Origin of the sequence: Bradyrhizobium sp. Gha, from assembly GCF_900113735.1 — a bacterium.
Lineage (GTDB): Bacteria > Pseudomonadota > Alphaproteobacteria > Rhizobiales > Xanthobacteraceae > Bradyrhizobium.
Genome location: NZ_FOQM01000044.1, coordinates 1 through 55,724, shown reverse-complemented (window position 1 = coordinate 55,724; position 55,724 = coordinate 1). Strand labels below are relative to the sequence as shown.

56 protein-coding genes and 3 pseudogenes are annotated in these 55,724 nt (G+C 63.0%); 38 read left to right on the top strand and 21 right to left on the bottom strand.

Annotated elements, in window-relative coordinates; translation table 11 throughout:
* Window positions 1–7 precede the first annotated feature (7 nt).
* A complete protein-coding gene (locus BM222_RS34115; protein ID WP_027559961.1) occupies window positions 8–205 on the top strand; it encodes a hypothetical protein in 198 nt (65 codons plus the stop codon).
* Between the two features lie 101 nt (window positions 206–306).
* Here BM222_RS34115 and BM222_RS34110 read toward each other — a convergent pair whose 3' ends face one another.
* Complete coding sequence (locus BM222_RS34110) at window positions 307–1,455, bottom strand: extracellular catalytic domain type 1 short-chain-length polyhydroxyalkanoate depolymerase (RefSeq protein ID WP_092238554.1); 1,149 nt, start codon at window positions 1,453–1,455, stop codon at window positions 307–309.
* 4 nt (window positions 1,456–1,459) lie between these two features.
* Window positions 1,460–1,879, bottom strand: coding sequence for a ribbon-helix-helix domain-containing protein (locus BM222_RS34105; protein ID WP_092238551.1), 420 nt, complete (start codon window positions 1,877–1,879; stop codon window positions 1,460–1,462).
* Window positions 1,880–2,059: 180 nt separating this feature from the next.
* Between BM222_RS34105 and BM222_RS43170 the strand changes: the two are divergent.
* Both BM222_RS43170 and BM222_RS43165 read left to right on the top strand, forming a co-directional pair.
* Window positions 2,060–2,506: pseudogene (locus BM222_RS43170) on the top strand (nickel/cobalt transporter); the annotation flags it as partial.
* A 133-nt stretch (window positions 2,507–2,639) separates the two neighbouring features.
* Window positions 2,640–3,050 (top strand): HoxN/HupN/NixA family nickel/cobalt transporter, encoded by a 411-nt coding sequence (locus BM222_RS43165; protein ID WP_349509895.1) that lies wholly within the window; start codon window positions 2,640–2,642, stop codon window positions 3,048–3,050.
* A gap of 463 nt (window positions 3,051–3,513) precedes the next feature.
* On the opposite strand, the gene BM222_RS34090 is transcribed toward BM222_RS43165, so the two are convergent.
* Window positions 3,514–4,449 (bottom strand): LysR family transcriptional regulator, encoded by a 936-nt coding sequence (locus BM222_RS34090; protein ID WP_092238545.1) that lies wholly within the window; start codon window positions 4,447–4,449, stop codon window positions 3,514–3,516.
* A 107-nt stretch (window positions 4,450–4,556) separates the two neighbouring features.
* On the opposite strand from BM222_RS34090, the gene BM222_RS34085 reads away from it, so the two are divergent.
* The 20 genes from BM222_RS34085 to BM222_RS33990 all read left to right on the top strand — a co-directional run bounded on the left by BM222_RS34085 (window position 4,557) and on the right by BM222_RS33990 (window position 24,350).
* Complete coding sequence (locus tag BM222_RS34085) at window positions 4,557–5,720, top strand: muconate/chloromuconate family cycloisomerase (RefSeq protein WP_177243621.1); 1,164 nt, start codon at window positions 4,557–4,559, stop codon at window positions 5,718–5,720.
* A gap of 3 nt (window positions 5,721–5,723) precedes the next feature.
* Window positions 5,724–6,014 (top strand): muconolactone Delta-isomerase, encoded by a 291-nt coding sequence (catC, locus tag BM222_RS34080; RefSeq protein ID WP_092238542.1) that lies wholly within the window; start codon window positions 5,724–5,726, stop codon window positions 6,012–6,014.
* 55 nt (window positions 6,015–6,069) lie between these two features.
* Complete coding sequence (locus BM222_RS34075; RefSeq protein WP_092238539.1) at window positions 6,070–6,963, top strand: dioxygenase family protein; 894 nt, start codon at window positions 6,070–6,072, stop codon at window positions 6,961–6,963.
* A gap of 50 nt (window positions 6,964–7,013) precedes the next feature.
* On the top strand, window positions 7,014–8,384 hold the full coding sequence (locus BM222_RS34070) for a Rieske 2Fe-2S domain-containing protein (protein WP_092238536.1): 1,371 nt from the start codon (window positions 7,014–7,016) through the stop codon (window positions 8,382–8,384).
* A complete protein-coding gene (gene benB, locus BM222_RS34065) occupies window positions 8,381–8,902 on the top strand; it encodes a benzoate 1,2-dioxygenase small subunit (RefSeq protein ID WP_092238533.1) in 522 nt (173 codons plus the stop codon). The genes BM222_RS34070 and benB overlap by 4 nt, the downstream gene beginning before the upstream one ends.
* A gap of 31 nt (window positions 8,903–8,933) precedes the next feature.
* Entirely contained in the window at window positions 8,934–9,956 is a 1,023-nt protein-coding gene (gene benC / locus BM222_RS34060) for a benzoate 1,2-dioxygenase electron transfer component BenC (protein WP_092238530.1), read from the top strand.
* On the top strand, window positions 9,953–10,729 hold the full coding sequence (benD, locus tag BM222_RS34055) for a benzoate diol dehydrogenase BenD (protein ID WP_092238527.1): 777 nt from the start codon (window positions 9,953–9,955) through the stop codon (window positions 10,727–10,729). Before benC ends, benD begins: the two co-directional genes overlap by 4 nt.
* Before the next feature lie 335 nt (window positions 10,730–11,064).
* Window positions 11,065–12,633 carry a MocR-like pyridoxine biosynthesis transcription factor PdxR gene (gene pdxR / locus BM222_RS34050; RefSeq protein WP_502690979.1) on the top strand — a complete coding sequence of 523 codons (1,569 nt, stop codon included), beginning with the start codon at window positions 11,065–11,067 and terminating at the stop codon, window positions 12,631–12,633.
* Window positions 12,634–12,901: 268 nt separating this feature from the next.
* Window positions 12,902–13,432, top strand: coding sequence for a cupin domain-containing protein (locus tag BM222_RS34045; protein ID WP_244547362.1), 531 nt, complete (start codon window positions 12,902–12,904; stop codon window positions 13,430–13,432).
* Between the two features lie 202 nt (window positions 13,433–13,634).
* Entirely contained in the window at window positions 13,635–14,927 is a 1,293-nt protein-coding gene (locus BM222_RS34040) for an acetamidase/formamidase family protein (protein ID WP_244547361.1), read from the top strand.
* Window positions 14,928–14,989: 62 nt separating this feature from the next.
* Window positions 14,990–15,877 carry a metal ABC transporter substrate-binding protein gene (locus BM222_RS34035; protein ID WP_177243620.1) on the top strand — a complete coding sequence of 296 codons (888 nt, stop codon included), beginning with the start codon at window positions 14,990–14,992 and terminating at the stop codon, window positions 15,875–15,877.
* Between the two features lie 31 nt (window positions 15,878–15,908).
* A complete protein-coding gene (locus tag BM222_RS34030; protein WP_177243619.1) occupies window positions 15,909–17,324 on the top strand; it encodes a metal ABC transporter permease in 1,416 nt (471 codons plus the stop codon).
* A gap of 113 nt (window positions 17,325–17,437) precedes the next feature.
* On the top strand, window positions 17,438–18,415 hold the full coding sequence (locus BM222_RS34025) for an NADP-dependent oxidoreductase (RefSeq protein WP_092238519.1): 978 nt from the start codon (window positions 17,438–17,440) through the stop codon (window positions 18,413–18,415).
* A 64-nt stretch (window positions 18,416–18,479) separates the two neighbouring features.
* Window positions 18,480–19,151 (top strand): HD domain-containing protein, encoded by a 672-nt coding sequence (locus BM222_RS34020; RefSeq protein WP_092238516.1) that lies wholly within the window; start codon window positions 18,480–18,482, stop codon window positions 19,149–19,151.
* A 10-nt stretch (window positions 19,152–19,161) separates the two neighbouring features.
* Window positions 19,162–20,373, top strand: coding sequence for an MFS transporter (locus BM222_RS34015; protein WP_244547360.1), 1,212 nt, complete (start codon window positions 19,162–19,164; stop codon window positions 20,371–20,373).
* Window positions 20,374–20,534: 161 nt separating this feature from the next.
* Window positions 20,535–20,984 (top strand): cupin domain-containing protein, encoded by a 450-nt coding sequence (locus tag BM222_RS34010; protein ID WP_502690983.1) that lies wholly within the window; start codon window positions 20,535–20,537, stop codon window positions 20,982–20,984.
* Window positions 20,985–21,201: 217 nt separating this feature from the next.
* Window positions 21,202–22,176 (top strand): GlxA family transcriptional regulator, encoded by a 975-nt coding sequence (locus tag BM222_RS34005; protein ID WP_092238510.1) that lies wholly within the window; start codon window positions 21,202–21,204, stop codon window positions 22,174–22,176.
* A 184-nt stretch (window positions 22,177–22,360) separates the two neighbouring features.
* Window positions 22,361–23,002 carry an HD domain-containing protein gene (locus BM222_RS34000; protein ID WP_092238507.1) on the top strand — a complete coding sequence of 214 codons (642 nt, stop codon included), beginning with the start codon at window positions 22,361–22,363 and terminating at the stop codon, window positions 23,000–23,002.
* Window positions 23,003–23,030: 28 nt separating this feature from the next.
* Complete coding sequence (locus tag BM222_RS33995; RefSeq protein WP_092238504.1) at window positions 23,031–23,780, top strand: nitroreductase; 750 nt, start codon at window positions 23,031–23,033, stop codon at window positions 23,778–23,780.
* A 24-nt stretch (window positions 23,781–23,804) separates the two neighbouring features.
* A complete protein-coding gene (locus tag BM222_RS33990) occupies window positions 23,805–24,350 on the top strand; it encodes a 4-hydroxylaminobenzoate lyase (RefSeq protein ID WP_092238501.1) in 546 nt (181 codons plus the stop codon).
* 229 nt (window positions 24,351–24,579) lie between these two features.
* Here the strand turns inward: BM222_RS33990 and BM222_RS33985 are convergent, their stop codons facing one another.
* On the bottom strand, window positions 24,580–25,092 hold the full coding sequence (locus tag BM222_RS33985) for a cupin domain-containing protein (RefSeq protein ID WP_092238498.1): 513 nt from the start codon (window positions 25,090–25,092) through the stop codon (window positions 24,580–24,582).
* Between the two features lie 14 nt (window positions 25,093–25,106).
* Window positions 25,107–25,982, bottom strand: a complete 876-nt coding sequence (locus BM222_RS33980; protein WP_092238571.1) for an SDR family NAD(P)-dependent oxidoreductase — start codon at window positions 25,980–25,982, stop codon at window positions 25,107–25,109.
* 100 nt (window positions 25,983–26,082) lie between these two features.
* Between BM222_RS33980 and BM222_RS33975 the strand changes: the two genes are divergently transcribed.
* The 3 genes from BM222_RS33975 (at window position 26,083) to BM222_RS33965 (ending at window position 28,999) form a co-directional block, all read left to right on the top strand.
* Window positions 26,083–27,306 carry a Rieske 2Fe-2S domain-containing protein gene (locus BM222_RS33975; protein ID WP_092238495.1) on the top strand — a complete coding sequence of 408 codons (1,224 nt, stop codon included), beginning with the start codon at window positions 26,083–26,085 and terminating at the stop codon, window positions 27,304–27,306.
* A 71-nt stretch (window positions 27,307–27,377) separates the two neighbouring features.
* The gene (locus BM222_RS33970) at window positions 27,378–27,734 is read left to right on the top strand and encodes a non-heme iron oxygenase ferredoxin subunit (protein WP_092238492.1); all 357 of its coding nucleotides are present in this window, start codon (window positions 27,378–27,380) and stop codon (window positions 27,732–27,734) included.
* A complete protein-coding gene (locus BM222_RS33965; protein WP_092238488.1) occupies window positions 27,731–28,999 on the top strand; it encodes an NAD(P)/FAD-dependent oxidoreductase in 1,269 nt (422 codons plus the stop codon). Before BM222_RS33970 ends, BM222_RS33965 begins: the two co-directional genes overlap by 4 nt.
* On the opposite strand, the gene BM222_RS41505 is transcribed toward BM222_RS33965, so the two are convergent.
* On the bottom strand, window positions 28,983–29,576 hold the full coding sequence (locus BM222_RS41505; RefSeq protein WP_177243618.1) for a MarR family winged helix-turn-helix transcriptional regulator: 594 nt from the start codon (window positions 29,574–29,576) through the stop codon (window positions 28,983–28,985). The two genes, BM222_RS33965 and BM222_RS41505, sit on opposite strands and share 17 nt — an antisense overlap.
* 218 nt (window positions 29,577–29,794) lie before the next feature.
* Here BM222_RS41505 and BM222_RS43520 point away from each other — a divergent pair.
* The 9 genes and pseudogenes from BM222_RS43520 (at window position 29,795) to BM222_RS33915 (ending at window position 37,454) form a co-directional block, all read left to right on the top strand.
* Window positions 29,795–30,978 (top strand): annotated as a pseudogene (locus BM222_RS43520) (ABC transporter substrate-binding protein).
* 340 nt (window positions 30,979–31,318) lie between these two features.
* Window positions 31,319–33,022, top strand: a complete 1,704-nt coding sequence (locus BM222_RS33950; protein ID WP_092238485.1) for an amidohydrolase — start codon at window positions 31,319–31,321, stop codon at window positions 33,020–33,022.
* A gap of 959 nt (window positions 33,023–33,981) precedes the next feature.
* The gene (locus BM222_RS33945; RefSeq protein ID WP_092238482.1) at window positions 33,982–34,224 is read left to right on the top strand and encodes a type II toxin-antitoxin system Phd/YefM family antitoxin; all 243 of its coding nucleotides are present in this window, start codon (window positions 33,982–33,984) and stop codon (window positions 34,222–34,224) included.
* 3 nt (window positions 34,225–34,227) lie between these two features.
* Window positions 34,228–34,665 (top strand): type II toxin-antitoxin system VapC family toxin, encoded by a 438-nt coding sequence (locus BM222_RS33940; RefSeq protein WP_092238479.1) that lies wholly within the window; start codon window positions 34,228–34,230, stop codon window positions 34,663–34,665.
* A 77-nt stretch (window positions 34,666–34,742) separates the two neighbouring features.
* Window positions 34,743–35,000 (top strand): hypothetical protein, encoded by a 258-nt coding sequence (locus BM222_RS33935; RefSeq protein WP_502690978.1) that lies wholly within the window; start codon window positions 34,743–34,745, stop codon window positions 34,998–35,000.
* 14 nt (window positions 35,001–35,014) lie between these two features.
* Complete coding sequence (locus BM222_RS33930) at window positions 35,015–35,650, top strand: YdeI/OmpD-associated family protein (RefSeq protein WP_092238476.1); 636 nt, start codon at window positions 35,015–35,017, stop codon at window positions 35,648–35,650.
* A 106-nt stretch (window positions 35,651–35,756) separates the two neighbouring features.
* Window positions 35,757–36,044 carry a hypothetical protein gene (locus tag BM222_RS33925; RefSeq protein WP_092238473.1) on the top strand — a complete coding sequence of 96 codons (288 nt, stop codon included), beginning with the start codon at window positions 35,757–35,759 and terminating at the stop codon, window positions 36,042–36,044.
* Entirely contained in the window at window positions 36,041–36,475 is a 435-nt protein-coding gene (locus tag BM222_RS33920) for a PIN domain-containing protein (protein WP_092238470.1), read from the top strand. Before BM222_RS33925 ends, BM222_RS33920 begins: the two co-directional genes overlap by 4 nt.
* A gap of 100 nt (window positions 36,476–36,575) precedes the next feature.
* Window positions 36,576–37,454: an AraC family transcriptional regulator gene (locus tag BM222_RS33915; RefSeq protein WP_092238468.1), complete on the top strand. Its 879-nt coding sequence runs from the start codon at window positions 36,576–36,578 to the stop codon at window positions 37,452–37,454.
* Window positions 37,455–37,587: 133 nt separating this feature from the next.
* On the opposite strand, the gene BM222_RS33910 is transcribed toward BM222_RS33915, so the two are convergent.
* From BM222_RS33910 to BM222_RS33880, 7 genes and pseudogenes are all read right to left on the bottom strand, one after another.
* Window positions 37,588–38,505, bottom strand: coding sequence for a MurR/RpiR family transcriptional regulator (locus BM222_RS33910; RefSeq protein WP_092238466.1), 918 nt, complete (start codon window positions 38,503–38,505; stop codon window positions 37,588–37,590).
* 14 nt (window positions 38,506–38,519) lie between these two features.
* A complete protein-coding gene (locus BM222_RS33905; RefSeq protein ID WP_092238464.1) occupies window positions 38,520–39,578 on the bottom strand; it encodes a C45 family autoproteolytic acyltransferase/hydrolase in 1,059 nt (352 codons plus the stop codon).
* Window positions 39,568–40,296, bottom strand: coding sequence for a glutamine ABC transporter ATP-binding protein GlnQ (gene glnQ, locus BM222_RS33900; RefSeq protein WP_092238462.1), 729 nt, complete (start codon window positions 40,294–40,296; stop codon window positions 39,568–39,570). The genes BM222_RS33905 and glnQ overlap by 11 nt, the downstream gene beginning before the upstream one ends.
* Window positions 40,293–40,949: a glutamine ABC transporter permease GlnP gene (gene glnP, locus BM222_RS33895; protein ID WP_092238458.1), complete on the bottom strand. Its 657-nt coding sequence runs from the start codon at window positions 40,947–40,949 to the stop codon at window positions 40,293–40,295. The genes glnQ and glnP overlap by 4 nt, the downstream gene beginning before the upstream one ends.
* Before the next feature lie 129 nt (window positions 40,950–41,078).
* Window positions 41,079–41,831, bottom strand: a complete 753-nt coding sequence (glnH, locus tag BM222_RS33890) for a glutamine ABC transporter substrate-binding protein GlnH (RefSeq protein WP_092238455.1) — start codon at window positions 41,829–41,831, stop codon at window positions 41,079–41,081.
* Between the two features lie 229 nt (window positions 41,832–42,060).
* Window positions 42,061–42,560: pseudogene (locus BM222_RS33885) on the bottom strand (peptide deformylase).
* 9 nt (window positions 42,561–42,569) lie between these two features.
* Window positions 42,570–43,046 (bottom strand): Lrp/AsnC family transcriptional regulator, encoded by a 477-nt coding sequence (locus BM222_RS33880; RefSeq protein WP_092238452.1) that lies wholly within the window; start codon window positions 43,044–43,046, stop codon window positions 42,570–42,572.
* Window positions 43,047–43,156: 110 nt separating this feature from the next.
* Here BM222_RS33880 and BM222_RS33875 point away from each other — a divergent pair, with 110 nt between their 5' ends.
* Window positions 43,157–43,690, top strand: a complete 534-nt coding sequence (locus tag BM222_RS33875) for an RBBP9/YdeN family alpha/beta hydrolase (protein ID WP_092238449.1) — start codon at window positions 43,157–43,159, stop codon at window positions 43,688–43,690.
* Between the two features lie 242 nt (window positions 43,691–43,932).
* Window positions 43,933–45,162, top strand: coding sequence for an MFS transporter (locus BM222_RS33870; RefSeq protein ID WP_092238446.1), 1,230 nt, complete (start codon window positions 43,933–43,935; stop codon window positions 45,160–45,162).
* Between the two features lie 18 nt (window positions 45,163–45,180).
* Here BM222_RS33870 and BM222_RS33865 read toward each other — a convergent pair whose 3' ends face one another.
* The 8 genes from BM222_RS33865 to BM222_RS33830 form a co-directional block, all read right to left on the bottom strand.
* On the bottom strand, window positions 45,181–45,567 hold the full coding sequence (locus BM222_RS33865) for an ester cyclase (protein WP_092238443.1): 387 nt from the start codon (window positions 45,565–45,567) through the stop codon (window positions 45,181–45,183).
* A gap of 56 nt (window positions 45,568–45,623) precedes the next feature.
* Window positions 45,624–46,496 carry a bifunctional helix-turn-helix transcriptional regulator/GNAT family N-acetyltransferase gene (locus BM222_RS33860; protein ID WP_092238440.1) on the bottom strand — a complete coding sequence of 291 codons (873 nt, stop codon included), beginning with the start codon at window positions 46,494–46,496 and terminating at the stop codon, window positions 45,624–45,626.
* Between the two features lie 62 nt (window positions 46,497–46,558).
* A complete protein-coding gene (locus BM222_RS33855) occupies window positions 46,559–47,743 on the bottom strand; it encodes a VWA domain-containing protein (RefSeq protein WP_092238437.1) in 1,185 nt (394 codons plus the stop codon).
* Complete coding sequence (locus tag BM222_RS33850) at window positions 47,740–49,965, bottom strand: DUF5682 family protein (protein ID WP_092238434.1); 2,226 nt, start codon at window positions 49,963–49,965, stop codon at window positions 47,740–47,742. The genes BM222_RS33855 and BM222_RS33850 overlap by 4 nt, the downstream gene beginning before the upstream one ends.
* A gap of 4 nt (window positions 49,966–49,969) precedes the next feature.
* On the bottom strand, window positions 49,970–51,046 hold the full coding sequence (locus tag BM222_RS33845) for an ATP-binding protein (protein ID WP_092238431.1): 1,077 nt from the start codon (window positions 51,044–51,046) through the stop codon (window positions 49,970–49,972).
* Complete coding sequence (locus BM222_RS33840; RefSeq protein ID WP_092238428.1) at window positions 51,043–52,473, bottom strand: DUF5691 domain-containing protein; 1,431 nt, start codon at window positions 52,471–52,473, stop codon at window positions 51,043–51,045. The genes BM222_RS33845 and BM222_RS33840 overlap by 4 nt, the downstream gene beginning before the upstream one ends.
* Entirely contained in the window at window positions 52,466–53,854 is a 1,389-nt protein-coding gene (locus tag BM222_RS33835) for an SWIM zinc finger family protein (protein ID WP_092238566.1), read from the bottom strand. The genes BM222_RS33840 and BM222_RS33835 overlap by 8 nt, the downstream gene beginning before the upstream one ends.
* A gap of 98 nt (window positions 53,855–53,952) precedes the next feature.
* A complete protein-coding gene (locus tag BM222_RS33830; protein WP_092238425.1) occupies window positions 53,953–54,327 on the bottom strand; it encodes an MmcQ/YjbR family DNA-binding protein in 375 nt (124 codons plus the stop codon).
* A 119-nt stretch (window positions 54,328–54,446) separates the two neighbouring features.
* Here BM222_RS33830 and BM222_RS33825 point away from each other — a divergent pair, with 119 nt between their 5' ends.
* Window positions 54,447–55,073: a PadR family transcriptional regulator gene (locus BM222_RS33825; protein ID WP_092238422.1), complete on the top strand. Its 627-nt coding sequence runs from the start codon at window positions 54,447–54,449 to the stop codon at window positions 55,071–55,073.
* Window positions 55,074–55,724: the final 651 nt, after the last annotated feature.

Below are 55,724 nucleotides of genomic sequence, written 5' to 3'. Positions count from 1 at the left end.
GGGAGCAATGAACAATCGCACATCAGACCGGATGACGCCGACCGCGGCCCAACGGGAGGCCCAGAAGGTGTTTCGCGACACGCGCGCGGAGGCACCGGTCTCCGAGCATGAACGCGACCAACAGGCATTCCATGCAAACCGGGAGCGCCTGAAGTCGGAGCGGATCGCTCGAGAGGCTGCAGCGGAACAGAAGCCGAAGACCTGATAGCGCCGGCGGGCTCCCGTTCGATGGAGAACGATTGCGAGCTCTGCTCCCTATCACCGAGATGAAAAGCGGATGCCACCTCGATTCCGCCCCTGTGGGAGCTAATGCTCGAGGAAGAAGCGCAGCATTTCTCTCGTTGCGTCCGGTCCGTCCGGATCGGTGTAGGAGCCGGCGGGGCTGCCCCCCGACCATGCGTGTCCGGCTCCGTGGATCTCCCAGTGCTCGAGGACTCCGCGTCCGCCGGCGTCGACATGGACCGTACGAGTGTAGGCATGCCCTCGCGGCACCCGTCCGCGCTGCACCTTCGCCGTCGTGCTCGTCCCACCGATGGACTGCCGCACGATTCGATCACCGTTTTTCGAATGCACCGTTTTGTCGCGGTCGCCATGAAAGATGATCGTCGGGACGGGCGGACCCTTGGCCGGCATCGCCTCGGGCCCGCCGCCTTGCTTCATGGCCACTAGCGCCGAGGGCAGATCGGTGGCGGCCCCGCAGGCAAGCCCGGAATGGATGCCGACTGCCGCGTACAGATCGCCGTACGTCGATCCCATCACGGCGGCAGCCGCAGCTCCGGCCGAGAGCCCGGCGATGTAGACGCGTTGCGGATCGACAGAATGGTCGCGCATGATCTGGCGGGTGATGCCGGCGATGAGCGAGGGTTCGCCGCCGCCGCGCTGCTGGTCGGCTGGACGAAACCAATTCCAGCATTTCGCATGGTTTGCTTCGGCCCGCTGTGCGGGATAGGCCACGAAGCAGGTCTGTTCTTCGGCGATGAAGTTCATCCGCGTGCCCGCGGCGAAATCCTCCGGCGACTGCGTGCAACCGTGCAGCATGATCACCAGCGGAATGGCCTGTCCATGATAGCCGCTGGGGATGAAGAGCCGGTACGTGCGGCTTCCCGCGGCGTTGCCGTAGCTGCCTTCGACGAAGCGGGTGCCGTCCGGGACTATGTCCGCCATGGACGGCGGGGCGCGCCGCAGCGGCCCTCCGAGGCCAAGCCCAGGGAGGTTCTTGGCGAGATCCAACGGCGGACGGACCGTGCGACGCGGACTTCTCGTCGCCGTGACGTTTGGCTTGGCGTCGATGATCGGCGGCTTTCTTTTTGTCGCGGTAGAGCGTTGTGTGGTGTGGGCGGCGATGTCCGGTGTGTGCTCACCCCGAAGCATGCGTTGGAGCAGCGCCGTGGCCTCGACGAGCTGGCCCGAACGCGTGAGGCGTGTGGCTTCGCGAACGATGTCCAATTTCAGCATGGCTTTACCTTGTTCTGTCGGCGAGAGCGGATTTGACGGCGGGACTGGCGTGCAGGGCCCCCAACACGGAGATCGAGGCAATCGTCGCGCGAGCGAGTTCGGGCGTCACGTCTGGGGCGATGGTGGCAAGGCCCAGAACATTGATGTGAAGCATCTCACCGGCCCGCCGCGCCGCTTCGAGATCCTCGCGGCTGTAGTGCCGAAGCCCGAGATCCAAACTCTTTCGGACCGTGGACTGCTTGACCACGTCGGCATGACGTTCGAGCTGGTTGCGGATTGCCGTTCGGATGAAATCGGTCCGGTTCGAGTAAAATCCTTCCTGGACCATCAAGTCGACCTGACCGAGATCAACGAAGCCAAGATTGATCGTGATTTTTTCCGAGTCCGACGCCTTCGGCCGGATTTCGCGGACGTTACTAGTCATGGCTTCATCCAGGCTCCATCTGTCTGGATGGTATATGGATGGAGAAGCGGGACGTTCAAGGGGGCCGCCAATGATACGACGTGAGGCGCAGGGGAGGGGGGCTTGGCCAGTCTTCTCGAGCCTCGAGTGGTCGTTTCTCGACGACATAGCGCTGACGAGCCCGTTGGGCGCCTGGGAGCAATGCGAATCTCTTCGAGCTTCATCGGCTGGATCTTCGCCGAGCAGGCGGCCTTCTACCGTTCGCTGTCCGGCTTCGTCAAAGCGAGCAAGCAGAACGGAGCGGCGATGTGGAGCCTGTTTGGCATCTCCTTTGTCTACGGCGTTTTCCATGCCGTCGGGCCGGGCCATGGCAAGGCTGTGATCTCCTCCTATCTCGTCGCCAACCAAGAGACCTGGCGCCGCGGTGTTGTTCTGTCCTTTGTGTCAGCAGGCATTCAATCCGTCGTCGCCATCATTGTCGTGGCAATTGCGGCGGTTCTTCTTGGCGCAACTGCCAAGGCGATCGGCCTGACTGTGCACCTCGTCGAGATCGTCAGCTACGTGCTGGTCATCAGCATTGGGCTGCGTCTGCTCTACGTCAAAGGCCGCGGCTTCCTTCTCGCATGCCGCGAACTGACGTGGCGCCAGACACCCGTCCTGGCCTTCGCTGCAGCTCAAGGCGGCAAGACCTTTCCTGACCGGCGCCTCGGCGCGACGGCCATGCGTGGTGGTCAATGCCAGGTTGATGGGTGCACCCACGTGCACGGCTTTCGTTGCGAGCATGGAGACCATCACGAATCGGCCTGGGCACGCCCACGGGCCCGAGCCAGCCGAGCTTGCCGGCGCGGACGGCTGGCAGCGTGGCTTGTCGGCGGTCGTTGCGGTCGGACTGCGGCCATGTTCCGGCGCGATCATCGTGCTCATCTTCGCGCTGGCGCAGGACCTGTTCTGGACCGGTGTCGGTGCGACGCTGATCATGGGATTGGGAACGGCCGTCACGGTGGCCGCGATCGCAACGGCTGCCATCAGCGCGCGGCAGCTCGCAAGCCGCATTGCGAGCGCGCGGGCCGGACTTGGCACGCTCGCAATGAGTGCGATCGAGCTCGGCGCCGCGGCGCTGATCGTGGCGTTCGGCGCTTTGTTGCTGGCCGGTTACATGGCGAGCGAGCAACTCTGGATGTTTACCGGATAGGCCCGACGCCATCGTCCCAATCGGATCGGCTAGTCTAACTGCAATTGCGCTCGGCTCAACGTCCGACTGGCCGAAAACTCCGCTACCAGCCCAAGCGCTCACGCCACCATACTGAGGACAAACAGCGGTTCGTCGTGTCGGTGGTTGCGTATGATTCCCTCCCTGGGCACCAAAAACTACGCTTTTGTGCGCTGGGGCACGATGTTGAACGATTGCGTTCGGATGATCAGCGCGAAGGGCGCTGACTAGCCGCCTACAGCTCTCCCAACCAGAAAGGTTTTATCGCAGAGACCGTACTCGTCTCGCGACAAACCTGCCGCGTGAGGCGCGACTTCCTCCCCGATCGCCCGGATCTTGTGGGTACATCAAATGGAAGCCCAATGAGATTGGAGGCCGGTGGCGGGTAGCAGGACCCAAACTCCATAGCGTAACGCGGTATCTGCCCGATCAAGCCCGAGAGCGGCTACAGTCCGGAGGTGTCGAATCGATGCAGTGCGTCGGGAACCTCATAGCCCCAGATTTCGTACATGCGCGCAATCACGTCGGCCATCAAACCGAGCTCGGGCATCTTGTCTCCGAGACGATAACTCATGATGATCGGCGAGGTAGCTGGCTCTACTAGCCGCTTGTAGCGCACGCCTTCGATGCGCGATTTCTGTACCGAGACGGGAACGATGCAGACGCCTTCTTCGGCTGCGACTAGGCCGACAGCGATCTGCAGCTCGCGGGCTTCGTGCGCGATGCGTGGCTCGAGCCCGCGGTCGTGGAACAGCGCGATCACCTGGTCTGCGTAGCCCGGACGTGGCGCGCGCGGGTAGAGGATGAGGCGTTCGTCCGCGAGTTGCCCGAGCGACACCGGGCCGCTTTGCTTCTCCAGAGGGTGATCGACCGGCAAGGCGGCCATCAAGGGCTCCTCGCGGAGTATGATGCGCCGGACCTCGTCATCATCGAAGCGTACGCGTCCAAAGCCGACGTCGATCCGCCCCTCTTTCAAGGCGCCGATCTGCTCAAGGCTGACGAGTTCAACGAGATGCAGCTCGACCTCGGGCGCGGCGCGCCGGAATTCGCGGATGAGTTCTGGCAGGTGTCCGTAGAGAACCGAGCCTACGAAGCCAATGACGAACTGCCTCTTCTCGATCTTGAGTGCGCGCTTCATCATTGTGCGCATCTCCTCGACGCGCGACAGCACCTGGACCGCCTGCTCGTAGAATAGCCGCCCAGGTTCGGTGAGCCTCAACGGTCGTGACGATCGGTCGACCAGTTCAGCTCCAACTTCGCCTTCGAGCTGCTGGATCTGTCGGCTGAGCGGCGGCTGCGCGATATGCAGCCGGTCAGCCGCGCGCGAGAAGTTGCGCTCGTTGGCGAGCGTCACGAAGTATCGCAGCTGCCTGAGGTCCATGGTGCATTATACCTTAATGGTATAGTATGTAAACCCAATCGGTCTTTGCCGTCCTTGCCGCGGGCACCTAGTTTTCAGCCAAGAAATTCGAAATCTAGGACGCGCCTGTGACAACTAAAGCTGCCCAGATCGATACCTTAATCGTTGATGTGCCCACGATCCGGCCGCACGTCCTGGCGATGGCTACGATGCGCAGCCAGGCGGTGGTTCTGGTCCGGATCACCTGCTCTGACGGGGTCATCGGGGTCGGTGAGGGCACCACGATCGGTGGTCTGAGCTACGGTGACGAAAGTCCGGAAGGCATCAAGCTCGCGGTCGATACCTACATTGTGCCGGTCCTGAAGACCTGCGACGTGTCTCGCGTCGCCGAGACGATGTCGAAGATCTGCCGCAGCGTCGTCGGCAACCATATCGCCAAGTGCGCGGTGGAGACCGCGCTCCTCGACGCCGCCGGCAAGCGGCTCGGCGTACCCGTCTCCGAACTGCTCGGTGGAGGGCGCGTACGCGACCGCCTGCCGGTCGCCTGGACGCTCGCGAGCGGAAATACAGCGCGGGACATAGAGGAAGCCGAGGCGATGATCGAGGCCAGGCGGCATTCGATCTTCAAGCTGAAGATCGGTAAGCGCAGTGTGGCCGACGATGTCGCGCACGTTGCGGCGATTAAGAGGGCTATAGGAAACCGGGGCAGCATCCGCGTCGACGTCAATCAGGGGTGGGACGAGGCGCAGGCCGATGCCGGTATGAAGATGCTGGAAGATGCCGGTTGCGATCTGGTCGAGCAGCCGGTCGCGCGCGACGCACTTTCCGCCATGGCGCGTCTGTCGGCGCGGCACCGAATCCCGTTAATGGCAGACGAAGCGCTGCACGGTCCGCGCGACGCGTTCCGTGTTGCCGCCAGCGCCAGCGCCCGCGTATTCGCGGTGAAGATAGCGCAGTCCGGCGGACTGCATGCCGGTCGCGACGTTGCCGCCATCGCCGACGCTACGGGCATCGGTCTCTATGGCGGCACCATGCTCGAGGCGGGGGTCGGGACGGCGGCGTCCGCTCATCTCTTCGCGACGTTTCCCAAGCTCGCCTGGGGGACCGAACTGTTCGGCCCTCTGCTGCTTACGGAGGAAATTCTCGCCGAGCCGCTCGACTACGCCGACTTCTCGCTGGGAGTGCCCACGGGGCCAGGGCTTGGCATCGCGCTCGACGAGGACAAGATCGCCCATTTTCGTCGAGATCGCACGGCGCCGACCCTGCACGTGGTCGCAGCACTCGGAGCCTGAACCATGCTCACCATGGTTGAGATGAACATCCGTATTCCGCTGGACTTTGACAAGGAAGAGGCCAAGCGCCTCAAGGCGCGCGAAAAAGAGCGCTTCCAGGAACTGCAGCGCGCCGGCAAGTGGCGCCACATCTGGCGCATCGTCGGCCTCTACGCGAACGTCAGCATCTTCGATGTCGAAAGCAATGCCGAGCTTCACGACATCCTGACAAGCCTGCCGCTCTATCCTTTCATGGAAATGAAGGTGACGCCGCTCTGCCGACATCCGTCTTCGGTTCACGACGACGACCGCTGAAATACCTGGAACGACGAACGTCCGCAAGCGGACCTAAAACCAAGGGAGAGACGACATGGATACGCGCTTCGTGAAGACCGCGGAAGTACAGTCACTGCTCGACAAGGCGGCAGGCCTCGATCAGCCCAGCGGGGATTCGCGTCTGAAGGCTATATTCCGCGACCTCGTCGAGGCTTGTGCGGAGATCATCGTCCGCCACGATATCAGCGAGGACGAATTCTGGAGCGCCGTCAACTTTCTGCAGAAAGGTGCGCCGGAATTTGGCCTTCTGGTACCGGGCTTGGGTCTCGAGCACTTCCTTGATCTGTTCATGGACGCGAAGGACGCGGAAGTCGGCCTTACCGGCGGCACGCCGCGTACCATTGAAGGACCGCTGTACGTGGCCGGCGCCCCACTCGAGGAAGGCGACGTTAACCTGACTAAGGATCCCGACGAGACCGGCAGCCTCTACATGAGAGGCCGCGTCACTGGTCCGGACGGCGAACCGGTCAAGGACGCGGTGTTGCATGTCTGGCACGCCAACTCGCAGGGCTGGTACTCGCACTTCGACCCGACGCGCGAACAGACGCCCTTCAACAACCGCGCGCGGATCAAGCTCGGCCCGGACGGGAAGTATTCGTTCCATTCCAAGATGCCGAACGGCTACTCGGTACCTGTCGGCGGAGCTACCGATACCCTGATGAAGGCGATCGGTCGCCACGGTCATCGCCCGGCGCACGTCCATTTCTTCATCGAGGCGCCCGGCTACCGAAAGCTGACGACCCAGATCAATTTCGGTGACGACCCGCATGCTGCCGACGATTTTGCCTTCGCCACCCGCGACGGTCTACTGCCGGTCCCGCAGCGCCAGGGCGACACCGCCTACATCAATTTTGACTTCCAGCTGCAGCGTGCCACCGGCGGCGCCGACGAGCACCTTTCCAGCCGGCCACGCGCCGAGGCCGCCTGAGCCTTGGTACGCAACTGGCGCGATAACGAAAACGAAGCGGAGAGGAAGCGATGACGACACTTCTGGAGCGCATCGACGGCGCGGTGGTCGAAGACAAGGAACGGGGACTGTTCCGGTGCCGCCGCGACATCTTTACCGATGCCGAGATGTACGAACTCGAGATGGAGCACATCTTCGAAGGCAATTGGGTGTTCCTGGCGCATGAAAGCCAGATACCGGAAAGCAACGACTATTTCAGCACGTGGATCGGCCGCAAGCCGATCATGATCACACGCGACAAAACGGGCGAACTCCATGCGATGATCAACGCCTGCGCTCACCGCGGAGCGATGCTCTGCCGGCGCAAGCACGGCAACAAGGGGAGTTTCACCTGCCCATTCCACGGTTGGACCTTCAGCAACTCGGGCAAGCTCCTCAAGGTGAAAGACGGCAAGACCGGCGACTATCCGGCTTCGTTCAACGCTCACGGCTCGCACGACCTGGCGAAGGTCCCGCGGTTCGAGAGCTATCGAGGCTTCCTTTTCGGCAGCCTCAATGCAGACGTCGTGTCGCTCGAGGAGCATCTCGGCGGCGCGAAGGCCGTGATCGACCAGATCGTCGATGGAGCGCCCGACGGAATCGAGGTGCTCCGCGGAAACTCCTCCTACATCTACGACGGCAACTGGAAGCTTCAGATGGAGAACGGTGCCGACGGCTACCATGTGAGCTCGGTCCACTGGAATTACTCGGCGACCATGGGGCATCGCAGTTACGAGAACGAGGGCACCAAGACGGTCGATGCCAACGGATGGTCCAAGAGTGTAGGTGGCGTCTACGGCTTCGAGAACGGGCACATCCTGCTCTGGACGAATTTGCTCAATCCCGAGGTCCGGCCCCTCTTCGATCACAAAGACGACCTTGAAGCCCGCCTCGGCAAGGAACGCGCCGGCTTCATTGTCGGCCAGACCCGCAATCTCGGCATTTACCCCAACGTCTACCTCATGGATCAGTTCTCGACGCAGATCCGTGTGGTACGGCCGATCAGCGTCGGCGAGACCGAGGTCACCATCTACTGCTTCGCCCCCAGGGGCGAGGATGCCAAGGGGCGGGCGACCCGTATCCGACAGTACGAAGACTTCTTCAACGTCTCCGGAATGGGCACACCGGACGATCTGGAGGAATTTCGCGCGTGCCAGACGGCCTATGTCGGCGCCGGTGAGCTCTGGAACGACCTCAGCCGGGGCGCCGTCCACTGGATCGACGGTCCGGACGAAAACGCCAAGGCGATCGGACTGAAGCCGCTCCTGAGCGGCGAGCGCAGCGAGGACGAAGGGCTGTTCGTGCGCCAGCATGAATTCTGGGCCAAGTCGCTGCGCGAGGCGATCTTGCGAAAAGGCCGTGAAACGGCCGACGCCGTCCAGACGCAAGGAGAAGCGGCATGACCCTCGCCACCGCCAGCACCCTTTCACTCGCAAAACTCGACATCGAGCAGGTCCGCGCCTTCCTCTACCGCGAGGCGAGGCTCCTGGACGACCGCCAATGGGACGAGTGGATCAAGCTCTACTCGCCCAAGGCCAGTTTCTGGATGCCGTCGTGGGATGACGACGACCAACTCGTCGACGATCCGCAGCGTCATATCTCGCTGATATACTATCCCAACAGGGAAGGTTTGGAGGACCGCGTCTTCCGGATCAAGACCGAACGCTCCGGCGCCAGCACGCCGGAGCCGCGAACCAGCCACAACATCTCGAATATCGAGATTGTGGAGGAGCGCGATGGCGAGCTCGACCTGCGCTTCAACTGGTACACGCTGAGCCATCGCTACAAGAAGACCGACAGCTTCTTCGGCGCCGCCTTCTACACGCTGGATACGCGCGGTAAAGAACCCCGGATCCTGGCCAAGAAGGTCGTGCTCAAGAGCGACTACATCCACCAGGTCATCGACATCTATCACATCTGACGCCGCTCGTCGGGCCATCCGGAGAGTAGACATGACTTATCGCGTAGCACTCAACTTCGAGGACGGGGCTACCCGCTTCATCGACTGCAATGAAGGCGAGAAGGTCCTGGACGCAGCCTATCGCAACAAGATCAACCTTCCGATGGACTGCTCGGATGGAGTCTGCGGCACCTGCAAGTGCCGTTGCGAGCAGGGCGAATATGATCTCGGCGACGAGTATCTCGAAGACGCCCTGAGTGAAGCCGAGGCCGAGGACGGGGTGGTTCTCACCTGCCAGATGGTGCCTTCCTCGGATTGCGTCGTCGCCGTGCCGGTGCCGTCGAGCGCCTGCAAGGTAAAGCCCGCCGAACATGGCGGGGAGGTGAGCTCTGTCGAACTTGTCTCCGAGAGCACAATCATCCTCAAGCTCAAGCTCGACAAGCCCGAGACGCTCGGGTTCCTGCCCGGTCAGTACGTCAACCTCGCGGTGCCGGGGACCAGCGAACATCGTTCCTATTCCTTTAGTTCGAAAGTGGGTGCGACCGAAGCGAGCTTTTTGATCCGCAACGTGCCGGGCGGACTGATGAGCGGCTGGCTCGCCAAAGAGGCCAAGACGGGCACCCGGATGAAGTTTGTCGGTCCACAGGGAAGCTTCTTCCTGCGCGCGGTCGATCGCCCGGTTGTGATGCTTGCCGGCGGTACAGGCCTGGCGCCCATCCTGTCGATGCTCGAAGTCCTCGCGGACCACGGCATCGATCAGCCGGTGCACCTGATCTACGGCGTCACGAACGACGGTGATCTGGTAGAGATCGAACGGATCAATGCGCTCGCCGAGCGACTGCCGACCCTCACTTGGGTGACCTGCGTCGCCGACCCGGATAGTGTCCATCCGCTGAAGGGCTACGTGACGGCGCATCTCGCGGACGAACACCTCAACGCCGGCGAGTGTGACGTCTATCTGTGTGGTCCGCCGCCGATGGTCGAGGCGGTAAGGGGCTTCTTCGCGCAGAAGGGGGTAAACCCCTCGCACTTCTTCTACGAGAAGTTCTCGGCGACCGAAGCGGTGGCGGCATGATCTTCACTGGCCGTTTCGCAGGCAAGAATTTGGTCGTGACCGGTGCTGCGCAAGGCATTGGCCGCGTCGTCGCGTTGCGGGCCGCGGCGGAAGGCGGCAACGTGCTTTTCGTTGATCGTGCGGACTTCGTGGGTGACGTCGCGTCGGAAGCGGGTGCCAGGGGGCGTGGATTCGTGTGCGATCTCGAAACCTACGACGGCGCCGCCGAGGCCATGGCCGAAGCCGTCAGACTTTTCGGGGGCATCGACATCCTTATCAACAATGTCGGGGGCGCGATCCGCATGCGGCCCTACGACCGATTCGAGCCGTGGCAGATCGAAGCGGAGATCCGGCGTTCGCTGATGCCGACGTTGTGGTGCTGCCACGCGGTGATCCCGCAATTTCTCGTGCAGGGGTGGGGCACGATTGTCAACGTCTCGTCCAACGCGACGCGCGGCATCCACCGGGTGCCGTACTCGGCGGCGAAGGGCGGAATCAACGCGATCACCCAGAGCCTGGCGATGGAATACGCTTCGCGCAACATCCGCGTCGTCGCGACCGCACCCGGCGGGACCGAAGCTCCGCCACGACGCGTGCCGCGCAATGCCGAGGGCGATACCGCGGAAGAAAAAGATTGGATGGCCGAAGTCGTCGAGCAGGTGAAGGACTCCAGTTTCCTCAAGCGATACGGCACAATCGACGAACAGGTGGCGCCGATCCTGTTCCTGGCTTCCGACGAAGCAAGCTATGTCACCGGAAGCGTCTTGCCCGTGGCCGGCGGCGACCTCGGGTAACGCGGAGGCGCGTCTGGGGCGCCGGCGAATTCGCCTCCGCATTGCTCCTGCGCCCGCTATATTGCCTTCCTACGAGTGACGTGCGGATCGTTGTTAGTCGATCTCCGACTCGTTCACCGGGGGCCCGAACCCTCGGTTTGAAGAGAGGGCGAGCGTTAACTGCAGCGCGTCCTCTATCCAGGTGGAACACTGCACCTGGAGCAGGGCCACTTGGCGATGAGAAGGAGGGACGACAGCATTTTGCGCTGGTCGTCGGCCAAGAGCGTTCACCCGGGGACATCCAGTTTGACCATGCATAATATTGCATGTTGCTTGATGATCGTGCATTATGATGCATGTGGCGCGGCCAGTTTCGTGGTACACGGACCATGAGCATTCAAAGCGAGCAGTCCATGGATAGACGCATGCCGGAGCCGAAGCTCGTCAGTCTTCGGGTAGATCCTCAAAAAAATATGCCCCTTCACAAGCAACTCTGCGTCCGCATCAAACGAGCGATCGCGACGGGGTCTCTGCCACCGGGAACACAGTTGCCATCCTCACGCAGCTTGGCGTCCCAGCTCTCGGTTTCTCGCACGACGGTCGAGCTTGCATACAGCATCCTCGCCAGCGAGGGGTTTGTGATCCGCCGAGGAGCCGCAGGCACGCGTATTGGATCCTGTCCTGTCGGCGAAACTCCGCGGCGGCCGGCTCGGTCGCCGCGCCCATTGCTGCCCGGGCTAGCTTCGGAAGCTGCCCGAGCTCCGCGGCTTTTCCAGATGGGCCTGCCGGCACTCGATGCATTTCCACGCAAGCTGTGGTCGCGGCTGGCGGCGAGTCATGCGCGATCTCTCTCGTTTTCAAAAATGGTCTATCAGGGTGCAAGCGGCTATGCGCCCTTGCGGCAGGCAATAGCGAATCGCTTGACCATCTCTCGCGGTATCTCATCCAGCGAAACCCAGGTGTTTATTACCGCGGGATTCCTGGGCGCCCTGACATTGATCGCGCGGACTTTGCTTGCGCCCGGCGATAAGATGTGGGTCGAAGATCCGGGATTTCCGCCGGCGCGTCATGCATTAGAACTAGCCGGGGTCGATCTCATCCCGGTTCCGGTTGACCGCGATGGGATTCACGTTTCGGCCGGGATCGCACTTGCTCCGGCAGCTCGCCTCGCTCTTGTCACGCCCGCGGCTCAGTTTCCGTTAGGAATTGCACTATCGGCCGATCGATGGTCCCAATTGGTCTCTTGGGCCACCGCAGCGAAGGCCTGGATTGTTAACGACGACTACGACGGCGACTTCAATCATTCGGATCGCTCGCTGTCCGTGCTGAAGCCCCACGATCGAGCCGACCGAGTGCTGCATGTCGGTTCTTTCAGCAACCTTCTGTTTCCCGGATTGCGATTGGGCTACCTGGTCGCTCCGATTTCGCTGACCGACGAGTTCGAGAGAGCATCAGCACTGTTGCCTACGCAGCAGTCGCTACTCGATCAGATGGTCGTCTCCGATTTCATCACTCAGGGCCACCTGGGCCGCCACCTGGCGCGGATGCGAAGATTGTATAGCGAGCGGAAGCTTGCCCTCGTCGAAGCGTTGAAAGACGTCCTGGGCGATTCGATTCACGTAGCGGAAACGGGAGGCACTCACCTGGTGTTGCATCTGCCTGCAGATACTGATGACGTTGCTTTAGCCAATCGGGCCCGAGCGCTGGGATTGGCGATAAACGCGCTATCCCCAATGGGGATACGCATCAGGACTGGCCCGGGCTTGCTGTTGGGGTTCACAAATGTTCCCGCCGACACAGCCCAAGAAGCGACGCAACGATTGAAACGCGCCCTTTTTACGTCGGGCGTGCGGAGACCGCCTCAAGCGCACGCGACCGTCTCCAATCGCATAGCAGCGCCTATTTCGTCTCCTTATCCGGCATAAGTTAGCCAAGCCCGGCCGCACGCGATCACAATTCGCTGGTGGTTGGAAATAGATTCAACCTGCTGTCGCGGCGCCCATTGCTATTTTGGAAATGTTGTTTGCGTGGACTGAACAATTGTCGGTCTGCGCCGCCGTGTACCAATGGAGCCAGTGAGCACTTGGTCTGGTTCTTTTGGCCATTCTTGGCCATGGCCTGCGTTGCAGGCAGTACTAAACCTCAGACGCCCATGAGGTTCTCGCAAAATGCGTTCAGCATGCTCCTCGCATCGTGCTGAGAATCGAATCTACCGGTCAAGCCGCAACGATCTGCGCCTGGCGAGCGGTCGCACGGCCCTACATCCAGTTTGAGAGAAAGCCGATCACGATGTTATCCTTTTCTTTCCGTAGGAAGGCTCACCTTGCCGGTCTTACGACCGTTGTCGTTCTCGTGGCAACCGCTGCGTTGTCGCAAAACGCGAACACGCCAGCTCGGGGCCGCTCGGTCACACAGGTGCGCACCGAAAAGCTGCCAGACATCAAAAACAAGGTTCTGACCGCCGTCGTCGTCAATTACCCGCCCGGCGGCGCTTCCAAAGCGCATCACCACGACGCGGATGTCTTCGCCTACGTACTCTCCGGTGAAATCCGGTCGCAAGTCGAAGGGGAAGACGCGAAGATCTACCACGCCGGCGAAAGCGTGTTCGAGCCTCCAGGCGAACACCACGTGATTAGCGAGAACGCAAGCAAGACCGAGCCAGCGAGCATGTTGGTTGTTTTCGTGGCGAATGACGGCGCCGAGCTAACAACATTCGACAAATAGCAAATGCGGATCAGGTCTTTCGAATTGCTTTCGACCGCAGGACCAGAGGTTCCAGAAGCTTTTGCAAGGAACGCGTTCGTTATTTTCCGCAGTGCGGCGCATCGCCAACGGCCGAGAGCTCAAAAAGATAAGCAGAGTACATGGGGGGAAAGCGATGACTTATGGCACTCTTGCGTCCAGGCTGAGGGCGTCCGCGGCACCAATGCTGATTGTTGTAGGACTCGTGTCGTCTGGTGCTGCCGCGCAGAGCGCCGGGTCGATCACGCCGCCCGGCGATGCTACAGCGTCTGCGCCGCGTTCAACCGGCGGTGCAGCGATAAGGCTTCCCGGAACAGCTGATACGACTCAGTTCGGATGGTACGACAACGCCCAGCGTCCAGTGCTCCGCATCCGATCGGGCGATACGGTAGCAATGGAGACGTTGATCCACGGGCATCAACAAGTCATGCTGGACCTTTCGATCGAGCAAATGACGCAGCGCGCGAAATCGGAACAGGCGGAATCGCCGGGTCGAGGCCCTCACTCAATTACCGGGCCGATTTATGTCGAAGGCGCCAAACCCGGTGATACCCTGAAGGTCCATATCGGTCGAATAGTGCCGACGTCATACGCCTTGAATTTCAATTATCCAGGCTTTGGAGGCGAGTTTCCCAGCCGATTTTCTCAAGGTCAGGTAAAATATTTCTATTTGGATCTCGCCAAGCAGCAACTGGAATTCACGCCCGGCATCTTCGTTCCGTTGCGACCATTTCCCGGCATCATCGCCGTTGCTCGTGCGTCACCCGGTCCCTACAGCACTGTGCCTCCGGGCCCCTTTGGTGGGAATCTCGATATCAACGAGATGGTGTCAGGCACGACGCTCTACCTCCCGGTATTCGTCGATGGAGCGTTGCTTTGGTCGGGGGATTCTCACGCGGGGCAGGGCAACGGCGAGATCAATCTGACAGCCATCGAGACCGCGTTCAAGGAGCTCGATCTCACGATTTCGGTGCTCAAAGATCTCAAACTGACTTGGCCTAGGATTGAGACGCCCACGCATTGGATCGCTATCGGATACGACCGGGATCTCAACGTCGCGTTCAATTTGCTGCAGGAGCAAACGACCGAACTTATCGCTGAACAGAGCAAAGTGTCGTCCGAGGTTGCGCGAAAGCTCATGTTAGTAAATTGGGACTGTCGCATTTCCGAAGTTATCAATGTTCTCAAAGGGACGTACTGCATGATTCCCAAGGCAACGAACGTACCGGCGCCACAGCTGCCCCGCGACGACAACCCGGACTACCTTGTCACGTATGCCAAAGATACTGATTTGAACAAAGCGATGGATACGGCTTCAATGGCCATGGTCGACAAGCTGGCAACCGAGAAGCATCTCACACCACTTGACGCCTATTCGCTCGCGAGCATAGCCATGGACTGTCGGCTTGGTTCTCCTGGAGGTTCCGACCGCGAAGTGCACTGTCTGATGCCAAAAAGCTTGTGGGCGAAGCACTAGCGAGCGCGCTCATGGTTATGGCGAGCCGAGCACGACTAATCGCAATTGTGGCGCTCTGCGTTATGTCCGCATCGATGCACGCAGCTTTTGCCTCCGCGCGGATAGTCGTGGTGGCTACAACAAGCGATGTTGCAAGCCTCGCTTCCGCAGTCGGTGGTGACGTCGTTGAGGTCAAGACCATTGTGCCGCCGGGGACCGATCCGGAGGCATTCGAACCTCGGGTGAGCGATCTCTCGATGCTAAGCGATGCCGATCTCATTGTTCGTGTCGGCTTGGGCTATGATCTCTGGATTGACAAGTTGATAATTCAACTGCATCGCCCGGAATTCCAAGCGGGGGGCGGGCGCTCGGTGGATGCGTCGGTCGGGGTCCCGGTGCTGGAAGCGAGAGGCCGAACCCCCGTCACTGAGGATGGTCATGCGCACGGCCTAGGCAATCCGCACTACTGGCTTGATCCGGCCAATGCGGAGACCGTGACGGCGATCATAGCGGAGGGAATCATTCGGCTCATGCCCGCCGCTCGTGACACCATCGTAGCCAACCGGAATCGATTTCTCGCGACCCTGCACGAGCGCATTGCGGCCTGGATGCAGCAACTGGCGCCCTACCGCGGCACGGCCCTGGTCGCCTATCATAACAGCTGGCCGTATTTCGCGCGCCGCTTTCATTTGAACCTCATCGGCTTCATTGAAACAAAGGAAGGGGTCGCGCCGAGCGTCGCGCATCTCTCCTCGTTAATTGCAGAAATGCGGCAAAGCGGCGCGCGGGCCATCCTGCAAGAGGCTTATGAGCCGAAGAACTTCTCCGAAATGTTGTCGGCACGCACCGGCGCACCTCTTGTGGTGCTCGCGCCAACAGTAGGCGGCGTCCCGGAGGCGAGAGACTACCTAAGTCTCATGGACTTTAACGTGGGTGCCCTCGCGCGCACGCTTGCGACGGCCAGCCAGTGATCCGGCCGCGGCGATGTCTCATGATATTATCATGCTACTTGCAGCGCCTTTCGCAGCCAGCGCATTATTCGTAGCCATACATGCCAACTTCGGCCTGCATGTTTTGAGGCGCGGCATCGTGTTCGCCGATCTTGCTCTGGCGCAGATGTCAGCGCTTGGAGCTACCGTCGCATTTGCGGCCGGGCACTCTCCGACGAGTGCCGCGGGAATCGCCTACACGTTTCTGTTCGCCGCCATCGGCGCCGCACTACTCACGGCCTCCCGGCTCATACCCAATGAGGTTCAACCGGAAGCTTATATCGGTATCATCTACGTTGTGGCTACCGCAACGACCATCGTTGTCGTCGACCGCTCGCCGCAGGGAGCGGAGCATGTGAAACAAATTCTCGTCGGTAGCATCCTTGCCGTCTCTGCAAGCGACCTGCCTAAGTTCGCGGTCCTCTATGCGTTCATCGGGGCCATTCATTGGCTAGTCCGGCGCCCGCTCTTGGCCGCTAGCGAGGCGGTACATAGCAAGATGGGTTGCTCGCTGCTCTGGGATTTCGTGTTCTATTCGTCCTTCAGCGTGGTGGTCACGAGCTCGGTAGCGACTGCAGGAGTGCTCCTAGTCTTCTGCTTCTTGATTATCCCGGCAATCACTGGGTCGTTGTTCACGCGCAGCATCGCGTGCGCGCTTGGAATCGGTTGGCTTGGAGGCGTTGCGGCCAGCGCCGTCGGTCTGGCCGCGTCATTTGAATTCGAGCTGCCGACGGGCGCGGCTATGGCCCTTGCTTTCACGCTGATGCTCGTGATCGGGGCCGTGCTGCGTGGGCTGATATTCGCCCCCGCAGGCGGCCGACGGATCTGCATTCGCATTTTCCTTCGCGCGGCTTCTGCAATGACTCTCATGACTTTGTTGCTATCCGCTATTTGGCTCATGATCATGCCGCGTGCTGATCAGCCGATGTTTGATCTGCTACAGTCCGCTACCGGCATCGGTCCAGCGACATTCCTGGCAGTGCAGGAGCGAGCGGTCTACGTTGATGCGCTAAAAGACGCGGACTACCGGCGCTCGCAGGAAAGTCGGCTGACCACATTGGAGCGGCAGTCCCGATGGCGGGGGGACGGTCTTTCCGATACTGAGGTGCGCCGCATCGGCTCCTTCCAGCAGACCTTCAACGAGATGGCGCGTGGCGATGATTTTGTGGTCAAGTCGCTGTCCGGCCGTGCTCGCGAGCGCGAGCGCTGGTACGTCGGGCTACCTTTGCTGATAACGAGCCTTCTCGGACTCCTGACCCTGCTGCCCGGCAAATGGCGTGCCGATCCTGCTCGTTTGCGGACCGCGTGCCTGAGGTTCCTGCGAGCTTTCCAGATCCGTCGCAGCATCAACGGCGGCATCGTGTCTGCCGGCCCTAAGGCTCTGACGGGCCGTTGTCAGAAAACGACGTACGGCTGTCCTGATCCGTAGGATCGTGCTCGTTGTCCCGGGCACGACTCCTTGCGACATACGGATGAGCCCGTCCATCAATCGCCCCGAACGGTCGACGGCAAGCATGACGAACTGAGCGCAAGGAGCATGAGATGACCCCCAGCAGCATCATTCGTGAGCGAACTGATTCAACAATGATGGCCTGGCGCGTGCACGAGTTTGGGCCGCCAGAGGTCATGAAGTTCGAGCGCGTCCCACGGCCCGAGCCCGACCCTGGACAGGTTCTGGTCAAAGTCAAAGCCGCTGGAGTCGGCCCCTGGGATGGCTGGATCAGGTCCGGCAAGAGCGCTTTGCCGCAACCGCTGCTCCTCACTCTGGGCTCAGATCTGTCCGGTGAAATCGTCGCGATGGGGTCCGGGGTCTCCGGACTGCGTGTGGGGGATCAGGTTTATGGTGTTACGAATCCGCAGTTTGTCGGGGCCTACGCCGAATACGCTCTAGCGTCCGCGGGCATGGTCTCGAACAAGCCGACCTCGTTGACCCACGTTGAGGCCTCGTCCGTTCCTGTCGTTGCCGTCACGGCATGGCAGGCGTTGTTTGATCACGCCCAACTCAAGGCAGGTCAAACGGTGGTCATTCACGGCGCGGCCGGCAACGTTGGATCCTATGCGGTTCAACTGGCCCGTCACGCGGGTCTGCAAACTGTCGCAACCGCATCGACGGGCGATATTTCCATCGTGCGCAATCTGGGCGCAAACACGGTGATCGACTACCGGACGCAGCGCTTCGAGGACGAAGTTCGGGACGCCGACGCTGTGATTGATCTGGTCGGCGGCGAAACCCAGAGCCACTCGTTCCAGGTCCTTCGTCGCGGTGGCAAGCTGATTTCGGCAGTGTCCCGCCCGGATCAGGATCTTGCAAGGCGCTATGGTGTTGAAGCCACCTTCTTTTTGGTCGACGTCACGAGCCAATATCTGATGAAGATCGCTCGCTTCATCGATGATGGAAAACTCCGAACAAGCGTCGGGGCAGTCCTCCCCCTCGCGGACGCGCGCGAGGCTCATTTGATGCTGGAACGCGTGCGGCCTCAGCCGAAAGGAAAGATCGTGCTCGACGTTGGAGCGAGTTGATCAGCATAATTTCGTAGTTGAACGCGCAACCAAACCCCACAGTAACTCTTGAAAGGACGCGACCATGACAATCCCAAATCTCGCACAGGCTCTCGTCATTCCCGATTCTTTGCTCGCGAAAGAGGCGACAGACATCCTGCGCGAACATTCCACCGATCTGCTGTTCAATCACTCGATCCGCGTCTACCTGTTCGCTGCTGAGCAGGGTCGTCAGAGGAATCTGCGCTTCGACCGTGAGCTCCTTTACGTCGCTGCCGCATTTCACGATCTCGGCCTCATCAAGAAGTTCTCGAGCCCAGACGAGCGCTTCGAAGTCGATGGTGCAAATGCCGCCCGACAGTTTCTTTCTACCCACAACATCGCTGAAGATCAGGTACAGACCGTCTGGGAAGCAATTGCGCTGCATACCACCCCCGGCATCCCGAAGCATATGGGACCCGAAGTGGCGCTCCTCAACTCCGGCGTACTTCTCGATGTCATCGGGGTGGGGTTCGATCAGTTTCCCGCGGAGTTGCGCGAGGAAATCGTCGCCAAGTACCCGCGCACAAATTTCAAAGAAGGCTTCATTCAGGAGTATTTCGCCGGTTTTGCGCACAAGCCGGCGACGACGTATGGCACCGTCAACGCCGCCGTTTGCGAACGTTTCATCCCGGGGTTCAAGAGCCCCAACGCCTGCGACTTGATCGCTGCTTCGCCCTTCCCGGATTCCCAGCACAAGGCTCACCATCATGACTAGGACGTATCCTGTGCTCCAGGAGCTGACTCCCGAGCGCGCGCAAGCTACCGGCGCCGACTCGCTGGCCTCTCTCATCTGGCTAACTCTCGGCGCCTTTGCCATCGGCACCGAGGGATTCATGATCGCCGGGTTGCTCCCGGCCCTGGCGCGAGACCTGAACGTGGGTCTGCCAGCCGCCGGTCATTTGGTCACCGCCTTCTCCCTCGCTTATGCCATCGGCGCGCCGGTCATGGCCGTGTTGACCGCCGGGCTGGAGCGGCGTCGGCTGCTGGTCGTCGCCATGGGCGGCTTCGCCCTGGGCAACCTGCTCGCCGCGCTGGTGCCAAACTACACCGGGCTGTTGGCCGCGCGGCTGCTGTTGGCCCTGTCGGCGGCAAGCTTCATGCCGGCGGCCAGCGGATATGCCGCCGCATTGGGCGGTCCGGAACGGCGTGGCCGCGCGCTGTCCACGATCACCACCGGATTGACCCTGGCCATCATCGCCGGCGTGCCGCTGGGCGTACTGGTGGGGCAGGGCTTCGGCTGGCGCGCCACCTTCTTCGGTGTGGCGGGGCTGGCGGTGTTCTCGCTGTTAGGGATTCTCGTCCGGCTGCCGCGCCAACGGCCTGGCGTCACGGCCGGCCTGGGTGAGCGCCTGGCGCTGGCCAAGCGTCGCGATATCCTGGGCGTGCTGGTGACGAGCGTGCTGACTGTGGCCGGCACCTTCACGGTCTACACGTATCTCAGCGTCTTCATAGCTGGCGTCGCCGGCCTTGGCCCGCAGGCGCTGGCGCCGGTCCTGCTGGGCTTTGGCTTGGCCAGTGCGATCGGCACCCAGCTCAGCGGCAGCGCGGCGGACCGTTGGGGCGCGCGCAGCATCGTGATCGTTGGTGGGGGGCTTGCTCTGCTGGCCTATCTTGCCTTCTCGCTCAGCGCAGCTCTCGAGCCCGCGCGGGCAATGCTCGTCCTGCTGCCGGCTATCCTGATTTGGGGATTCGCCAGTTGGGGGCTGATAACGGCGCAGCAAGCGCGGCTGGTGACGTTGGCTCCGGCACTGGCGCCGATCAGTCTCTCGATGAATTCGTCGGCGATCTACCTCGGCAGTGCGATGGGGGCCGCGGCGGGCGCTGTGGTCATTTCCAATGGCGCGATGGGGCAGCTCGGCTGGGTAGCTGCGGGATTCGCTCTGGCGGCGCTGTTGTCGGTGCTGCTCAGCGGCAGCAGGACATCAAGCCGAAGTTGATGGCGGCGGCGATGACTTCACATCGGAAGCGTCACCATGACGATCGGTTCGGCTGTGCGTCCCGGTTTCAAGAGTTGGGTGAACTCGTTAGAAGAGGAGGTGCGATGATGTCGATCAGTGGATTTGCCTGTCGGATGGGTGCTGTACCAAACCCTCGAGGTATGATGGCAAAAGTACTCAGGAGAGCAACACGAACGGCAGCCGTCCCGCTGATAGCAGCGGTGATCGCTCTGGGAGCTTCGCCGGCGATCGCGCAGGACCGGGAGCAGGTAAAAGTCGCCTTCGCGCATGCACTGCCGAATGTCGAAGGAAAGAGGCTGGTTGCCGTGACGGTGACTTATCCTCCCGGAGCCAAATCGCTGGCTCATCACCACGCAGCGTCGGCATTTATCTACGCCTATGTGCTGTCCGGCGTCATTCGCAGCCAGGTCGGCGACGAACCCGCGAAGATCTATCACGTAGGCGAAAGCTTTTACGAAATGCCCGGTTCACATCACAGGGTCAGTGAGAACGCGAGCGAGACGGAGCCCGCCAGCTTGCTGGCGGTCTTCGTTCTGGATTCCAAGGACGAGCCCTTGACGACGCCAGACAAGGCGCCGGGATCGCAATAATGGCGCGAACAAATTCGCCTGTTGCCGTGACGATCTTTTTGGGACTTGCATGGGCCGCTCGGCTTCGGAGAGCAAAATCGACCAATAGAAGTCCATAGCCCCTGGTTGATCCCGGATGCGCGGATGTTCGTTCTGTTGCCTCCCGGATCGCGCCAGGCCTTTTACAGGGTCCGGACTACCTGCATAATAAGGCTCCAGGGTGGAGAGGCTGTAGCAGGTGCCGGTACAAGCTGTCGCGATCGTCGTCTGTGAGGGGGTCCAGGCCCTGGACGTGGCGGGGCCGATGGATGTGTTCAGCGAGGCGAACACGTTTCTCGGCAGCGCGGATCACTACGAAACCGTTTTGGTTGCTGCCCACCGCAATCCGCTGCGTGCGTCGAACGGCATCCGCATGGTGGCCGACCTGACCTTCGAGGAGGCGGCGGGCGGTTTCGACATTGTTCTGGTGGCCGGCACCCCGGCGCCGCCGGAAGCGGAGCCCGAACCCTGCCTGCTTCAGTGGGTCAAGGAGCTGCCGTGGCGCTCGAGCGTTTATGGGTCGATCTGCACTGGGGCCTTTGTCCTTGGCTATGCCGGTCTCCTAGATGATCGGCGGGTTACAACCCATTGGCAGGATGCACAGGCGCTGGCGGCCAGATTCCCGAAGGCGAAAGTCGAACCGGACTTGATCTATGTGCGCGATGGGCGGTTGATTACCGCGGCCGGTGTGACTGCGGGGATAGATCTGGGCCTCGCGCTGGTCGGGCAGCGGCACGGTGCGGAAACGGCGCTTAAGGTCGCCAAGCGGCTGGTGGTGGTTGCCCAGCGCCAGGGCGGACAGTCGCAGTTCAGTCCCTATCTCACGGCACCTGCCGATCCGGAATCGCCCATCGCACGCATCCAGGACCATGTCATGGCGAACATTGGAGATCGCCACACGCTGGAGTCGCTTGCGGCGGTCGTCGGCATGAGCGCCCGGAATCTGGCGCGGCATTTCGGGCAGGTGACCGGGACCACGCCGCACGAATTCATCGAGCGCGCCCGCGTTGATGCGGCGCGCATGATGCTGGAAGCAAGTGATCGGCCGCTGAAGGCCATTGCCTTCGACTGCGGGTTCGGGTCGGCGGACCGGATGAGGATTGTCTTCAGCACCCGTCTCGGCGTGACCCCTGTCCAATATCGCGCCAGCTTCCGGCGGGCGGAAACGGAATAGATCGCGAGCTATCCGAGGACGAAACTGCGGGCTCCTACTGCCCTGAAGGCTCCGAGCGGCCCTTTGTCAGGAAACGACGTACGGCTGTCCTGATCCGTAGCATCCCGCTTGTTGTCCGGAGCAGAGCTCTGTTGCCTAATCCCGACAAGCAACCAGCCTGTTATCCAACCGAGGAGATTGCTCCATGTCCGAGATCATCGCCGGCATCCGCGTGCCTGACAGCGCCATCGCGCGCGCCGCCACGCAGCTCGTGCGCGATACCGAAGACGACCTGCTCTATAACCACAGTCGCCGCGTCTTCCTTTGGGGCGCGCTCACTGGCGAGCGCCGCGGGCTGAAATACGACCCGGAATTGCTTTACCTCGGCGCCATGTTCCACGACATGGGTCTCACCGAGAAATATTCGAGCCCCGATCTGCGCTTCGAGGTCGACGGCGCCAATGCCGCCCGCAAATTCATGAAAAGCTACGGCGTGCCCGAGCGTGACATCGAGGACGTCTGGACCGCGATCGCGCTCCACACCACGCCCGGAATCCCCGAGCATATGCGCCCCACTATTGCCCTGGTGACCGTTGGTGTGGAGATGGACGTGCTCGGCATTGCCTATCACGACTTCACGCATGAACAGCGCGATCATGTCTGCGTCCATCATCCGCGCGAGACAAACTTCAAGGAGAATATCATCGATCACTTCGCCGATGGCATCATCAAAAAGCCGCTGACGACGTTCGGAAACGTGAAGGCCGACGTCCTGTCGCTGAAGGACATGAACTATGTCCGTCAGAACTTCTGCTCGATCATCCTTGGCTCCGCCTGGCCGCACTGATCGCTCGTTGCCATAGAAGGAAGTCGAGATGGGCATCAACCATGCGGCGATATCCGGTCCTAAAGAAGCCGTGATCGGCAGGCGTGAGGATGGTGCCCTTGCGCTGAGCCCGATCGATCAGATCTTGGTTGGGCGGTTTGCGTGCCGCGAGTTTTGCAACGCTCCGGTCCCTCGACAGACGATCGAGCAGATCCTCCGTGTCGCGCGGTTCGCGCCCAGCGGTGCGAACATCCAGCCCTGGCACGTCTACGTGCTGGCTGGCGCGGCCAAGGACAGAGTCTCGACGGCGCTGCTGGATGCACACCAAAACTCCCGCGACGAGCACATATCGGAATACAAATACTACGCCAGCGACTTACCCGATCTGTACCTCAAGCGACGACAAGAATTCGGACGACTGTTCTATGGTTCGCTCGGAATTGCTCAAATCGATCTCGACGCGAGGAGCAGACAAACCGCCAAGAACTACACATTCTTCGGCGCACCGGTGGGATTGATCGTGACCATCGATCGTCGCCTGGAAGTCGGAAGTTGGCTCGACCTCGGAATGTTCGTGCAGAACGTGATGCTCGCGGCGGCGGGACGCGGGCTTCAGTCCTGTCCGCAGGAGACGTTCGCGAAATATCACCGGATCTTGCGCCGCCTGCTATCGATACCGGACGAGCAGATGGTGGTGTGCGGCATCTCCATCGGGAAGGCCAAAGCCGAGGGACGGGAAACATTGATGCCACGGGCGGACATTGATGAGTTCGCCACGTTTCAGGGATTCGAACTGTAAGACCTAGTCGAAGAGGAGACCACTATGGGAAGCCGGGAAGAACTCATCCAGCGTAGCATTCCGTTCCTCCGGGAGATCAAGGACATGACCCCCGGCGCCGAGATGGAGCTTTGGCTCAACGAAAATTATGGGAAAGACAGCGCCCTCTATCGTGATCTCGCCCGCTTGATCAAGGCCGGGGTCGAGGAGGGATGGGCGGCAAACCAGGAGGTGGACGGCCCGAATTACCGGCGCAGCCGCATCCTGGAGCCGACGGCTGAAACCTTCCAGTTCAGTATCACCGCTGTGTACATGAACAGCGCCGATCCTCGCCGCTTCAAGGACGAGGACGACCACGAAGTGCTGCGCGGCCAGTATCACGGTCATCCCTATGGCGAACTCAACCTCGTGGTGCCCCTGAACGAGGGCGCGGAGTTGAAGGGATTGCAGGGATGGCAGGGACCGGGCTGGACGGCGCCGGATCCGGGCAGCAGGCACTATCCCGAGGTCAGGGGCGGCGCGGTGATCGCGCTGTTCTACCTGCCGGCTGGACGCATTTCATACGATTTCAAGGCTCCGTCTGATCGGTAACGGAGCTCCGAGGTGGCTCGATACGATGGCTCCTCCGCTTTGGAGCATGAGGACATGGCGCCAATCTATGCGTAGCCGATGTGCCGACGCAGCTGTCGGTGCGCCTCTCGTCACGCACGGAACTCGGGTCCGGTATTGTCGTCCACCGTCTCGACGGCGATCCACAGGGCAACTGCGAGACCGTGTTCTTCGGCCCCGTTGGGCAGCAGAAGCGGGCCGGTCCGTTGAACTATGGCTCGAGAAGGGTGGTCAATTCAGCTCCCTCATCAGCGACAAAGACGGCTATCAGTTCGGCCGGTTCGGTGTTGCTCGCGTTGGCGGAAACGAGATGCGTCGCGCCGGGCGGTTCGAAGAACGATTGCCCTACCTCGAACGTCTCCAGCGGGCCACCGCTCAGCTGTGAGCGGACCTGACCTTTGGTGATGTAGGCGGTCACCGAGCCGCCGTGGCGGTGCGGCGGCGTGAAGCCGCCTGGCCCGTAGCTGACGCGCACAACCGTGACGCGCTTGCCTGGTACATTCGGCAGCGCGTCCGAGGAAATCACCTCGACCTTGTTGAGCGACGTGCCCGACGAAGACATCTCGGCGCACAGCGGTGCCGGGAATGCTGTTGTCGCGCTCATCGCCAGCGCAATGGTCTTGGCGATCCCGACCGCGCAGGCGAAGCCGCTGATAAGGGCCAGTGACACCGGGTGCCAGTCGCGCTCCGCGAACGGCGCCAGGGCTGCGATTGCGATCCGCATGGGTTTCTCCTCCCTCAGGTCTTGACGTTTGGCGTGAACACGGACAGCGGTGCGGGATCGCGGCTCGGCGGCGGCGGGACCTTGCCGTCGACATCGGTGAAGCCGTATTCGGCCGCCAACTCCGAGGCGAGCAGGATCTGGCCGCTTTTGGCCATCACGCCGGGATCGGCGGCGAGCGCGGCGACCGCCCGCCCGGCGAACACCGGCGTCTCGCCGCGTTCGGCAATCAGTTTGGCGAGTGCCGGCGGCACGCGGTCGGGCTGCGCCGCAAGCTTCTCGCTTTTGATGTAGCCGGGCCAGATCGAGACCGCGGCGATGCCGAAGGGCTTCAGCTCATGCGCCATGTCGCGCGACATCCGGTCGACGCCCGATTTCTGAACGCCGAACGGAACGTTGAACGTGTAGCGGATGCCGCCGCCCGAGGACGTATTGACAATCAGGCCGCGCCGCTGCGGCAGCATCAGCGGCACGGCGAACCGGCTGGCGACGAAATGCGAGCGCAGGCCGACGCGATGCATGGTGTCCCACAGCGATGCGGGGACCTGCCAAAACGGCACATTCACAGGCATCACGTTCGGCGCTGCGAACACGTTGTTGACGAGCACGTCGAGCCGGCCGTGGTCGCGCCGGACAAGGCTGAAAACCTCCTCCACTGAGCTGTCATCAGCATGATCGCACAGCACGCCGATGCCTCGGCCGCCGGCCTCATTGATCGCGGCGATGGTCTCGTCGAGCGAGCCCGGCCATTCCGATCCGCCGCTGTTCCGCGTGCGCGCCGTGACGATCACGGTCGCGCCGGCTTCGGCGAGGCCGATGGCCACACCCTTGCCGACCCCGCGGCTTCCTCCTGTCACAAGCGCGATGCAGTTCCCAAGCCGTCTCTTGGTCATGCGATTCCCCGACATGGCTTCCTGGAAGATAACTTGACAACAATCTTCCTAGGAAGATATTAGGCCGAGAACGCCGGAGGCGTCAACCAGGGAGTTCGCGATGGTCACGAGGGAAGAGAACGAATTGCTGTGCCGCGTCACGGGCGACGCCCCGATGGGACGGATGCTGCGCCAGCATTACTGGCTGCCGGCAGTGCTCTCGGTGCGCGTACGCAAGGGCGAGGCGCCGGTGCGGGTCAAGCTGTTCGGCCGCAACTTCGTGGCGTTCCGGGGCAAGGAGGGCATGGTCGGATTTCTCGACGAGGCCTGTCCGCATCGTGGCGCCTCGCTCGCGCTCGCGCGCGTCGATGACTGCTCGCTGACCTGCCTGTTTCACGGCTGGAAGATCCGCGCCGACGGCGCGGTGCTGGACGTTCCCAACGAGCCGAACAATCCGAAGGAGTTCGCCAAGACCGTCAAAGCAAAAGCCTATCCGACGCGCGAGGGCGCCGGCTTGATCTGGGTCTGGCTCGGCGAAGGCGACGCGCCGCCCGCGCCGGACTTTGAATGGATGGATCTGCCGCCGGACCAGGTCTACGCCGCTGGCATCGAGCTGAAGGCGAACTGGCTGCAGGGCGTCGAGGCCACCATCGATTCCTCGCATGTCGCGCTACTGCACCAAAGCTGGACCGCGACCTCGTCGACCGACTTCGGCGCAACGCGAGTCAACACTGAAGTCGGCTACGAGTTCGAGAAGAAGCCCTATGGCTTCCGTGCCGCGGCATTGCGCACCGCGCCCGACGGATCGTGCCTCGCCCGCGTCACCGAGTTCGTGATGCCGTATTACGGCTTGATCGCGCCGATCTTCTCCGGACCCCAGCAGGATCGCACCGCGATCATCGCGGTGCCGATCGACGACGAGAACCTGATCCAGTGGTACATCTACTACAATCCCGAGAAGCCGGTGGATTCCTGGCGCAAGGTGCAGCGTGCCAACCAGTGGCCGATGGCCGGCGGCCTGCCGGGTGATCAATCGAACAATTGGGGCCAGAACCGGCAGATCATGGATGCCGGAAACAGCACCGGCTTCCATGAGATCGTCATCGAGGATTTCGTTGTCATGGTCAGCATGGGCCCGATAGTCGACCGTTCGCAGGAATATCTCTGCTCGGCCGACCAGGCGATCGTCAGGGTGCGTCGCCAGCTGCTCGACGAGGTGCGCGGCTTCATGGCGGGAAAGCCGCCGAAGAGCGGCCAGAGCGAGACCATGTCCTACAAGGACATCCGCGCCGTCGGCGGTCGGCTCGCCTCCGCCTCCGAGGATTGGCGGCAGATTCCCCGTTGACCGGATCGAAAGCAAAGGGCGCGGACTGCATGTCCGCGTCGATGTCCCAGCTGTGATCGAGGAGACGCCCCATGATCTGGCACCGCCTGTGCGCAGTCGCGAAACTGTCGGAGGGAGAGCCGTTGGGCTTCAAGGTGAGCGACCGGCCCATCGCGCTCTACAAGGTCGGCGACGATGTCTTCGCAACGGATGACGTCTGCTCGCACGCATTTGCGCTGCTGTCGACGGGGTTTCTCGAAGGCCATGTGATCGAATGCCCGCTACACGGGGCGATGTTCGATGTCCGTGACGGAAAATGCCAGTCCAGCGCCTACAAGGATATCAAGGCGTTCAAGGTCGAGATCCGTGACGGCGAGGTTTATGTCGAGCTCGACGGCAACGCTGCCCTGCAAGCCGCCGGTGACGGCGGCGTGGACGTCAAGCCATGAGCGGCCTTGTCGTCATCGGTGCATCCTACGCCGGCATCGAGGCCGCGCTCACCGCGCGCGAGGCCGGCTATGCCGAACCGGTGATCGTGGTCGCCGAGGAGACGTTGCTGCCTTATCAACGGCCGCCGCTTTCGAAGGAGTTCTTGCTTGATCAGGTCAACGCCGAGAGCCTCATTCTGTGCGAAGAGGCTGTTTTCGCGAGCAGGCGGATTGAACTGCTGCTGGGTCACCGTGTTGTCGCGATTGACCGCCATGCAGCAAGAGTCGCGCTGGCCGACGGCGCCGTACTGGACTTCGACAGACTGGTCATAGCTACTGGTTCGCGCGCGCGGCGGATAGCGATCCGCGGGGCCGAACTCGACGGGGTCTGCTATCTCCGATCGGTCGGAGATGCCGCCGATCTCAAGGCGCGGCTCGGCCGGGCGAGCGAGATCGTGATCGTCGGCGGCGGCTTCATCGGGCTCGAGGTGGCTTCATCGGCGGCCAGGCTCGGCAAACGGGTTACCGTGATCGAGGCCGCCTCCCGGCTGCTCGAGCGGGCGGTGTCTCCAGTGGTGTCGTGCTTCCTGCTCGACATCCATACCCGGGCGGGCGTCGCGGTGAAGCTCGGCACGTCTGTTTCGGCAATGGTCGGCGATGGGGGACGAGTGGTGGCGGTCGAACTGGACGGCGGCGTCCGGCTCGGCACGGACCTGGTCGTCGTCGGCATCGGCGGCATCCCGAACCACGAGCTCGCCGCCGCTGCCGGCCTCGGATGCGCCAATGGCATTGTGGTGGATCAGCACGGTCGAACCGCACGCGAGGGCATCTACGCCGCTGGCGACTGCACCACGCACTTCAACCGGTTTGCCGAGGACTGGATCAGGCTGGAATCGGTTCAGCACGCGCAGGACCAGGGACGCACCGTCGGGCTTGCGATCGCGGAAAGGCATGAGCCATACAACAGCGTGCCGCGGTTCTGGTCGGATCAGCACGATCTCAAGCTTCAGATCGTCGGTCATGGCGCGCGCAGGGACCGCATCGTGATCCGCGGCTCGATCGAAGCTGGCCGGTTCTCCGTGTTCAATTACCGGCGGGGCAGGCTGGTCGGGGTCGACAGCATCAATAATCCCGGAGATCAGATGGTGGCGCGGCGCCTGATAGCAGTGGGCATTTCGCCGACGCCGAGCCAGGCCGAGGACAGTTCATGCGATCTCAGATCGCTGCTGAAGGCGGGGTCCCAGGGCGGTTGCGTAGCAGGCGCCGCAGCTACTCCGCCGCCGTAAGCCGGCCGGACTTCTTCGGCGTCTTCACCGTCCGCACCGCCAGCAGCTTGCGCAGGCAGCGGTCGAGCATCGCGATCTCCGCCTTGCTCAGCCCGCTTGCCTCGATCGTACGCGCGACGACCCTTGCCACCTCGGCAATGCCACGGTCGGCGGTCGCGAGACCCTTGGCAGTGAGGCGGACCAGCTCGGAGCGGCCGTCGTCGCTGGCGGAGACGCGCAGCACGAAGCCGCCTTCCTGCAGCCTTGCCACGCGCTTGGTCATCGCGCCAGATGTGACGAGCAGGGCCCGGAATAGGTCAGTCGGACGCAGCTCGTACGGTTTGCCCGAGCGTCGCAGCGCGAGCAGCACATATAGCTCGCCGGTTTGCAGACCGACAGCCTTCGCTATGTCCTGCAGTCGCATTTCGTGCAGCTGATTGACGCGTTCCAGGCGCAACAACGTGCAGGCGGCCGCGAGGTCGAGGTCGGGACGTTGCTCCAGCCAGGCGGCCTCGATATCGTCGTAAAGGGTGCTGTCAGGTGGTGGCGGCTGCTTGATCGCGGGTTCGGCGCGGTGTGACACGCTGCTCTTCTTCATTCCCTTACAGTCCCCTTCACCGCGGTCCGATTGCGCCGGCATCATGCGTCGCAACAATCTAGCACCGCGAAATTCAGGTGTCGCCTCGCAAGTTTCCGGTATCGCTCCGGCCCTGTGCATGGCCGCAGCGCAGCGGCCAATTGTCACCTTGCATCGCTGTTGACAAATATCTTCCGAGGAAGAATATTCCAGGTAAGAAAAATGGAGGGACGGAGCGCATGCGCGGACTTGGCGCAACATTGGTGTTGGCAGTTGCACTGTCTGCTTGCGGTTCGGCCGGAGCGGCCGATACTGAATTGGTTCTCGGACAGACCATGCCATATAGCGGGCCGGCGTCGGCCCTGAGCGCCGTCGGCAAGGTACAGACCCGCTATTTCCAGATGATCAACGATCGTGGCGGCATCAATGGCCACAAGGTCAAGCTGATCTCCCTCGATGATGGCTACAGCCCGCCGAAGGCGGTGGAGCAGACGCGCAGGCTGATCGAGAATGATGAGGCGGTTGCGATCTTTGGCAGCATGGGAACGGCGCAGAACGCCGCGGTGCAGAAATATCTCAACGCCAAGAAGATCCCTCAGCTGTTCGTGTTCGCGGCCAGCGAGCGCTTTGCCGATCCGAAGACCAGTCCCTATACGATCTCGGGGATGACGCTGTTCAGCACTGAGGCTGCGATCTACGCGCGGTTGGTGGCAGAGCACACGCCCGGTGCGCGCGTCGCCGTGTTGTACCAGAACGACGACTACGGCCGCGAATATCTTCGCAGCTTCAAGGCCGAACTTGCCCGGCTCGATCCCAAGGCCGAGATTGTCGCGACGTCGCCTTACGAAGTCACATCGCCCACAGTCGACTCGCAGGTCGTGGCGCTGGCGAGCACCAAAGCAACGTCTTCCTCAATGCGTCCACCGGCAAATTTACCTCGCAGGCGATCCGCAAAGCGGGCGAGCTCGGCTGGCGCGCGCAGCAGTTCCTGCCGATCGGCAGCAACTTCGTGCCGACGATCCTCAAGCCGGCCGGGCTCGACAACGCCAAGGGAGCGATCTCTGCGACGCCAACCAAATCGGTCGGCGATCCCGAATGGGCCAACGATCCGGCCTATCTGGAATGGCTGGCGTTCATGAAGAAGTACTATCCCGACGGCGACATCGAGGATCAACTCAACTTCACCGGATGGAATATCGCCGTTCTGATGACCAAAGTCCTCGAGGCCTGCGGTAACGATCTGTCCCGGCAGAACATCATGAAGCAGGCCACTGCACTGAAGAACGTGGCGCTGCCGGGCCTGATCCCGGGCATCACCGTCAACACCAGCCCGGATGATTATCGCCTGATCACGTCGCTGCGCCCGCAGCGTTTCGACGGCGAGCGCTGGGTTCCGATGTCCGGTACCATGGCCGCGCAATGAGGGCCGCCGATAGTGTGGCCAAGCGGGGCCGGCCGCTAGCGGCCGTGCCAGAGCTCTCCCGTGGCGCGCCGGAGTACCTCGTGAAGCCATTCGTGCCAAGGCTCGTCCTCGACGCGTTCGCGCCAAAGCAGCCGAATCTTCGGCGAGTCATTGGACATCGCGAACGCGGTCCTCTTTCTCGCCTGCAATCCATTCTCGACCGGTTCGATCGTCGTCGGAGATGGGGGCGTAACGATCGCGGCGTGAACGAACCTGAATCGGTGGACCGCTTCGACAGGCGGGGTATCATCGGGACAAGGGAAGATGTTCGTCTATTGAACACAACGATAGGGAGGTTGGAATGGTCTGCAGGTCGGCGGCGCTCGCGATGCTCGGTGCAGGAATTCTATTCGCGGGCGCAGCGCCCGCTGCTGCCCAGCAAGGAGATGTCAACTCGCCCGATCTCGTCCTCGTCAACGGAAAAGTTCTGACCCTCGACGAACGATCCAGCGTGACCGAGGCGATCGCCGTTCGGGACGGAAAAATTCTCGCAACCGGTAGCAGCGCATCCATCCGCGCGCTCGCCGGAGCGCGCACGCAAGTGCTCGACGTGTCCGGCAAGACCGTGATTCCCGGCCTCATCGATACTCACGCTCACTTCAAGGCGGCCGGTCTCGCCGACTATGTCGTCAACATGAGCCGCGCCAAGACGGTCGCCGAAGCGCTCGAGGCGATCAAGACGTTCGTGGCCAAGAAGAAGCCGGGCGACTGGATTGTGGGCGGCGCGTGGCACCCGCCGTCGCAACTCGCCGAGAAACGGTATCTAACGAGGCAGGAGATCGACCGCGTCGCCCCCGACAATCCGGTCTATCTGCGGACCGTCGGTCATTTTTCCATGGCGAACACGATGGCCCTGCAGAAGGCAGGGGTCGACAAAACCACCGCGAACCCGAGCGGCGGTTCCTTCGAGCGCGACGCCGCCGGTGAACTGACGGGCGTGCTCGTCGAGACGGCGATCGACCGGGGCGAGAAGGCTGTTCCGCCGTGGACCGAAGACGACGAAATCAGGCAGTTCACGCTCGCGGAGGGGGCACTGAACAGCTTCGGGATCACGAGCGCGGTCGAAGGCGCCACGGAAGCGCGCGACGTCCGCACACTGCAAAAGATCGCCGCGTCCGGACAAGCGACGTTGCGGACGGGATTGATGTTCAGACCCGAGCCGCCCGCCGAGCTGACCGCATGGGAGGCGATCATGTCGGGCAATGGAGCTTCGTCAGGCTTTGGCGACGACTGGGTCAAGTTCGCTGGCATCAAGATCTTCTACGATGGCGGCATGACCCTGAAGACGGCGCTAATGCGCGATGTCTATCCGGACTCGCACGATGACTACCATGGCATCGCCCAGCAAACGCCCGAACGGCTCATGCAACTTGTCTCGATCTGCAATCGCTACGGTTGGCGTGTAGGCGTGCACGTCGTCGGCGATCTCGGTATCGACCAGGTGCTCGATGCTTTCGAAGCTGCCGACAAGGAAAGGTCCATCCGGGACCGTCGTTTCGTTCTCATTCACGCGAGTCTGATCAGGCCCGAGCAGATGGAGCGCGCCCACAAGCTGGGGGTCAGGGTCGATTTCCAGAACGTCTTCATGTGGGATAAGGCCGCCACCGTCGAGCGCTTCCTGGGACGGCCGACCGCCGATCGCGCCGTGCCGACCAAGACCTTGATCGAAAAAATGGGGCTGGACAGCCTCGGCGCCGGAACTGACTTCCCCGTCAACCCGATCAACCCGTTCCTCAACATGTACATCATGGTGACGCGGAAAGATCCCAATGGAAGCGTGTACGGCGCCGCGGAAGCTATCAGTCGCGAACAGGCGCTCCGTCTCTACACGTCGGCAGCTTCGCGCTACACGTTCGACGAAGAACGCAAGGGTACGATACAGCCGGGCAAGCTTGCAGACCTCACGGTCCTTTCCGCGGACTACATGGCCATTCCGGAAGAGCAGATCAAAGACATCAAGGCGGACATCACGCTGGTCGGAGGCAAACTCGTCTTTCAACGCTGACCCAGAGAGGAGACGAACGCCGAAGCGTGCAATGTCGACGTCGGCAGCATTCGCCGACGCCGGACGCTTGGGTCGTTCGCGTTGAGAATTCTGACCGTAGCGAGCTTGGCTTATCCTGGTAGAAGTCCAAAATCCATTGCGTCTTCACTAATGGAGTTTCGCAGCGCGTTGGATCGTACAGAAGGGCCGGAGGCCCAAAGCTTATCTGCATCCGCGGCTACAGCATTGAAAGCAAGTGATTTGCGATCGGTGGCTGGCTGACATTCATTATCATTCACCTCAGAAAGGACAAAAGGACATTGAAGGCCGTGATCGGCGGGCGCTGGTGGCTTCTAAATATCCAGCAATAAAGCCACGGCCGGTCAGCGTTGAATCGGTTCGGATCGTTCCCATCGTCCTTGGCCGTCGAGCGGGCACGCGCATTAGGTCATGACGTCAGGTTGGTGTGCCGAACGAAGTCTGAGGCAGGGCGCATGACGGTAGTTTTTGGGATCTGCTCTGACGCTCACCAAGCCACGTAATTTGGTTCAAAGGCGCGATTGGTCTCGATTGATGCTGAAACCACAAAAAAAATTTCGGCTCGAGTTTCCTTTTGAAATCAACACCGTAACTTTTTGACGGTCTGGGCGTCGGCTTCCCGTGCAGCGAGTGACAAAAAAACCAGCCAGATCAAGTGTCTAGCTGGGTTTAAAACAATCGAGTGGGAGTAGGGGGAGGCCATTGGCTGCCGTCCGCCCAAAGCCGCAATTCTGATCCATTGTCAAACCAGCCGGGGAGGTTGGCGGGCAATGGAGGCTTGCCATGGCACGAGGCCATTACGTCGACAATCTTCCGTCAAGAAGCGAGATATTCGACTTCTGGAAAGATCGCATCAAAGCGCTCCAAGGCGAGTACGCTCAAGCCGACTTGAAATTTGGCTAGCTTACCTTTATGACTACTGTAGTCATAAGGGTAAGCCTATGCGCGAAATCCAGCTTCGTGATGCTAAGGCCAATCTCTCCACAGTCGTCGACGAAGCTATCGACGGTAAGCCTGCCGTGATCACGCGCCATGGCAAGAAACAGGCGGTGGTCCTGAGTTACGACGAGTGGAGGCGGCTATCGCAGGTTCCGAGCTTCGGGCGTCTGTTGATGGCGACTCCCGTGAGCGCGGGCGATTTGCCGGCGCGCAATCGGTCCAGGGTGCGCAAGGCCGATTTCTGAGACGTGTACCTCATTGATACCAACGTCATATCCGCGGTCTCGCCGAACCGGCCGAGGCCCCAGGCGCTGGTCGAATGGATGGACGCGCAATCCGACTCCCTGTTCTTGTCCGTAGTGACAATTGCGGAGGTCGAGGACGGGATAACCAAGCTGCGACGCGAGAAGGCCACGCGCAGGAGCGAGGACTTGGCTCAATGGCTTGACGCCGTGTTGCATCTTTATGGCGACCGGATCCTGGCATTCGACACCGCGGCCGCGCGGTTCGCGGGGGAGCTATCGGACCGCGCTCGCGGGAAGGGGCATGCGCCCGGATTTGCCGATATCATCATTGCTGCGACGGCGCGCCAGCACGCGCTGACGATCCTGTCCCGCAACGTCAGGCACTTCAAACCGCTCGGTGTGCCCGTGCTCGATCCCTTTAGTGAATTGCCGCGATCCTGATTGTTCCGCAGGCCCCCAGCGCTTCCGTCGCTCGCCCATGCTACGACATCCGCATCGTTTCTTTGGAGCCAGTGTTGATGTCTGTCCCGCCCAACGCCGTCCAACCACCCGCGTCCGCCACTTCCACCGACCCCCAAACCCTGGGCTATATGCGCGACTTCCCGCCATCCCCCGACCGCACCATCACATTCCAGGACGGCTCCTTCCGCAATTTCCCCGAACTGCGCTGGGCCTGGAGCAACATCCGCCAGCTCGTGCCCACCGTAACGGGCAAGATCGATCCGCAGGCGCCTGTGGCCGATTTTGTGCCGGAGGGGCGCTGGCAAAGGCGTTGATGGCGGTATGAACGATGGCACGCACCGCTGAAAAATCGGAACCGATCCTGACTTTTCGAAGCTTGGCGAAATTCGAGGCTTACATGTCCGCCGAGCCTCGAACGTCCGCCGGATGCTGGCTCAAATTATCCAGGGCTGGGGCGGCCAGGACGACCATCACCAAACAGGACGCGATAGAGGCCGCGCTCTGCTGCGGCTGGATCGACGGTCAACTGGCACCGTTCGATGACGCGCATTTCCTGGTCCGCATGACGCCCCGTCGGCGAGGAAGTCGTTGGTCTCAGAAGAACCGTGATGCGGCCGATCAGTTGCTGGCACAAGGCCGGATCCGGCCGGCCGGGCTCGCGGAGATCGAGGCCGCAAAAGCCGATGGGCGGTGGGCCGGCGCCTACGCCTCGCAGGGAAAGGCCGAAGTGCCGGCAGATCTGGTCGCGGCGCTCACGCGCAACAAGTCGGCTGCGGCATTCTTCGAGGACCTGGATCGCGCGAACCGCTACTCCATCATCTACCGAGTGAATGACGCAAAACGTCCGGAAACACGGGCGGAACGGATCACGAAATTCGTCGCCATGCTGGCCCGTGGCGAAACACTTCACCCCCGAAAAGCCGGCGCGCCTGCGGCGACAGCCAAGAGGAAAAAGCGCGGATAGGGCAGCCGGGTTGGCTGTCGATGGGTGGGCGTGAGCAATTGTGCGTGGTTGTGTAACCGAATCCTGCGCACTTGCGTGGGATTACATATGGTCGTATGTAATGACTATGAGCCACATCAGCATCCGCGATTTGCAGAAGATCTCCGGCGAGGCGATCGGCGCGTTGCCCGGCCCGACGCCGGTCAAGTCAGGTGAGAGGACAGTCGGGTTGCTCATCCCGCTCAAGGCGGCCGATCCGGACCGGCTCGCCGCGGTGCTGGCACGCGCCGAGCGGCTGGCGAAGAAGCGTGACGCGGCTGCCGATGACGCTGCGCTTGCTGAATTCGGCGAGGTCGATCCGGTCGATTGGTCCGTCGCGGCCGTGAAGGCTTTGACAGCCAAGTCGAAGGCATGAGACGGCCGTCGTCCACGATCGTCATCGATGCAGCCATTCTGATTGCCGCAGTTCGAGGCCGCAGTTCCGGTGCGCTCCTCAAGGCTGTAGAAGGCGCGGTTCTGGTGACGACAGACCGTGTTGTGCAGGAAGCACGTCGGCGGATCGCATTGGGATTGCAGCGGCCGGAGCTCATCGAGGTGCTCGACGCTTTGGCGGAGTTGCTGACGATCGTTCCTGTCGCAGCGTTGGCGCCAATGCTTGGCCAATGCGAAGAGACGCTTCGTGACGCCGTGCCGAGCCGCAACGGGTCCGAGCGCGACGCGCACGTGCTGGCGCTTGCCTTGAGCGTCGATGCTGACGTCTGGACGACTGATCGCGATTTCGCCGGTACGGGTGTCGCGTCCTGGTCGACGCCGAACCTCATGCGTGCATTTGCGGCGGCCAACTAGCCAATTCTCCGCCAGTCACCGTCGCATGGCAAAACCGCAAGATCGGTCGAGCGCGCGATGGCGACGATCGCCTAACTCGAGCCGCCACGGAGGAGGGACGATGACGGCGGCACTGCTAAACTATCAGGCCCGGATGCGGCGGGTGCTGGATCATATCGACCGGCATCTCGATGCTGATCTGGACCTGGACGCGTTGAGCGGCGTTGCGGCCTTCTCGAAGTTCCATTTCCACCGGCAGTTCATGGCGACCTTCGCGGTGTCGGTGCACCGTTATGTCCAGCTCGCCCGCATGAAGCGCGCGTCGCATCAGCTGGCTTACATGGATGCGCTTGATGTCACCGACATCGCGATGGATGCCGGATACGACGCGCCCGATGCTTTCGCCCGCGCCTTTCGGCAACGGTTCGGGCAATCGCCGTCGTCGTTCCGGAAAGCGCCGGATTGGGAGTCCTGGCTTGCGGCCTTCGGGCCTCTCGACATCGCAAGGAGCAAGCTCATGAGAACTTTTACGGCTAACGACGTGACGATCCGCGAGGTGCCCACCACACGGGTGGCGATCATGGAGCATCGGGGGAGCCCGGCAACGCTTGGGGCCACAATCCAGCGCTTCATCGCGTGGCGCAAGGCCCGCGGCCTGCACCCCAGCATAAGTCCGACCTTCAATGTCTGGCGTTCGGAGCGCAATCCTGCGTCGCCTGCCGATTACAGCACGGACCTCTGTGTCGGCACCGACCAGCCGATCGACGCGAACAGCGAGGAGATCAAGGCCGGAGAAATTCCCGGTGGACGCTGCGCCGTGCTGCGCGTCGTCGGCTACACCGACAATTTGGAGCCGGCCGCACTCTATCTGTATCGCGACTGGCTTCCGGCCAGCGGCGAGGAAGCCCGCGACTTCCCGATCTATTGCCAGCGGCTGAGCTTCTTTCCTGACGTGCCCGAGCACGAGACGGTCGCGGAGCTGTTCCTGCCGCTGAAGTAACGCGCTTCGACGGTGCGGAGGGCCTTGTAGGGCGGATTGGCCGCAAGGCGTGATCGCCATCTCCCGCCACGTCGCGCTGATGGATGGCGGATTACGCTTCGCTAATCCGCCCTACGGCCGCTCCGCCCTGCGGTCAGCCAACCTCGATGTTCATCTCCGCGATCAGCCGCTCGCGACCCGCCAGGGAGTTTAGCGCCTTGTCACCCAATTCCCTGGCGACGAGGTTGAGCAGCGCCTCGCAGAAGACGACATAGGCGCCCATGCTGTTCGAATAGAAGCTGCTTGCGTGGGGGATGAAAAAAGCATGCGCGGCAGGAGGAACCAGTGGTGACGACCTCGAATCCGTAATCGCGATAACCGTCTGGCCGTTCGAGGCTGCGACCCGGGCCACCTCCGCGACGCTGCGGGTATAGGGCGCGCAGCTGGCGACGATGACGACGTCATCCGGGTCGAGCTGTGACAATGCCTCGGCGACGCCGAGACGCGGCGCGTCCAGAAGCGCGACGTCCGAGCGCACCATTCCCAGGCAATAAGTGAGAAAGCTCGCCAGCGAATGGAATTGGCGAACGCCATGGACGCGAACGCGATGAGCGGTCGCCAGCAGCCTGGTGGCGCCTTGCAGAGCGGCTCTGTCCAGTTGTCCGAGGAAGCCGTCAACGTTCGCTGCGGTTTCCCGGGCAAGCTGCGTGAACGCCTCGACCTCCGTCGTGCCGGCGGACGGCGCGGCCATGAGTCGGCCGGCCTGGCGGCTATAGAAATACTGCTGGTCGTCAGCGATGGCCTTGCGGAAGACCGCCTGGAAATCGCTGAAACCTTCGAAGCCGAGACGTTTCGCCAGTCTGGTCAGCGTCGACGGATTGATGCCGAACTGATCGGCAAGCTCCGAGATCGAGCGAACCGCCGACTGTTCCGGTGCTTCCACCAGTTTTGCGAACACATCATGCGCTTTGGCGCCGAGCGAAAAGCCTGCTTCGTCGCGGCCGACCGAGAGCGCGAGTGCCCTGAGATCCTCGATGGTGCGCGGCGGTTCCGCGACGGCTTCCTCTGGCATAGCCCTGATCCTGTTCACGCAGCGAAGGGCACCAGCCCGTCCCGCATATCGAAGCGAACCGCCTCGTGCGCTCCATCGTAGACAGACCACTCGACCGTGTCAGCCCCGACCCGGAAGAGGGCGCTTGCGAGCGTGTTCTCGGCGTCGCTATCGGCCGGGTCGGCGCGGTAGATCGGCAATTCTGCGTCGGCTGCGTCCCACAAAATATCGAGCGCACGTCCCCGCGGCTCCGACTGGCACGTTTGACCAAGCAGCATCTCGCCGCGCCGTTGTCGCACGCCGGACGAACCGGTGACGATTTGCGACACGCGCCCGGTGTCGGCATGAATCAGATGGTTCGAATGGACACGCGGCGCCTCGACCCGATCCACCGACAGCGCGCGCGCGGTGAACTCGACGCTGAGAAGGCGCTCGTCCCCGGCCTGTGCCAAAGTCAGGTGAAAGGCTCCGGCGCGGGGCGCTGATTTGAGTACTGTGAGTGCGCCGTCGAGATCCGGCGTGTCGAGTATCGCGCGGGCGAGCACCATGCGCGGCGTGCCGGCGCCACCGGCGAGCGGCCTGATATTGTTGACGGTCTGGACCAGCCCCTTTGATGTCGCCGCAAAGGTATGTCCCGGCAGCGAGCCCGGGTACACGAAGGCCGTGAACGGCGTGCCGCCTTCGGACGCAACATGGGCAAGGGCGCAGTGGCCGGCAAAGTCGGGGTCGCCATCCTCGTTGTGACCGATGACATGCGGCGAGCCCGGCAATTGCACGGTCGTGCAGCCATCCGGCGCCATCGCCCAGATATCGCCGCGGCAGTTCCACAGGAATACGTCGTCGAAAGGCAGTGCAAGCCCGACTGCGAGGCCCTGCAACTCGGCCCAGTATCTTGGAAACCGCTCTCGAACGATCGCAGCCATCTCGGGGAGGGAGGGATCTCCGCGTCGCGTTGTGAGTTCGCCCCACGCAGCGGATGCTCGGAAGTGGTCCTGCAGGGCCGCCCGGCCGAAGCGCCCAAGGGCCGCTCCGACATCATACGGCGAACCGGTGACGTCTATGAATGAGAGCCGGGGGCCGGCGTTAGGCGACATGTTGCAGAAACTCTTTCAGGCGAGGGTTTTGTGGATTTGCCAGCAACTCCCGTGGCTCACCGTCGACTGCGATCTTGCCGCCCTCCATGAAGATCAGCCTGGTGCCGACCTTACGGGCAAAGGCCATCTCGTGGGTGACCACGATCATGGTCATGCCTTCCTCGGCCAGCGCCTGCATGACGCGCAGCACTTCATGCCTCAGTTCCGGATCGAGTGCGGACGTCGGCTCGTCGAACAGCATCAGCTTCGGCTTGACGGCAAGCGCGCGGGCGATCGCGACGCGTTGCTGCTGGCCACCGGAAAGTTCGCTCGGATAGTGGTGAGCGCGTTCGGCGAGGCCGACCTTGGCGAGCATGTCCAGCGCCTGCTGTCGCGCATGCTGGCGCGACTCGCCGCGCACGCGGCGCGGGCCAAAGGCGACGTTATCGAGTGCCGTCATTTGCGGAAACAGGTTGAATTGCTGGAAAACCATGCCGGCTTCCTGGCGGATCATGCGGACCTTGCGGCCGCCATCCTTGACACTGATACCGTCGACCACGAGATCGCCGCCGTTGATCTCCTCCAGCGCATTGATGCAGCGGAGCAACGTCGATTTGCCCGAGCCGGAGGGACCGATCAGCACCACCTTCTCGCCTTGCTCTATCGAGAGGTCGACCTGGTCGAGGATCGTGACCTGGCCGAACCGCTTCGTGACCTTCTTGAACTCCACGATGCTCACAGGATGCGCATCCTCTTTTCGGTCATCCTGAGGATAAGCGTGAGCGCGCCCGTCATGACCAGGTAGAACATCGCCACGGCAGACCAGATTTCGACGGCGCGAAAATTGGCCGCCATGATTTCCTGGCCTTGCCGCGTGAGTTCGCCGACACCGATGACGATGAAGAGCGACGTATCCTTCAGGCTGACGATGAACTGGTTGCCGAGCGCCGGAATCATGCGGCGGAAGGCGAGCGGGCCGATGATGTAGAGCAGCACCTTCCAGAGCGGCAGGCCGAGCGCGAGACCCGCTTCCCGCAATCCTTTATGGACGGAGAGAAACGAGCCGCGCACGATCTCGGCGATATAGGCTCCGGCGTTGACGATGATGGCCATGATCGCCGCCGCGAGCGGGTAGATGCGGACATTCGCGAGGATCGGCAACGCGAAATAGATGAACATCACCTGCACGATGATCGGCGTGCCGCGTATGATCTCGACATAGGCGAAGGCAATGGCGTTGAGGACGGCATTGCCGTAGGCGCGCGCCAGGCCGGCGGCGAAGCCGATCAGCAGTCCGCCGGCGAGGCCCGCCAGCGCGATCAGCACGGTGAGGCGGGCACCTTTCAAGAGCTCTGGCAGGGCCTGCCATATAACCGACCACTCGAAATCCATGGGAGCTTTCCTTCAGGACCGGCAAAGCATGATCCGGACCCGGAGGGCCGCGTTAGCGCAAAGTGCGAAGCGGTTTTCCGGAAAGATCATGTTCAATCAACGACCCGGTTGCGCGCCGCGACGCCTGAATCAGCTCTTCGGCGGCTCGGCGCCGAACCACTTCTTGTAGATGGCCGTGTAGGTGCCGTCGCCCTTCAGCTTGGCCAGCGAGGCGTTGACCTTGGCGACGAGCTCGCTGCCCTTCGGGAAAGCGATGCCATATTGCTGGGCCATCATCCGGGGACCTACGGTCTTCACCTTCCCCTGGCCGTTGGTCTTGATGTAGTAGAGGACGTTGGGCGTGTCGTGCATTGCGGCGTCCGCGCGTCCCGTCGCAACCTCGAGGTAGGCGTTGTCGCTGTTGGGGAAGAGGCGCAGCTCCGTCGCCTTGAAGTGCTCCTTGGCGTAGTCGGTTGCCGACGTGCCGGTCTTCACGGCAAGCGTTTTGCCGGGAAGATCTTCTGGACCCTTGATTGTGCTGGTGGCCGGCACCATCAGCAGGAACCCGCTGTCGTAATAGCCGTCGGAAAAGTCGATGACCTTCTTGCGCTCGTCCTTGATGGTAATGCCGGCCAGCCCAACATCGACCTGCCTGGTCTGGAGCGCCGGGATGATGCCGTTGAAGTCCATCGGCTGCAGCGTGTAGGTCACCCCGATATCCTTGGCCACGGCGGCCCACAGGTCGATGTCGAAGCCGACGTATTTGTCGCCCTCCTTGAACTCGAACGGAACGAAGGCGGTGTCTGTCGCGACGATCAGGTCGCCGGCCCGAGCAGGTTGGCCGAGGGAGAGGGTTGCCGCGACGGCTGCGGCGGCGGTCAGGCTGGCAAGCGCGAACTTCATTTGGGATCCCCTCTTTGCTGGGAGTGCCACGGAACCCCCATAGCATCGCACAGACGGCGCAAAAGAAAAGTGCATACTTTTGTGCAATGCATCGCAAATTTGCACGAAATGTTGGCAACCTATTCCCCGCGTTTCGCGAAGGGTTGGCACAGCTCGGAGGCGACCTGCTCAGTTCTTGCAAGCAGTCGTGGAATTTGGCGCTGGATTTCCCGCGGCCGACCCACGCGAGTTACGAAGTTCGCGTCATCTTCTCGAACTTCTTCACCAGCCGTTCCCGCTTCAGCCGCGACAGCCGCTGGATCCAGAACATTCCGTCGAGTGGTCGATCTCGTGCTGGTGGCAGACGGCGCGCAGGGCCTCGGATTCCTCGCTTTGCGTGATGCCGTCGAGGTCCTGATAGCCGATGCGAACGCGGGCGTGGCGCTGGATGTCGTCGGTGACGCCGGGCATCGAGACGCTGCCCTCCTTGTGCAGGATCATCTCGGGCGAAGCCCATTCAATCTGCGGATTGACGTAAGTCTGCGGGCCAGTGGCGGCATCGAGCTCGAGCACGACAAGGCGCAAGGGCACGCCGATATGTGGCGCGGTTATACCGATGCCGGGTGCGGCGCGCATCGTCTCCAGCAAATCGGCTGCCAGCGCGCGCAAGCCATCGCCGAAGGCGGTGACGGGGCGGGCGGGCACGGCGAGCCGGCGGTCTGGATAGCGAACGATCGGACGAATGGTCATGATCGCACGCTAGCCTCTCTGGATCAGCTCACGCCCGATCCGCTTCGGCAGCTCGCTCCGCAGCACGATGGCAGTCGTCACGGAGCCATACCGGGCAATCGCATCGACGATGCTCTCGAGCTCCGTGGGCGAGGGCACGATCACCTTGAGGTGAAAGCAATCCTCGCCGGTCAGCCTGAGGACTTCGATGATCTCGGGCATCTCGGCGAATTGCTTCAGGCAGGCCTTGATGTGTTCGTGCGTCGTCCGCAGGCGGATGATTGCCATCATGTTGAGGCCGACCGAGGCCGGATCGATCACCGCGCGATAGGCCCTGACGATCCCGCGCTCCTCCAGCCGCTTCAGTCGTTCCGAGGTGGCCGGCTGCGACAGGCCGACCTTTCGCCCCAATTCCGAGACGCTGATGCGGCCATCGTCCTGAAGCGTTTCGATGATCGCAATGTCAGTCGGATCGAGAATGGGCTGAAAATCCTGGCTTCGCGTCATGACCTCTAATCTATCGGAATAGCGCCGCTCTTTCCGATGAATGCCAATTCCGTTTGCTGATGTAAACCGCCATGCTTCGCGGGTGCATGGCGAAACATCAGAGGTGAGGCGTGACGGAATTCATTCATTTGCCTGGAATCGGCAACTCCGGCGAGGCGCATTGGCAAAGCCGTTGGGAGCTGGCTGACCCTGACATCCGCAGATTCAGTCCGGCGAGCTGGGATCAACCCGATCTGGCCGACTGGATCGAGGCCCTGGACCTGGCCGTGCGTGCGGCGACGACGCCGCCGCTGCTGGTGGCTCACAGTCTTGGCTGCCTGCTTGTCGCACATTGGCAAAGGCAGAGTCCGTCGCGGGTGAAGGGGGCGCTTCTGGTTGCTGTTCCCGATCCGCGCTCTCCGGCATTCCCCGCGGAGGCTGCGGCGTTCGCGTCCGTGCCCGAACAGCGCTTCCGCTTTCCCTCGATGATCGTGGCCAGCACCAACGATCCCTATGCGTCTCGGCTCTACGTGCAGGGAAGGGCAGGGCAGTGGGGCAGCGAGCTGATCGACATCGGCGCGAAGGGGCATGTCAATGCTGCGAGCAATCTCGGCGACTGGCCGGAAGGACGTCGCATCCTCCTGGACTTTGACGCGCGCATTTAAGTCATGCCGGTGTTTTGCCCGACGAGTCAGTTTCGGCCTGACGTCGTGGGTTCCCCGCACTGCGATGAGCGTGTATCGTTAAGTCATTGATCCCTCTGTGGCCGGCTACTGTGCATGGGGTTGTTTTCGAAATCTTGTTGGTGAGCCGCGAATGCTTGCCCTAAAAAAATCTCGCAAGACCTGTCTGCTTTCGCCGTTTCCATTCGTCTTCCACGTGAGACAGACCTGATGGGAGACATACAATGACTGCTTCCGGATATCGCTGGGTGATCGTCGCCGCCGGCGGCCTGCTCGGCTGCGTCGCCATCGGCGGCATGTTTTCGCTGCCGGTGTTCCTGCAGCCGATCGCCAAGGACACCGGGTGGTCGGTGACCGGGATTTCCAGCGCGATGACCATCGGCTTCCTGGCCATGGCGTGCAGCAGCATGATCTGGGGCACGTTGACCGACAAGTTCGGGCCGCTGCCGGTGGTGCTGACCGGATCGACCGTGCTGGCGCTGAGCCTGTTCGCCGCCAGCCACGCGACCTCGCTGATCGTGTTCCAGTTCGTGTTCGGCCTCTTGGTCGGTGCCTCCTGCGCTGCGATCTTCGCGCCGATGATGGCGACCGTCACCGGCTGGTTCGACACCCATCGCAGCCTCGCCGTCTCGCTGGTCTCGGCCGGCATGGGCGTGGCGCCGATGACGATGGCGCCGTTTGCGGCCTGGCTGGTGTCTCATCATGACTGGCGCACCGCGATGCAGATCGTGTCGCTGGTGGTCGCCGTCATCATGATCCCGGTCGCACTGCTGGTCCGCCGCCCGCCGGCGCTGGCGCATCCGCCGGTCGCGGCAGCGGGTCCGGGCGGCCCGCAATCCGAGATGACGGTGGGCGAAGCGCTGCGCTCGCCGCAATTCCTCATCCTGCTCGCCACCAATTTCTTCTGCTGCGCCACGCATTCCGGCCCGATCATCCACACGGTCAGCTATGCCGTGAGCTGCGGCATCCCGCTGATCTCGGCGGTGACGATCTACAGCGTCGAGGGACTGGCCGGGCTCGGTGGGCGCATTGCCTTCGGCCTGATGGGCGATCGGCTCGGCGCCAAGCGCGTGCTGGTCTCGGGCCTGCTCGCACAAGCCTTCGGCGCGCTCGCTTATGTCTTCGCCCATCAGCTCACGACCTTCTACATGGTCGCGACCGTGTTCGGCTTCATCTATGCCGGCACCATGCCGCTCTACGCCGTGATCATCCGCGAAAACTTCCCGCTCAAAATGATGGGCACGGTGATCGGCGGCACGGCGATGGCGGGCAGCCTCGGCATGGCCACCGGCCCGCTCGCCGGAGGCCTGATCTATGACGCGTTCTCGAGCTACGCCTGGCTCTATATCGGCTCCTGGGCGATGGGGCTTGGCGCGTTCCTGATGGCGATGACCTTCCGCCCGTTCCCGAAGCCGCAGCAAGTCGAGCCGGCGACGGCACCGATGGCGGCGTGATCGGATCGAGGCGCAGCCTCAGAGCTGCGCCTCGATCGCCGCCTTGTCGATCACCGACCACACCTGCCGGATCTTGCCGTCATGAAATTCGTAGAAGACGTTCTCGCAAAAGGACACGCGCCGGCCGTTCACGGCGAGCCCCAGGAACCGGCCGGTCGGCGCGCAATCAAACGTCAGCCGCGCGGCTATGCGCGGTGGCTCGGAGATCAGCATCTCGACGTTGAAATGCAGATCCGGAATCTCGCGGAAATCATGCTCCAGCATCGCGCGATAGCCTGTGAGCCCGAGCGGCCGCGCATTGCGGGCGACATCGTCATGCACGAAATGCCCGAGCGCGGCCCAATCCTGCCGGTTCAGGCAGGCGATGTAGTTGCGATAGAAGTCAGCGAGACCGGCTGGCGTCATGGCGACACTCCCTGTGCTCCCGGGCTAACGCGGGAGCAGGGGAATCGGTGCGCTGCTCAGAGCCGTTTTTCGAAGAACAGATCCGGATAGGGGTCGTCGTTGAAGCGCGGAATCTCGCGCCAGCCGGTGGTGCGATAGAGCTGACCGGCCTCGGGCAGCGCGCTGTTGGTGTCGAGCCGCAACAGCGTGATGCCGAGCGTGCGCGCGGCCTCTTCAGTCGCCTCCATCAGGCGCTTGCCGAGCCCCAATCCGCGCGCGGAAGGGGCAACCCACAGACGCTTGATCTCGGCATAGCCGTGATCGGTGCCCTTCAGGCCGACGCAGCCGATCGGCAGCGTGTCCGACATCGCGACGATGAAGCTGCCGCGCGGGCGGCGCATGTCCTCGGCATCGGGGTCGCGCGACAGCGACACGTCGAAGCCCTGTTTGAAGCGCCGTCCGAGCTCGGCGTAATATTCGCTGAGGCAATAGCGCGCCTCGTCGCTGCGCGGATCCATTTCAGTGAGCGCGATGCGATCGCGCGTCAGCGCGGACGCGATCAGATCCATTGCGGCGAGCAGCGCCTCGGCTTGCGAGTTCCGAGCGAGGAGGCTTTCGGCTTGCGTGTTCGATATCCTCTCATAGGCTGCAAATTCCCGCTGACCTGCACGCGTCAAGCTAGCGACGCGCCGCCGCGCATCGTTCTCGTGCGCATGCGTCTCGATCAGGCCTTCCTCTTCCAGGCTGCGCAACAGCCGGCTCATCAGCCCGGAGTCGAGGCCGAGATAGTCGCGGACCTCGCCAATGTCGGAGCGCCCGTGTCCGATCGCGTTGAGCACGCGCGCCGCCCCGAGCGGCCGGCCGCGCCCGAGGAACGAATGGTCGAGTGCGCCGACGGCGGAGGTCACCGCACGGTTGAAACGACGGACGCGTGAGACGGGATCGAGCATTACCTGACTTTAGTCAGATATCGTGCTCTGGTCAACCGAAGCTCGCGTCAGGTTCGAGGCATTCATCCTTCGGGCCGGATCAGCTTGATGTCCCGATCGGCGGCCCAATCGGCAACGTCCTCGCGCTTCAGCGCGGTCGCCATCAGATCGGGAAACTGGTCCGGCGTACAGGCAAAGACGGGAATGCCGAGGCTCGCGACCTTCGCCGAGAGGGCGGGGTTGTAAGACGGGCGACCGGTGTCGGTCAGCGCCAGCAGGACGATCACGTTGATGCTGCCTAGGGTTGCGAGCCTGCCCAGGCGGTCGACCAGCGCGTCTGCATCGCCGCCTTCGTAGAGGTCGGTGATCAGCACCAGATGCGCCTTGGTGGGGCGCTCGATGCGGTCCTCGCAATAGCCGACGGCGCGGTTGATGTCGGTGCCGCCGCCGAGCTGGACGCCGAACAGCACCTCGACGGGATCGGCGAGCTCCTCGGTCAGATCCACGATCGCGGTGTCGAAACAGACGAGCTTGGTAGCGACCACGGGCAGTGAGGCCATGACCGCCGCGAAGATCGAGGCGTAGACGACGGAGGTCGCCATCGACCCTGATTGATAGACGCACAGAATGACTTCGTCGAGATCGACAATGCGACGCTGCTGGCGCAGAAAGCCAATCAGCCGTTCCGGCACCACCGTGCGATGCTCGGCCTGATAATGGCGAAGATTGGCCTTGATGGTGCGCGGCCAGTCGATGTCGGCAAAGCGCGGGCGGTTGGTCCGCCGCGATCGGTTGAGCGCGCCGCGGACCGCATCCGCCGTGCGCCGCTCGAGCCGCTCCATCAATTGGTCCACCACTTTGGCGATGACGATCCGTGCGGTGTCCTTGGTTTTCTCCGGCATCACGCCGCGCAGCGCGACCAGATCGGCGATCAGGTTTACGTCGGCTTCGACAGTTGCGAGGAATTCGGGTTCGAGCAGCATCTGGCGAAGCCCCTTGCGCTCGAAGGCGTCTTTCTGGATCACCTGCACCACTGGGGCAGGAAAGAACTCCCTGATATCGCCGAGCCATTTCGCGACGCGCGGGGCCGAGCCGCCGAGCCCGCCGCGGCCTTTTTTCGGCGCCTCGTCACCATCACCGTAGAGCGCCGTCAGGGCTTCTGACATGCGGCGGTCGCTATCGGACAGGGCCGCACCGGCTCCGCCGTTCTCGGCATCGGCGCCGAGAGCCAGGGTCCAGCGGCGGTTACGTTCATCACTCTCGCTCATTGCGCAGCTCCCACTTTGAGGAGCGCCAGCACGCGCGCCTCGTGCGGCGGCCAGACGGCACCGGCATCCGGGACAAGCCGGTAGCCCTTCGCACCGCCGGTGCCTCGCCCGAACAGCACATCCATCAACCGCCGGCGCTCGTTGCGATCGAGCGCCGAGAAGACGCGGCGGAACAGCGGCAGGCTGGCGGTAAAGGCATCGTCGGGGAGCGCCAGCAGCCAGCCATCGACTGCGCTGCGCAACGCCGCGTCATGGATCAAGCGTTGGCCCGCGCCCTCGAAGAAGCCTTCGAAAAAACCGGCCGCCTCGGCAACAGGCGTACCGGGCGAAAGCATGCGTGCCAGCAGGTCGGCGGTGTGATCGGCGGCCAATAGCTCGGCCTCGTAGAGCAACCGCGCCGCGGTGCCGGCGATTAGCCGCGTGGTCTGGTCATCGTGCAGCAGGGCGGTCAGCGCCTCGCGCCATCGGGCGACGATGTCGGCCTCGAGCTGGGCCAGCTGGATCGCGGTATCGGCTGCGAGGATCGCGCCGCGCAGCTTGGATGCTGCCGGACCGTCCAGATTGCGGGAGGCGTAGGGCAGGGCGATGGCCGCCTGCACGACGATCCGCGGCATCAGGGCTGCCAGATGCTCGACCGTGCCGGCACGCGCCTCGCCGTAGCGCAGGATGTCGGCCATTGGCGGCAAGGCGTCGAGCAAGGCTTGGCCGTCGCTGGTGAGGGCTGCCTTGGTTTCGAGCGCCGCGATGCCGGATTCGGTGGCGCGCGGCAGATCGGCGATCATGGCGTTGCGCACGAGGCTCGCCAGCGCGCCAAGCTCCGCCTCCTTGCTCATCGCCTCGATCAGGCGGCCGCCGGCCGCTTCCGCGATGGTCGAGCCATAGAGCAGGTTCTCGACCAGCCGCACTGCGAATTCCGGCTCCCAGCGCAATTGCCAGTTCTCGCGAAACGTACCGCGGCTGCGGCCTGCGTCGGTCAGCCGTCCCCAGGGCACGTCGAGCACGCCCAGCCGGTGCAGCAGCGTCGAGCGCATCAGCCCGCTTTCGCTGCGCAGATCGAGCGTCAGCGCCCGTTCGAGCGCTTCCGGTTTCAGCCGCGTCGCCTTCTGCTGGCGCTGGAGATCGTCCAGCAGCGGCGCCAATGGCGTCGACGGCGGGATCGAGCCGACACCCGCGCCGATCAGGAGCTCGGCCGCGACGTCGTCCCATACGGCCCGTTCGCCGTTGCACAGGCATGCGATTGCCGCCTCGCGCAGTTCCTCGAAGCCGGGTGAAGGCCGCTCGCGGAGCGCCGCGAGCGCGATGCCGAGACGCTGCGCCTCGATCACTGAGGCGGTCGAGACGAAATGACCGCGATCGCGCAGCACGCGCGTCACCCTGGCCAGCCAAAGGGCGACGCGATCGCCCTCGCGCGTCTCCCAGAGATGCGCGCACCAGCCGGGCGCGACCACGCCCGCGCCATAGCCGCTCGCGCGTGCGAGGCGCGGCGCGGTCCATGGTGCCCAGGTCGCCTTGATCTTCGCCTTCGGCCGGCCCTTGAGCAATTCGCGGTCGGTCGAAAGGCTGCGTCGCTCCGCGAGCGCCGGCACGTGCCAGGCGCCGCAAACGACGGCGACGGCGCCCTCGCACTCCTTCGCCGCCTTCGCGATCTCGATGCGCATATGCGCTTCGCGCGCGGCTTCGCGAGCCGATAGCGGCTTTTCTTGCGCGCGCAGTGCCGTCATCGCGTCGGCGACGGCAGCGAACACAGGACCTGTCGCAGGATTTTCCTCGATGACGTCGGACCACCAGGACTCGCCGTCGTCATACCCGGCCGCCGTCGCGAGCGCGCCGATCGGATCGCGGCTGACCGGGTCCTCCTCCGATCTCGCGGCAATCTCCTCCGCGATGTCGCTGGCCGAACTGCCCAGCCGGTCCGAGGCAGGCAGGTCGATGAAGCGCAAGGTTGCACCGTGGCGCACGGCCCAGCAGGCAGCCTGGTATTCCGGCGAATAGTCTGCAAAGGGAAAGAAGCTCGCATGAGCCGGATTGTCTTCGGCGTAGGTGAGCAGCGCCACCGGTGTCACCATATCCGGGTCGGCGAGCATGGGCAGCAGCTCGGAGGCATCCGATGGCCCCTCGATCAGCACCGCGACGGGCTTGAGCGCATCGAGCGCCTGCACCAGGCGCCGCGCCGATCCCGGCCCGTGATGCCGGATACCGAACAGATGGATGTCGCCGGCCATCGCGTCAGATCAGATCGGTCAGCGAGGCGTAATAGCCTTCGAAGCCGCGCTTCTTCTTCAGCACGGTCTCGAGATATTCGCCGAGCACGGCCGTATCCTGCACCGGATCCTTGACGACCGCGCCGATCATGTTGCTGGCGAGTGTCTCAGCCGTCAGTTCGCCGTCGTTGAAGAAGGTCGCCTGGCTGATGCCGCCGACCATCACGGCGATCGCCTCGGCGGTCGAGAGGCCGCCGGAGGGCGATTTCAGCGCGACCTTGCCGTCCTCGGTCGATCCCGAACGCAGCTCGCGGAAGATCGCGACCACCCGCGCCACCTCCTCAGCGACGTTCTTCGGCGCCGGCAGATCGAGGTTCTGCGCCATCTCGCCGACGCGCTTGACGACGATCGACACTTCTTGCTGGGCGCTGTCGGGCAGCGGCAGCACGACTACGTTGAAGCGGCGCTTGAGCGCTGAGGACAGCTCGTTCACGCCCTTGTCGCGATTGTTGGCGGTCGCGATGACGTTGAAGCCACGTTGCGCATAAACCGCGCTGTTGAGCTCCGGGATCGGCATCATCTTCTCGGACAGAACGGTGATCAGCGTGTCCTGCACGTCGCTGCCCATGCGCGTCAGCTCCTCGAACCGGCAGAGCTTGCCGCCTTCCATCGCGCGCATCAGCGGGGTCGGCACCAGCGCTTCGCGGCTCGGCCCATGGGCGAGCAGCTGAGCATAGTTCCAACCGTAACGGATCTGGTTCTCGTCGGTCCCGGCGGTGCACTGGATCACGAGCGTGGAGTCACCGGTGATGCCGGCGGCGAGGTGCTCGGACACCCAGGATTTGGCGGTGCCGGGCACGCCGAGCAGCAGCAGTGCGCGGTCGGTTGCAAGCGTCGCAACGGCGGTCTCGATCAGCCGCTTGTCGCCGACATATTTCGGCGTGATCGCGGTGCCGTCGGCTGCCGTACCGCCCATCAGATAGGTCACGACCTGGCGCGGCGACAGCGCCCAGCCGGGTGGGCGATGGCCTTCGCCCGCCGCGAGCGCCTTCAGCTCGGATGCAAAACTGTCCTCAGCGGGCAATCGCAGCTTCTCGCTCATGGCTTTTCTCCTTGATCGTCCAACGCGGCGTTGAGCCGCAGCATGTCGAGGCGCGGATCGGCTTGCAGTAGGCCTGCGCCGGTCAGCTGCTCCAGCGATCGTCGCGCGCTATCGCGCGAGGCGATGAGGCCCAGCGCATGAAGTTCCGCAACATGATCGGAAGGCTTGGCATCGTCGCGCCGAAGCGCGGTCAGCAGCTTGGCACCTGATGGCGCCGACAGCGGATCGTCGAGGCGTGCGGCAACGCCGGCGACCGCCTGCGCCATCTCGAAGCGGAAGCCGTGCGTGTGCAAACCTACCGCCGCGAACCTGGCCCGTTCGGCGGGCGCAAGCCGCGCAGCGAGCGCGACGATGAGGCCGGTCGCATCGTGCTCGCTCACGACGCCGGCGGCCTGCGCAAGCTGCGCATTGGTGCCGGGCTCCACGATCATCTTGATCAGCCCAGCATCGGCCGCCGGATCCACGTTCCAGTCCCAGGCGGCGATCAGATCCTGCGGGGCGAGGCCGAGCGCGCCCGAGAACGACGTCAGATCGGCACCCTCGAGCAGGACTTTCCGGCGCTGCCACTGTGCCGGCGTCTTGGGAGTTTCAAAGTCGATCACGCGGGAGCGACGCAGCAGCCCCTTCGTCTTCACCGAGAAGAAGGCGGCGAGCTCCGCAATATCTTCGCCCACGGCGGGACCGTGGCCGAGACGGGCGAGCATGGAAGTTGCCATTGCCTTGACCTTCGGCGCGCGATCGTTCGTCACAAGGTTTTCGAGAAAGGCAACGTCGTCGCCCGACAATCGCTCCGACAGAAGGGTCAACAGGCGCAGGCGCGCGTCGGCGTTCTCGCTGCCGAGCCTGGCTTCGAGCAGCGCGCGCGCCGCGGATGGATCGCGTCGCCTGAGTTCGATCAACGCGGCCTTGCGCGCGGCCGGCCAGAAGTCGTCCCAATTGTCAGCCGTGAGCTGGTCGCCGTTCTGTCGCGGCGTCGTCTCGCCGGCCGCGGCGAGTGCGGCCCAGTCGCGCCAGGCTGCATAGATATCAGGCGCATCCTCGTCGCTCGCATCGGGCATCCAGTCGGCCGGATGTGTCGTCCAGCCACGCGCGGCGAGGAAGTGGATGACATCGGCTTTGGACGCTGCGTCCTTGCTCGCCGCAAGGATACGGCGCACCAGCGGCCGCAATGCCGCCGAGACGGTCGGCAGCGCGAGGGTTGGAATGTCGGGCAGCACGCGCAGTGTAGAGGGTGGTTCGCCCGTCACGATTGTGCCGAGGAATTGGCCGGACAGAGCGAGCAGTCGCAACTCGGCCTCGACGGGATCGTCGCCAAGCTCGACGCGCCAGATTGATGCTGCGGAGGCTGCGGTCGAGCCCATGGTCCAGCGCGTCAGGATCGCGCCCATGGTCTCGAAGATGGCCTCCGCGCTGGCTGTTTCAGTCATGGCTGCCGATCCTTCCCCAAGGGGACTGTGCAGCAAGGATCGTGAGCCGGTTGCCCGACCAGATTGCGGCGGTACGTGTCAGTTCGGTGCCGGAGAGCAGGCCCTCCGCCTTGCCTGCGACGGGCAGCGCGGCCGCGCCGTCGGCCGCGCGCCACCAGGCACCCCCGGCATCGTCACGCGCGATCCGTCCCTGCGGCAGCAGCAGGGGAATCTCGATCGCCCACGGCTCGGCCAGCAGCGGCTGCGTCAATGCATTGGAGAGCGTTTGATCCGGCGCAGGCCATTCGGGCGTCAGCGTGGCCTGCGCGGCGTCGCGCCGGACGAGCAGGGCGCGCAGCGGCTGTTGCGACGGGTAGAAGACGAGCTCGCCCTGGAAGCGCTCGCCGGGCGTGAAGACCGAACCACGCCGTCCGGCACTCGCAGGAAAAAAGTCGAGCAGCATGGCGAAGCGCGGGCCTGATGCGGCGAGACTGAGCAGCCATGTGGTTTGCGAGACCAGGCCGTCGCGCCGTGTTTGCACCTGTTCGGCCAGCACCTCCCATTGCGTATCGATCCGCGGTGCGCTCGGATCTGCCAGCACCGTCTCGCGCGTCTCCGATGTTGCCACACTGCGCCGGATCGCGGAATCGCGCGGCGCCGCGCGGAAGGCGCGCGCGAGCAGCACCAGCTTGCCGAGCTCGACGACGGCGCCGCGCGGCCGGTCACCCGCGGCGAGTGCGAGCAGGCGGGCCGGCAATTCGTCGATCCGGCTGGCGAGTGCCGTGGCCTTGCCGTCGACCAGGCGCGCGGCGATACGCCGGCATCGCGCGGTCGCATCATCGATGAAGCCGGACAGGCCCAGGCGGAGCTGATCGCCGATCCACTGCTCGAGCGCATCCAGCGCATCCAGGATCGCGCGCTCGGTCTCTTCGTTTCGTTTGGCTGCCTGTGCCTCGCGCCGGGCGGCATCCTTCGGATCTTCAGTGGCCTCGGGCTCGACGACGCGCGCAGCGCGCAAATCCTTCTCGCCGGACGGAGCGGCGGCGCCTGCCGGCTTTGCAGCCGATGGGCCGCGCCGGCGCCCGAGCCAGTCGCTGACCCAGGCAGGCGTATCGGCGGGCGCAAACGGCACGATGGATTCCGCGTTCAGCCACAACAGGCCGAGCACGTGCTTGCAGGGGAATTTGCGTGACGGGCAGGTGCATTTGTTGCCGAGGTCGCGGAGATCAGCCATCACCCGGTAGGGATTGGCGCCGGAGCCCGCGCATTCGCCCCAGATCAGCGCGCCATCCGGACTGCCGCCGACGCCGGACCATTTGGTGGGCTTGGCAAGGCCGGCGGCCGCCTTGAGTGAGGATTGATCGGTAGCGAGTTGCTCGACCGCCTTCAGATCAATCGCCACGCCGGCTTCCCAATTCGAATCCAGGATGGGCAGTATATCGGCGAGCGATGAAAGCTCAATGTCGCCGCGCGCAGCCCATCGGCTGCACGCGGAGATCGTCACGCGGGTCGGGTCTCTAGCGACGCAAGCCCAAGCTCGTTGCGCGCCTTTCTCGTCAGCTTTGCCACGATCGAGGCGTGGGCCTGAGCGAGATAGGCCGTGAGCTCGGCATCCTCCAGCGCGTTGTTGCCGACGAGCTGCACCCATTTGGCCCGTGCGAGATAAGGCGCGGGCCGCGCCAGGCCGTGTTCGATCAGCATGGCGTAGGCCATGTTCGAGACCTTGAACATGTAGCTGCCCGTATCAGCCGTATAGCCGCCGCTCAGCGCGAACATCTTGCCGCCGACCTTGAACACGGACGTGCCTTCCCACTGCACCACCTTGGTGGCGGCGGGGAGGAGCAGGCAGCGTGCTTCGAAGGTCCTGGGTGTCATGTGCTTTCGATCGCGACATAGCACGCCGACCGGCTCCGCTCGCGATCACGGACGCGTGATTTGCGTGTAAACTATCGCAAGCTATATCGTAAGATATGTTTTGAGAAAGGGAATTCGATATGTTCACCAGACACAGAGACCACAGGGACTTCCACTTTGGCCACTTCGCCCATTTCGCCATGGGCCGGCATGGCGGGCGGCATCGCTTCGGCCGCGGCGGCCATGGCTTTTTCGGCCGCGGCGGCGATGACTTTCCCGGCGCACGGCGCCTGTCCTCGCAGGACCTCCAGCTCGTCATCCTGGCGCTGCTCGCCGAGAAGCCCGCGCATGGCTACGAGCTGATCAAGATCATCGAGGAGCGCTCCGAGGGATTTTATACGCCGAGCCCCGGCGTGATCTATCCGGCGCTGACCTATCTCGAGGAGGTCGGGCACGCGAGCGTCGCGCAGGATGGCGGCCGCAAGCTCAACAGCATTACGTCGCAGGGCGAGGACTATCTCGCCGAGCAGCGCGGCACCGCTGATGCGATCCTGCAGGCGCTGTCGCGGATCGGACGCCGCATGGACGAGGTGCGCGAGGCCTTTGCCGGCGTCAGCGATCTCGATGCCGACGCCTCCGACGAGCTGCATCGCGCCCGCCACAACCTCAAGCGCGCGCTGCGGTCCAAGCATGGCAGCGATTCTGCTGAGGCGCGTCGCATCGCCGCAATCCTGGAGCGTGCGGCCGCGGACATCCTCAGCAAGTAAGGGAAGCCTGACTGGACGGCGCATCGCTCCCCGGGGAGATCACGACATAAGCCGTCAAACCACTGCGCAGGGAAGGCCGGATGTTGGGCTTCACCTGTATGCCCCTGTGCAGCCTCTTGTAGCTCAACCCATCGCACAGTGGACCGCGGCTGCGGGGTCAGCACCCGGTCTTCCCTGCGCCTTCGTCAGACCAGGGTGAGGCGACAAAGCAAAGCTCGGGCGACGTGCCGCGAGGACGCGAAGCTGTGTCTGCTTGCTCCGTCATTGCGAGCGCAGCGAAGCAATCCAGAAGTGTATCCGCGGAGGGATTTTGGATTGCTCACATGGGGAGTTTGCGTGTCAAGGTGTTTGATCAGCTCTTTGTTCGATTGCAGGCCAGCTCTTCGTCCCGACCGTGGCAGTGTGAAGATGGCGCGCGCAGGTCACGTCAAGGTCGGCCCGGAGGGCCGCCGCGCAGCGGCTTGACCTTGACTTGACCGAGCACGCCATCAGGCTGGTGTGGTCGGGCGTAGCGGCGGAAGCTCCTTTCGGTTTGCGATCCAAGGGTCGAGCCGGTTTTGGCAAGCTGGTTTGCATGCCAGATCAAACTCACATTCGGTCGTCGCGAGGGTCACGACTGCACCAACATTCCGCTTGCGGCGGGCAGGCTCG

Coding starts and splice junctions, on each gene's coding strand:
- BM222_RS34030 (WP_177243619.1), top strand. CDS start 15,909: ATGCTACTTGCAGCGCCTTTCGCAGCCAGCGCATTATTCGTAGCCATA.
- BM222_RS33970 (WP_092238492.1), top strand. CDS start 27,378: ATGATCTGGCACCGCCTGTGCGCAGTCGCGAAACTGTCGGAGGGAGAG.
- BM222_RS34115 (WP_027559961.1), top strand. CDS start 8: ATGAACAATCGCACATCAGACCGGATGACGCCGACCGCGGCCCAACGG.
- BM222_RS34035 (WP_177243620.1), top strand. CDS start 14,990: ATGTCCGCATCGATGCACGCAGCTTTTGCCTCCGCGCGGATAGTCGTG.
- BM222_RS33965 (WP_092238488.1), top strand. CDS start 27,731: ATGAGCGGCCTTGTCGTCATCGGTGCATCCTACGCCGGCATCGAGGCC.
- benB (WP_092238533.1), top strand. CDS start 8,381: ATGACCCTCGCCACCGCCAGCACCCTTTCACTCGCAAAACTCGACATC.
- BM222_RS33845 (WP_092238431.1), bottom strand. CDS start 51,046: ATGAGCGAGAAGCTGCGATTGCCCGCTGAGGACAGTTTTGCATCCGAG.
- BM222_RS34110 (WP_092238554.1), bottom strand. CDS start 1,455: ATGCTGAAATTGGACATCGTTCGCGAAGCCACACGCCTCACGCGTTCG.
- glnP (WP_092238458.1), bottom strand. CDS start 40,949: ATGGATTTCGAGTGGTCGGTTATATGGCAGGCCCTGCCAGAGCTCTTG.
- BM222_RS34000 (WP_092238507.1), top strand. CDS start 22,361: ATGTCCGAGATCATCGCCGGCATCCGCGTGCCTGACAGCGCCATCGCG.
- BM222_RS33985 (WP_092238498.1), bottom strand. CDS start 25,092: ATGCGGATCGCAATCGCAGCCCTGGCGCCGTTCGCGGAGCGCGACTGG.
- BM222_RS33870 (WP_092238446.1), top strand. CDS start 43,933: ATGACTGCTTCCGGATATCGCTGGGTGATCGTCGCCGCCGGCGGCCTG.
- BM222_RS34010 (WP_502690983.1), top strand. CDS start 20,535: ATGATGGCAAAAGTACTCAGGAGAGCAACACGAACGGCAGCCGTCCCG.
- glnH (WP_092238455.1), bottom strand. CDS start 41,831: ATGAAGTTCGCGCTTGCCAGCCTGACCGCCGCCGCAGCCGTCGCGGCA.
- BM222_RS33975 (WP_092238495.1), top strand. CDS start 26,083: ATGGTCACGAGGGAAGAGAACGAATTGCTGTGCCGCGTCACGGGCGAC.
- BM222_RS33945 (WP_092238482.1), top strand. CDS start 33,982: ATGCGCGAAATCCAGCTTCGTGATGCTAAGGCCAATCTCTCCACAGTC.
- BM222_RS33995 (WP_092238504.1), top strand. CDS start 23,031: ATGGGCATCAACCATGCGGCGATATCCGGTCCTAAAGAAGCCGTGATC.
- BM222_RS33860 (WP_092238440.1), bottom strand. CDS start 46,496: ATGCTCGATCCCGTCTCACGCGTCCGTCGTTTCAACCGTGCGGTGACC.
- BM222_RS34075 (WP_092238539.1), top strand. CDS start 6,070: ATGGATACGCGCTTCGTGAAGACCGCGGAAGTACAGTCACTGCTCGAC.
- BM222_RS41505 (WP_177243618.1), bottom strand. CDS start 29,576: ATGAAGAAGAGCAGCGTGTCACACCGCGCCGAACCCGCGATCAAGCAG.
- BM222_RS33840 (WP_092238428.1), bottom strand. CDS start 52,473: ATGACTGAAACAGCCAGCGCGGAGGCCATCTTCGAGACCATGGGCGCG.
- BM222_RS33830 (WP_092238425.1), bottom strand. CDS start 54,327: ATGACACCCAGGACCTTCGAAGCACGCTGCCTGCTCCTCCCCGCCGCC.
- BM222_RS34070 (WP_092238536.1), top strand. CDS start 7,014: ATGACGACACTTCTGGAGCGCATCGACGGCGCGGTGGTCGAAGACAAG.
- BM222_RS33935 (WP_502690978.1), top strand. CDS start 34,743: ATGTCTGTCCCGCCCAACGCCGTCCAACCACCCGCGTCCGCCACTTCC.
- BM222_RS34105 (WP_092238551.1), bottom strand. CDS start 1,879: ATGACTAGTAACGTCCGCGAAATCCGGCCGAAGGCGTCGGACTCGGAA.
- BM222_RS33930 (WP_092238476.1), top strand. CDS start 35,015: ATGGCACGCACCGCTGAAAAATCGGAACCGATCCTGACTTTTCGAAGC.
- BM222_RS33920 (WP_092238470.1), top strand. CDS start 36,041: ATGAGACGGCCGTCGTCCACGATCGTCATCGATGCAGCCATTCTGATT.
- BM222_RS34040 (WP_244547361.1), top strand. CDS start 13,635: ATGCTGATTGTTGTAGGACTCGTGTCGTCTGGTGCTGCCGCGCAGAGC.
- BM222_RS33910 (WP_092238466.1), bottom strand. CDS start 38,505: ATGCCAGAGGAAGCCGTCGCGGAACCGCCGCGCACCATCGAGGATCTC.
- BM222_RS33905 (WP_092238464.1), bottom strand. CDS start 39,578: ATGTCGCCTAACGCCGGCCCCCGGCTCTCATTCATAGACGTCACCGGT.
- BM222_RS33990 (WP_092238501.1), top strand. CDS start 23,805: ATGGGAAGCCGGGAAGAACTCATCCAGCGTAGCATTCCGTTCCTCCGG.
- BM222_RS33880 (WP_092238452.1), bottom strand. CDS start 43,046: ATGACGCGAAGCCAGGATTTTCAGCCCATTCTCGATCCGACTGACATT.
- BM222_RS33925 (WP_092238473.1), top strand. CDS start 35,757: ATGAGCCACATCAGCATCCGCGATTTGCAGAAGATCTCCGGCGAGGCG.
- BM222_RS33980 (WP_092238571.1), bottom strand. CDS start 25,982: ATGACCAAGAGACGGCTTGGGAACTGCATCGCGCTTGTGACAGGAGGA.
- BM222_RS43165 (WP_349509895.1), top strand. CDS start 2,640: ATGGAGACCATCACGAATCGGCCTGGGCACGCCCACGGGCCCGAGCCA.
- BM222_RS33865 (WP_092238443.1), bottom strand. CDS start 45,567: ATGACGCCAGCCGGTCTCGCTGACTTCTATCGCAACTACATCGCCTGC.
- BM222_RS34025 (WP_092238519.1), top strand. CDS start 17,438: ATGACCCCCAGCAGCATCATTCGTGAGCGAACTGATTCAACAATGATG.
- catC (WP_092238542.1), top strand. CDS start 5,724: ATGCTCACCATGGTTGAGATGAACATCCGTATTCCGCTGGACTTTGAC.
- BM222_RS33825 (WP_092238422.1), top strand. CDS start 54,447: ATGTTCACCAGACACAGAGACCACAGGGACTTCCACTTTGGCCACTTC.
- BM222_RS33850 (WP_092238434.1), bottom strand. CDS start 49,965: ATGGCCGGCGACATCCATCTGTTCGGTATCCGGCATCACGGGCCGGGA.
- pdxR (WP_502690979.1), top strand. CDS start 11,065: ATGTGGCGCGGCCAGTTTCGTGGTACACGGACCATGAGCATTCAAAGC.
- BM222_RS34090 (WP_092238545.1), bottom strand. CDS start 4,449: ATGGACCTCAGGCAGCTGCGATACTTCGTGACGCTCGCCAACGAGCGC.
- BM222_RS33915 (WP_092238468.1), top strand. CDS start 36,576: ATGACGGCGGCACTGCTAAACTATCAGGCCCGGATGCGGCGGGTGCTG.
- BM222_RS34020 (WP_092238516.1), top strand. CDS start 18,480: ATGACAATCCCAAATCTCGCACAGGCTCTCGTCATTCCCGATTCTTTG.
- benC (WP_092238530.1), top strand. CDS start 8,934: ATGACTTATCGCGTAGCACTCAACTTCGAGGACGGGGCTACCCGCTTC.
- BM222_RS33950 (WP_092238485.1), top strand. CDS start 31,319: ATGGTCTGCAGGTCGGCGGCGCTCGCGATGCTCGGTGCAGGAATTCTA.
- benD (WP_092238527.1), top strand. CDS start 9,953: ATGATCTTCACTGGCCGTTTCGCAGGCAAGAATTTGGTCGTGACCGGT.
- BM222_RS33855 (WP_092238437.1), bottom strand. CDS start 47,743: ATGAGCGAGAGTGATGAACGTAACCGCCGCTGGACCCTGGCTCTCGGC.